Source organism: Nitratireductor luteus (genome assembly GCF_026162365.1).
GTDB classification, from domain to species: Bacteria; Pseudomonadota; Alphaproteobacteria; order Rhizobiales; family Rhizobiaceae; genus Chelativorans; species Chelativorans luteus.
The window spans coordinates 1-56423 of record NZ_JAOANW010000004.1 but is presented as its reverse complement, the minus strand read 5'-3'; the positions used below and the strand labels follow the sequence as shown (position 1 = coordinate 56423).

55 protein-coding genes are annotated in these 56423 nt (G+C 61.7%); 21 read left to right on the top strand and 34 right to left on the bottom strand.

The genetic code is table 11. The annotated features are described in order from the left end of the window. Window positions 1-241: 241 nt before the first annotated feature. Window positions 242-1618: a DNA topoisomerase IB gene (locus N1058_RS05485; protein WP_338040623.1), complete on the bottom strand. Its 1377-nt coding sequence runs from the start codon at window positions 1616-1618 to the stop codon at window positions 242-244. A 30-nt stretch (window positions 1619-1648) separates the two neighbouring features. Between N1058_RS05485 and N1058_RS05480 the strand changes: the two genes are divergently transcribed. Beyond that, window positions 1649-2410: a hypothetical protein gene (locus N1058_RS05480; protein ID WP_265516500.1), complete on the top strand. Its 762-nt coding sequence runs from the start codon at window positions 1649-1651 to the stop codon at window positions 2408-2410. 361 nt (window positions 2411-2771) lie between these two features. Here N1058_RS05480 and N1058_RS05475 read toward each other — a convergent pair whose 3' ends face one another. After that, on the bottom strand, window positions 2772-3419 hold the full coding sequence (locus tag N1058_RS05475; RefSeq protein WP_265516499.1) for a hypothetical protein: 648 nt from the start codon (window positions 3417-3419) through the stop codon (window positions 2772-2774). Window positions 3420-3726: 307 nt separating this feature from the next. Here N1058_RS05475 and N1058_RS05470 point away from each other — a divergent pair, with 307 nt between their 5' ends. Beyond that, complete coding sequence (locus N1058_RS05470) at window positions 3727-4641, top strand: DUF305 domain-containing protein (protein ID WP_265516498.1); 915 nt, start codon at window positions 3727-3729, stop codon at window positions 4639-4641. Window positions 4642-5107: 466 nt separating this feature from the next. After that, the gene (locus tag N1058_RS05465; RefSeq protein WP_265516497.1) at window positions 5108-5716 is read left to right on the top strand and encodes a hypothetical protein; all 609 of its coding nucleotides are present in this window, start codon (window positions 5108-5110) and stop codon (window positions 5714-5716) included. A gap of 3 nt (window positions 5717-5719) precedes the next feature. On the opposite strand, the gene N1058_RS05460 is transcribed toward N1058_RS05465, so the two are convergent. From N1058_RS05460 to N1058_RS24105, 3 genes are all read right to left on the bottom strand, one after another. Then, on the bottom strand, window positions 5720-6700 hold the full coding sequence (locus N1058_RS05460; RefSeq protein ID WP_265516496.1) for a tetratricopeptide repeat protein: 981 nt from the start codon (window positions 6698-6700) through the stop codon (window positions 5720-5722). A gap of 47 nt (window positions 6701-6747) precedes the next feature. Then, window positions 6748-7161, bottom strand: coding sequence for a peptidoglycan-binding domain-containing protein (locus N1058_RS05455; protein WP_265516495.1), 414 nt, complete (start codon window positions 7159-7161; stop codon window positions 6748-6750). Window positions 7162-7343: 182 nt separating this feature from the next. Continuing rightward, window positions 7344-8453 (bottom strand): helix-turn-helix transcriptional regulator, encoded by a 1110-nt coding sequence (locus tag N1058_RS24105; RefSeq protein WP_265516494.1) that lies wholly within the window; start codon window positions 8451-8453, stop codon window positions 7344-7346. A 382-nt stretch (window positions 8454-8835) separates the two neighbouring features. Between N1058_RS24105 and N1058_RS05445 the strand changes: the two genes are divergently transcribed. Further along, on the top strand, window positions 8836-9423 hold the full coding sequence (locus N1058_RS05445; protein ID WP_265516493.1) for a YdeI/OmpD-associated family protein: 588 nt from the start codon (window positions 8836-8838) through the stop codon (window positions 9421-9423). Window positions 9424-9524: 101 nt separating this feature from the next. Here N1058_RS05445 and N1058_RS05440 read toward each other — a convergent pair whose 3' ends face one another. Further along, window positions 9525-10277 carry an NYN domain-containing protein gene (locus N1058_RS05440; protein ID WP_265516492.1) on the bottom strand — a complete coding sequence of 251 codons (753 nt, stop codon included), beginning with the start codon at window positions 10275-10277 and terminating at the stop codon, window positions 9525-9527. A 292-nt stretch (window positions 10278-10569) separates the two neighbouring features. Between N1058_RS05440 and N1058_RS05435 the strand changes: the two genes are divergently transcribed. Then, the gene (locus N1058_RS05435; RefSeq protein ID WP_265516491.1) at window positions 10570-11385 is read left to right on the top strand and encodes a D-alanyl-D-alanine carboxypeptidase family protein; all 816 of its coding nucleotides are present in this window, start codon (window positions 10570-10572) and stop codon (window positions 11383-11385) included. 367 nt (window positions 11386-11752) lie between these two features. On the opposite strand, the gene N1058_RS05430 is transcribed toward N1058_RS05435, so the two are convergent. The 6 genes from N1058_RS05430 to N1058_RS05405 all read right to left on the bottom strand — a co-directional run bounded on the left by N1058_RS05430 (window position 11753) and on the right by N1058_RS05405 (window position 16260). Next, window positions 11753-12202, bottom strand: a complete 450-nt coding sequence (locus N1058_RS05430; protein WP_265516490.1) for a TIGR02588 family protein — start codon at window positions 12200-12202, stop codon at window positions 11753-11755. Between the two features lie 14 nt (window positions 12203-12216). Further along, entirely contained in the window at window positions 12217-13089 is an 873-nt protein-coding gene (locus N1058_RS05425; RefSeq protein WP_265516489.1) for a TIGR02587 family membrane protein, read from the bottom strand. A gap of 268 nt (window positions 13090-13357) precedes the next feature. Beyond that, window positions 13358-14083, bottom strand: coding sequence for an amino acid ABC transporter ATP-binding protein (locus N1058_RS05420; RefSeq protein WP_265516488.1), 726 nt, complete (start codon window positions 14081-14083; stop codon window positions 13358-13360). Continuing rightward, entirely contained in the window at window positions 14061-14720 is a 660-nt protein-coding gene (locus N1058_RS05415; RefSeq protein ID WP_265516487.1) for an amino acid ABC transporter permease, read from the bottom strand. The genes N1058_RS05420 and N1058_RS05415 overlap by 23 nt, the downstream gene beginning before the upstream one ends. Continuing rightward, window positions 14717-15388 carry an amino acid ABC transporter permease gene (locus tag N1058_RS05410; RefSeq protein ID WP_265516486.1) on the bottom strand — a complete coding sequence of 224 codons (672 nt, stop codon included), beginning with the start codon at window positions 15386-15388 and terminating at the stop codon, window positions 14717-14719. The genes N1058_RS05415 and N1058_RS05410 overlap by 4 nt, the downstream gene beginning before the upstream one ends. A 77-nt stretch (window positions 15389-15465) precedes the next feature. Continuing rightward, the gene (locus tag N1058_RS05405) at window positions 15466-16260 is read right to left on the bottom strand and encodes a transporter substrate-binding domain-containing protein (protein ID WP_265516485.1); all 795 of its coding nucleotides are present in this window, start codon (window positions 16258-16260) and stop codon (window positions 15466-15468) included. A gap of 349 nt (window positions 16261-16609) precedes the next feature. Between N1058_RS05405 and N1058_RS05400 the strand changes: the two genes are divergently transcribed. Then, the gene (locus tag N1058_RS05400; protein WP_274709169.1) at window positions 16610-16858 is read left to right on the top strand and encodes a YMGG-like glycine zipper-containing protein; all 249 of its coding nucleotides are present in this window, start codon (window positions 16610-16612) and stop codon (window positions 16856-16858) included. A 306-nt stretch (window positions 16859-17164) separates the two neighbouring features. Then, window positions 17165-17404 carry a hypothetical protein gene (locus N1058_RS05395; protein WP_265516484.1) on the top strand — a complete coding sequence of 80 codons (240 nt, stop codon included), beginning with the start codon at window positions 17165-17167 and terminating at the stop codon, window positions 17402-17404. A gap of 212 nt (window positions 17405-17616) precedes the next feature. Here the strand turns inward: N1058_RS05395 and N1058_RS05390 are convergent, their stop codons facing one another. Genes N1058_RS05390 through arsH form a run of 4 tightly spaced genes read right to left on the bottom strand, consistent with a single transcriptional unit; the run spans window position 17617 to window position 21490 of the window. After that, window positions 17617-18912 (bottom strand): MFS transporter, encoded by a 1296-nt coding sequence (locus N1058_RS05390; RefSeq protein WP_265516483.1) that lies wholly within the window; start codon window positions 18910-18912, stop codon window positions 17617-17619. Beyond that, window positions 18909-20360 (bottom strand): FAD-dependent oxidoreductase, encoded by a 1452-nt coding sequence (locus tag N1058_RS05385; protein WP_265516482.1) that lies wholly within the window; start codon window positions 20358-20360, stop codon window positions 18909-18911. The genes N1058_RS05390 and N1058_RS05385 overlap by 4 nt, the downstream gene beginning before the upstream one ends. 49 nt (window positions 20361-20409) lie before the next feature. Next, complete coding sequence (locus N1058_RS05380) at window positions 20410-20730, bottom strand: ArsR/SmtB family transcription factor (RefSeq protein ID WP_265516481.1); 321 nt, start codon at window positions 20728-20730, stop codon at window positions 20410-20412. Window positions 20731-20758: 28 nt separating this feature from the next. Continuing rightward, window positions 20759-21490 (bottom strand): arsenical resistance protein ArsH, encoded by a 732-nt coding sequence (arsH, locus tag N1058_RS05375; protein ID WP_274709168.1) that lies wholly within the window; start codon window positions 21488-21490, stop codon window positions 20759-20761. 164 nt (window positions 21491-21654) lie between these two features. Here arsH and N1058_RS05370 point away from each other — a divergent pair, with 164 nt between their 5' ends. Beyond that, the gene (locus tag N1058_RS05370) at window positions 21655-21801 is read left to right on the top strand and encodes a hypothetical protein (protein ID WP_265516480.1); all 147 of its coding nucleotides are present in this window, start codon (window positions 21655-21657) and stop codon (window positions 21799-21801) included. Window positions 21802-21984: 183 nt separating this feature from the next. Here N1058_RS05370 and N1058_RS05365 read toward each other — a convergent pair whose 3' ends face one another. The 5 genes from N1058_RS05365 to N1058_RS05345 form a co-directional block, all read right to left on the bottom strand. Beyond that, entirely contained in the window at window positions 21985-22680 is a 696-nt protein-coding gene (locus N1058_RS05365) for an SCO family protein (RefSeq protein WP_265516479.1), read from the bottom strand. A 44-nt stretch (window positions 22681-22724) separates the two neighbouring features. Next, window positions 22725-23276, bottom strand: a complete 552-nt coding sequence (locus tag N1058_RS05360) for a TlpA family protein disulfide reductase (RefSeq protein ID WP_265516478.1) — start codon at window positions 23274-23276, stop codon at window positions 22725-22727. After that, on the bottom strand, window positions 23273-23416 hold the full coding sequence (locus N1058_RS05355; RefSeq protein ID WP_265516784.1) for a hypothetical protein: 144 nt from the start codon (window positions 23414-23416) through the stop codon (window positions 23273-23275). The genes N1058_RS05360 and N1058_RS05355 overlap by 4 nt, the downstream gene beginning before the upstream one ends. A gap of 70 nt (window positions 23417-23486) precedes the next feature. Next, entirely contained in the window at window positions 23487-23945 is a 459-nt protein-coding gene (locus N1058_RS05350; RefSeq protein ID WP_265516477.1) for a DUF411 domain-containing protein, read from the bottom strand. A 34-nt stretch (window positions 23946-23979) separates the two neighbouring features. After that, window positions 23980-25455: a multicopper oxidase family protein gene (locus N1058_RS05345; protein WP_265516476.1), complete on the bottom strand. Its 1476-nt coding sequence runs from the start codon at window positions 25453-25455 to the stop codon at window positions 23980-23982. A gap of 192 nt (window positions 25456-25647) precedes the next feature. Here N1058_RS05345 and N1058_RS05340 point away from each other — a divergent pair, with 192 nt between their 5' ends. Then, the gene (locus N1058_RS05340) at window positions 25648-26076 is read left to right on the top strand and encodes a hypothetical protein (RefSeq protein ID WP_265516475.1); all 429 of its coding nucleotides are present in this window, start codon (window positions 25648-25650) and stop codon (window positions 26074-26076) included. Window positions 26077-26089: 13 nt separating this feature from the next. Here the strand turns inward: N1058_RS05340 and nhaC are convergent, their stop codons facing one another. Then, window positions 26090-27610, bottom strand: coding sequence for a Na+/H+ antiporter NhaC (gene nhaC, locus N1058_RS05335; RefSeq protein ID WP_265516474.1), 1521 nt, complete (start codon window positions 27608-27610; stop codon window positions 26090-26092). Between the two features lie 142 nt (window positions 27611-27752). Between nhaC and N1058_RS05330 the strand changes: the two genes are divergently transcribed. Beyond that, on the top strand, window positions 27753-28235 hold the full coding sequence (locus N1058_RS05330; RefSeq protein ID WP_265516473.1) for an Lrp/AsnC family transcriptional regulator: 483 nt from the start codon (window positions 27753-27755) through the stop codon (window positions 28233-28235). A gap of 76 nt (window positions 28236-28311) precedes the next feature. Here the strand turns inward: N1058_RS05330 and N1058_RS05325 are convergent, their stop codons facing one another. The 5 genes from N1058_RS05325 to N1058_RS05305 all read right to left on the bottom strand — a co-directional run bounded on the left by N1058_RS05325 (window position 28312) and on the right by N1058_RS05305 (window position 34126). Next, window positions 28312-29424, bottom strand: coding sequence for a transporter substrate-binding domain-containing protein (locus N1058_RS05325; protein ID WP_265516472.1), 1113 nt, complete (start codon window positions 29422-29424; stop codon window positions 28312-28314). Between the two features lie 350 nt (window positions 29425-29774). Further along, the gene (locus N1058_RS05320) at window positions 29775-30107 is read right to left on the bottom strand and encodes a c-type cytochrome (protein WP_265516471.1); all 333 of its coding nucleotides are present in this window, start codon (window positions 30105-30107) and stop codon (window positions 29775-29777) included. 40 nt (window positions 30108-30147) lie between these two features. After that, window positions 30148-31350, bottom strand: a complete 1203-nt coding sequence (locus tag N1058_RS05315) for a PQQ-dependent sugar dehydrogenase (RefSeq protein WP_265516764.1) — start codon at window positions 31348-31350, stop codon at window positions 30148-30150. Between the two features lie 388 nt (window positions 31351-31738). Continuing rightward, window positions 31739-32491 (bottom strand): carbonic anhydrase, encoded by a 753-nt coding sequence (locus N1058_RS05310; RefSeq protein WP_265516470.1) that lies wholly within the window; start codon window positions 32489-32491, stop codon window positions 31739-31741. 243 nt (window positions 32492-32734) lie between these two features. After that, window positions 32735-34126: a sigma-54-dependent transcriptional regulator gene (locus tag N1058_RS05305; protein ID WP_265516469.1), complete on the bottom strand. Its 1392-nt coding sequence runs from the start codon at window positions 34124-34126 to the stop codon at window positions 32735-32737. A gap of 351 nt (window positions 34127-34477) precedes the next feature. On the opposite strand from N1058_RS05305, the gene N1058_RS05300 reads away from it, so the two are divergent. From N1058_RS05300 to N1058_RS05265, 8 genes are all read left to right on the top strand, one after another. Next, window positions 34478-35767 carry an MFS transporter gene (locus N1058_RS05300; protein WP_265516468.1) on the top strand — a complete coding sequence of 430 codons (1290 nt, stop codon included), beginning with the start codon at window positions 34478-34480 and terminating at the stop codon, window positions 35765-35767. A gap of 56 nt (window positions 35768-35823) precedes the next feature. Next, window positions 35824-37698, top strand: a complete 1875-nt coding sequence (locus N1058_RS05295) for a KUP/HAK/KT family potassium transporter (RefSeq protein WP_265516467.1) — start codon at window positions 35824-35826, stop codon at window positions 37696-37698. 133 nt (window positions 37699-37831) lie between these two features. Next, entirely contained in the window at window positions 37832-39289 is a 1458-nt protein-coding gene (locus tag N1058_RS05290; protein WP_265516466.1) for a sensor histidine kinase, read from the top strand. Further along, window positions 39286-39723, top strand: coding sequence for a response regulator (locus tag N1058_RS05285; RefSeq protein WP_265516465.1), 438 nt, complete (start codon window positions 39286-39288; stop codon window positions 39721-39723). Before N1058_RS05290 ends, N1058_RS05285 begins: the two co-directional genes overlap by 4 nt. Further along, window positions 39720-40766, top strand: coding sequence for a sensor histidine kinase (locus tag N1058_RS05280; protein WP_274709167.1), 1047 nt, complete (start codon window positions 39720-39722; stop codon window positions 40764-40766). The genes N1058_RS05285 and N1058_RS05280 overlap by 4 nt, the downstream gene beginning before the upstream one ends. A 152-nt stretch (window positions 40767-40918) precedes the next feature. After that, a complete protein-coding gene (locus N1058_RS05275; RefSeq protein ID WP_265516464.1) occupies window positions 40919-42067 on the top strand; it encodes a patatin-like phospholipase family protein in 1149 nt (382 codons plus the stop codon). 57 nt (window positions 42068-42124) lie between these two features. Continuing rightward, complete coding sequence (locus N1058_RS05270; RefSeq protein WP_265516463.1) at window positions 42125-42901, top strand: 3-hydroxybutyrate dehydrogenase; 777 nt, start codon at window positions 42125-42127, stop codon at window positions 42899-42901. A gap of 179 nt (window positions 42902-43080) precedes the next feature. Beyond that, window positions 43081-43578 (top strand): methyltransferase family protein, encoded by a 498-nt coding sequence (locus N1058_RS05265; RefSeq protein WP_265516462.1) that lies wholly within the window; start codon window positions 43081-43083, stop codon window positions 43576-43578. A gap of 53 nt (window positions 43579-43631) precedes the next feature. Here N1058_RS05265 and N1058_RS05260 read toward each other — a convergent pair whose 3' ends face one another. From N1058_RS05260 to N1058_RS05235, 6 genes are all read right to left on the bottom strand, one after another. Then, a complete protein-coding gene (locus N1058_RS05260) occupies window positions 43632-45023 on the bottom strand; it encodes an FGGY-family carbohydrate kinase (RefSeq protein ID WP_265516461.1) in 1392 nt (463 codons plus the stop codon). Between the two features lie 22 nt (window positions 45024-45045). Then, on the bottom strand, window positions 45046-46044 hold the full coding sequence (locus N1058_RS05255; RefSeq protein WP_265516460.1) for an ABC transporter permease: 999 nt from the start codon (window positions 46042-46044) through the stop codon (window positions 45046-45048). After that, a complete protein-coding gene (locus N1058_RS05250; protein WP_265516459.1) occupies window positions 46041-47024 on the bottom strand; it encodes an ABC transporter permease in 984 nt (327 codons plus the stop codon). Before N1058_RS05250 ends, N1058_RS05255 begins: the two co-directional genes overlap by 4 nt. Beyond that, window positions 47021-48571 carry a sugar ABC transporter ATP-binding protein gene (locus tag N1058_RS05245; RefSeq protein ID WP_265516458.1) on the bottom strand — a complete coding sequence of 517 codons (1551 nt, stop codon included), beginning with the start codon at window positions 48569-48571 and terminating at the stop codon, window positions 47021-47023. Before N1058_RS05245 ends, N1058_RS05250 begins: the two co-directional genes overlap by 4 nt. A 91-nt stretch (window positions 48572-48662) precedes the next feature. Beyond that, complete coding sequence (gene rhaS, locus N1058_RS05240) at window positions 48663-49661, bottom strand: rhamnose ABC transporter substrate-binding protein (RefSeq protein ID WP_265516457.1); 999 nt, start codon at window positions 49659-49661, stop codon at window positions 48663-48665. A 58-nt stretch (window positions 49662-49719) separates the two neighbouring features. Then, window positions 49720-50529 carry a DeoR/GlpR family DNA-binding transcription regulator gene (locus N1058_RS05235; RefSeq protein WP_265516456.1) on the bottom strand — a complete coding sequence of 270 codons (810 nt, stop codon included), beginning with the start codon at window positions 50527-50529 and terminating at the stop codon, window positions 49720-49722. A gap of 185 nt (window positions 50530-50714) precedes the next feature. Here N1058_RS05235 and N1058_RS05230 point away from each other — a divergent pair, with 185 nt between their 5' ends. Together N1058_RS05230 and rhaI are read left to right on the top strand one after the other, a co-directional pair. Next, a complete protein-coding gene (locus tag N1058_RS05230) occupies window positions 50715-52817 on the top strand; it encodes a bifunctional rhamnulose-1-phosphate aldolase/short-chain dehydrogenase (RefSeq protein WP_265516455.1) in 2103 nt (700 codons plus the stop codon). Between the two features lie 7 nt (window positions 52818-52824). After that, window positions 52825-54108: an L-rhamnose catabolism isomerase gene (gene rhaI, locus N1058_RS05225; protein ID WP_265516454.1), complete on the top strand. Its 1284-nt coding sequence runs from the start codon at window positions 52825-52827 to the stop codon at window positions 54106-54108. 135 nt (window positions 54109-54243) lie between these two features. Here rhaI and N1058_RS05220 read toward each other — a convergent pair whose 3' ends face one another. After that, a complete protein-coding gene (locus tag N1058_RS05220; protein WP_265516453.1) occupies window positions 54244-54708 on the bottom strand; it encodes an Lrp/AsnC family transcriptional regulator in 465 nt (154 codons plus the stop codon). A 108-nt stretch (window positions 54709-54816) separates the two neighbouring features. Here N1058_RS05220 and N1058_RS05215 point away from each other — a divergent pair, with 108 nt between their 5' ends. Then, window positions 54817-56295, top strand: a complete 1479-nt coding sequence (locus N1058_RS05215; RefSeq protein WP_265516452.1) for an aminotransferase class V-fold PLP-dependent enzyme — start codon at window positions 54817-54819, stop codon at window positions 56293-56295. Window positions 56296-56423 lie beyond the last annotated feature (128 nt).

Here is a 56423-nt window from a genome sequence, read left to right as displayed (position 1 = left end):
CGGCGGATGTTCCTGCAGATAAAGATGATGAAGAAGCTGGGAGGCTCCCTCGCCCGGTACGATCGGCCGCCAGCCGCGAAGACGAACGCGCCGGTAGCCGAGGTCGGATTGACGATGTGGAAGCCCGGTTCGAAGGCCTCGGTTGCCTTGTAGACGGCCTGGAATCAGCCCGGCATGAGGCCGGCGGTCGACAGCGCGAACGGATGTTCCTAATGCCGCAACGCGTCGACACACGAGACGGTCAGCCCGTCTCGACGTCCCGCAGCCAGCGCAGGACCAGCGATTCCTCCAATGACAGTCCCTTGAGCGGCTTGGCATAGCGACGCCGCAGGGCCTTGAGGTTGTCGGCGAGGTTTCCCTCCCACCAGCTTTCGAGAACGGCAGGATGAATGTAGCCTTGGCGGCAGACCGTGCGCGTGTTGCGCAGCTTGCGTGCGACTGCATCAATGACCGTGTTCAGCATCATCGTGGCCTTTCGCTTGCTCTCAGGCATCGGTTCTTGCGCAAGGAGGATGACGGCGGCTGTCGTGCCGCCCCACGTGCGGAAATGCTTCGAGGTAAATTCCGAACCGATCGCCTGGTGGATATAATCGTTCACGTCGTGCGAATGGATTTGCCGTCGGGCCTCATCGGCATCGAGATACTGGAACAGGTGCTGGCCCGGCAGGTCCTGTATCGTACGCACGATGCGGGCGATCCGGCGATCGACCAGCTTCACCTTCCACTCGCGTCCTGATTTTCCGATGAAGCTGAAACGCAATTGCGGTCCCTCGATGCGAAGATGCCGGGACTGCAGGGTCGTCAGGCCGAAGCTGTTGTTCTGGCGTGCGTAGATGTCGTTGCCGATGCGCATCATGGTGTGGTCGAGCAGCCAGATCACCGCCGCGACGACGCGTTCGCGGGACATGTCATTTCGGCGCAGATCGGCATCCGTCCGAGCCCGCAGCCTCGGCAGCGCTTCGGCGAACGCGACCAGGCTCGAGAACTTCACTTCGTCACGGCGGGCGAGCCAGTCGGGGTGGTATCGGTATTGTTTGCGTCCGCTCGTGTCACGGCCGGTAGCCTGAATATGGCCCGACGGGTCAAGCGATATCCACACATCCGTCCAGGCGGGCGGTATGGCCAGCGACCGGATACGCGCAAGCGTCCCCTTGTCCGCGACGTGCTTACCGTCGGGCCAGGAATAGGCAAAGCCGCGTCCGGCCTTGTGCCGGCGAATCCCTGGGTCAGCATCGCTGACATAAGAGAGGTTGGCGCGTATGGCGGCGGCAGGGCCCAAAGGTACGCCGGTGTCTGGCCTCTGATTTTCGCAAAGCTTTAGCGTGGTGGTTCTCCGGCGGCAGTGGTTGATGGTCGCCGCGTCACAATCGCTATGCCGCGTCGTTGTTCCCTCGCCGGCTGTCAAAAGAGGGAAGGTGCACGGGCACAGTGCCAACTGTTCCGGTATCGGCTCGTTCGAAAAATCAGGCGCAGGGGCTGGTTGGCAGCCCTGCAAAACGGACCATCTCAGACGGAGAGAAACAATGTGGAGGAAGCCCAAGGGTTCAAACGACCGGCCCCGATATTTGCCCGAGCTCAACACTTGAGAAGTGCAAAGTTTTTTTGTAAATACCAGCACATATAACCAAGATATGATGAAGATGAACGCATGTCGTTTTCAATATACAACATCGTCGGACTATCAAGGAGTGGCAACCACGCCATTATAGACTGGATCTTGTCTCAGCTGCGTGGATCCTGGTGCTTCCTTAATTGCGTAGAAGCCAAGGCTGATCCCTTTCAGTCTGCGCGGCCGATGGATGACGACCAATGTATTCGGACGAACATCGCGGGTTGGGGCCGGGGCACGAAACATCCGGGAGGGAGTCAGTCCACCGATCACGTTGTGCTTAGTCAGGAAGATGCGTTCCTTGGCCCTGCGTTCGGGCCGGAGACCTTGAGACATCACCGGCGCGCATTCGGCCAGCCGGAGAGACTGTACGAGATCCTCATCCTGCGCGATCCGTATAACCTGATCGCGAGCCGCCGACGCCTGGGCAGTACCCGGATATCCGAGCATACGGCGATGCGGATATGGAAGCAGCACGCGGCTGCTTTGGAGCGGTTTCCTGTCCCGCGCCGGGGACGTGTGCCTATCAATTACAACCGCTGGGTCAGCAGCGCAGAGTACCGCAAGGAAGTGGCGGTAGCGCTGAACCTCGAATTCCGTGACGCGGCTGCGCAGTCCGTTCCATCATGCGCCGGGGGAAGCTCGTTCGACGGCACGACCTTCGACGGGCGTGCCAATGCGATGGCCGTTTTCGACCGATGGCGAAGCTGCGTGGACGATCCCTCTTTTTGGGAGCTTTTCGACACTAGAACCGAACGCTTCTGCCGGTCCTTGTTCGGCTTCTCCAACCCGCTTTTCTGACCCTTGTTCGCAATGCCTTCGGCAAATCGGCTCCGCAGGTATCGGAGGAAGTCGTTGCCAATGTCAGGCTCCCGCCCGCAAGTGCGGCCGCCTGTCTGGAAACCGGTGTGGCGCGCTGTCGGTTGTGAAGGAACAAGCCGGCCTGCATGAGAGCTCACCACGAGAGGAGACAGGCCGGCTCGCTTTTAGGTGTGACATCGGGCCATTGTCACATACGCCAAACCGCAGGCCGAAAGTTTTGTTCCACCAGATGGCAACATGAGGTTGCCCGTGGAAACCCGCCTCGCCACAGGAGCGTTTGGAATATAGCCAAATGGCGTCGATGCCTCGAGGAGAGGTAGAGGACTCCATAGACGGCCGATCATATTTGCTTCCGTTGCGGTAGGGGAAAGTGGGCGCTCGCTTCATTCCCATACCACTCGAGCATGAGTTGTTCGATTTTTCGCCGTTCCCAGCGAGACCGTACCTGACGGGTGGAAAACGCCACCGGCTGCAGAAGGCGTTGTCCATCTCTACGAGAAAGTTCGTATCGGCGCTCTGCTGCTATTAAACCGTCGTCGGCAGTGTACGTGCCCACTACCATCACCTCGATGCTTTTGGTGTCGCTGGCGATTGTATCTCCCTCTCCGGCGTGCTCGATCAGTTCGTCAAACGAACCGATGTCGATGAATTCGCCGCTTGCCAGCGGGCCTTGCAGCAGCTGTTGACGAAGATCTTTGTCCGCCGATGGCGAAACATCCAGATCGCTCAGAGAGCAGATGCGCTGCTTTTCACCACCCTTGAACGTCAGTATGACGGCATCCACGTAAACCGCCTCGGCGCTCATATTGGTTATTACGCATCTGGAGTTGCTTGACCGCCCGCCGCCCCTGTTGATGTTGATCTTCGGGCGGATGCGGTGGCGATAGCTGTTCAGCAGCAGTTGGAAGTAGAGCACCCAGATCATCATCGTCAGCACAGCGGTAACCGCGCTTATGGCGCCATGGTTGTCCTTGATGAATTCCCACATGCGGCGGTCCCTATATGCAATTATCCTCCAAACAGCCAAAGCGACCCATTGTTCAGTAACTACCCGGCGCAGGCCGTTGGCATCCCCTCCCGGCAGCAAGATAAGCTTAAAGAACAAGACGACGCGTCAGCCACGTCTTCTGGAATGGAGCGGCGGCGGCGTCTCGACCCTATTCATAGTAGCTATCATTGAACTTGTCCTTTTCAGCCGCCAGGGGCCGGCCGGAACACCCGCCTGCTGGAACAGCATGGGTATCTGGTCGTTGTGCAACAGCCTCTCCGCCGGCGACCAAAGGGAGATCATGCCTATGTCCTATCTGCGCTTCGCGGCGATGATCGCTACGTCCACCGTGGTGATGTTCGGCCTCATGTATCTCAATACGTATGCCTGGGAGCACGCCTTCTTCAGCGAAACACGTGTCTACATGGCGCTGCTCATGGGCGGCTGCATGGCGATCATCATGCTCGGGTACATGATGAGTATGTATCCCAGCATGATCACGAACGTCACCATCTTTGCCGGCAGCGCACTTGTGATCGCCGGTTCGCTCTGGCTGGTACGCAGCCAGGCCACCGTCAGCCAAACAAGCTACATGCGTGCAATGATCCCGCACCATTCTATCGCAATCATGACGAGCGAGCGCGCGCAGATCGCCGACCCACGCGTTCGCAAGCTCGCCCACGAAATCATAGAGGCACAGCGGCGCGAGATTTCGGAGATGCGCTACCTCATCGCCGATCTGGCGCGCGGCGGCGAAACGAGCGACATCTACGAGGACGGGCCTCCGAAGACCGGTTCCGTTTCCGAAGCAATGAACCAGACAATGCTCGCAGAGCTTGATCCGTCCCCGATGAGCCAGGCCGAGATCGATGACGTTCTCGGCCCGGGCTCAGGCTGCGAGTTCTCCTATACGGGCGCGAGTAACCCCGTCTTCGTTGCACGGGCGCCAGAAGGCGAGGAAGGCATCGCCCAGGGTGTGACGAAACTCAACGGTACGCTCATACCCTTCCGCTTTGCGGCGTCCGTCGACATTGAAGATCTGGCTGACGGCCTGACAACAACGACGGAAGGAGCCAGGGTATCCGTCCGGCACGTAGCTGACGATGAGCCGACAATCGATGGCGCAATGAGACGCTGGAATGCCGATCTCGTCCTCACCCTCACACCAGGACCAGCCATAGGCTATCGCGGCATCTATGCTTGTTCCTTCGAGCGGCAATGACACCACCAGAAACCTGGTCTGCATCCGCAGCATCTGCGGCGGAATCCTCCCGCCCCCCTTAGTTGTGCGGTCAACAGCGTCTTGATCATTGGAGGTCGCGGCTTGATCGGTCGCCACCTGACGACGTACTTAACCGCGCCGCAGCGGGACCGTATCTGTTGTTCGTCTAACTCCAGTTTATACTTGCGGTTTTTTGGGATTTAGCGCGACGCGTTTTGTCGTGCTCGAAGCCTCTCGTTGAATGCAATTCCAATCACAAAAACGGTCGGAAAGCGGTAGTTCTTGCAGCGAGCGGGAGCCTCGGACATGCCCCGTCCCTCGTCAAACCGTCAACGAAATACGATGTTGCAGCGCCCTAGCCCATTTGGGACATGCGGCTGACAAGCTGGCGTGCGATGCTCGGATGCGATCGTGGCCATAGGCACCAATATTATGCAGCATTGATACGTGACTGAAGGAGGGTTCCATGCTTCGGACGACTGCTCATGGGCTCGCCATTGTATTGCTCGTTACCTGGAACGCCGACGCTGCCACGTTGGCGGGCTGCGACTACTGGGACAAGCAGGAGTATTCAAGCTTGGCGGATCGCTTGGAATCCTCCCGGTCCGCCTACTGGTCGATACCCAATCCCAGCGAGAAGGACCTGCAGGACGAGTATGACCGGATGTGGGCGTACTATGAAGCTGAAGGTCACGATCCAGCCTATCAGATGAAGTTCGCTGACGCTGACTGGCTGGCCCGGGTCCACCATGGCCGTCTTTACAAGGAGCGCGTTGGCTTCGTCCCGACTCACGAGGAGTTTTGGGTCTACTGCCTCGATACGCGGCTCGGTAGGCGCTCCGGCTGCGAGGAACTTCTTCGGTCGCATGGCCAGCTCAGTTTCGGCGGGGATGGCAGCGCGGTCGAGCCCCCGGCCGCCTTCCTTGCACTTTACGATGAGCAGCGGGACAAATTCTTCGAACACGTTTTCCTAGCCTCGATCATCATCGACGGGCTGTCCAATTGCGACGAATCCGAAGAGGCAAGTGCGCTCATCGACAAGGCCTTCGACTATATCAACAATGTGCGGCGGTAAACGCTACTTGCCCGAGAAGTAGGATTCCACAAGCATCAACATCAGCTCGCTCGGCTCGAAATCGCAGGGCCCGTCCGGCTTCTCTACCCTGACTCCCGCATTTCCGAGAATTCCAAATGGGAGAAGCTTCTGCCAAGCGATTTTCATGACTTCCGGATTCTCTTCGCGCTTGCCATCAATCAGCGCAGCACCGTAGCACTCCAGTCCCCGGATCGGCTGGCCCATCGCCACAAACACGTCCCCGAGATAGAGTTCGCCGAGTGCGTAGTGAGCGGCGGCTGCGGGCAGCAGGCGTCGGTGAGCCTCGGACAGGTCGCGAGAGGTGCCGAGACCCTCATAGTAAAGTCGCCCGAGTTCAGCCACGGCGCGCAGATTTCCTTTATCGGCGGCAATACCGAAATGCTCGACGGCGAGTTCGTAGTTCTTCCGCTTGAGAGCAGTGAGACCGCTCAACATCGCGGTCCAGGGGCTCACCGAGCCTGATTCAATGGCCTTGGCAAACCACCGAGCCATGTCTGCCTCGGAATAGTCTATGTCGCGGCCGCCGCGATAGAGTTCCCCGATCATCTCCATGGCTGCGCCGTCACCCGCTGCTGCGGCCCGTTCGAGATAGGGCATCGCGCGAAGACCCTGCCGCTTTTCGAAATAGTATTCCCCGAGAATGAAGGCCGCCTCAGGACTCTCTGTGGCCAAGGAGTCGAGCATCTCGATGCCGCGTGCTGAATCCTGCTCCGTGCCTTTGCCTAACAGCAGCATCTTGCCCACGGCCAGCTGCGCCTCCTGCACGCCGGTCGCCGACAGCGGTTCGAGCGTCTTAAAAGCCCTGCTGTACCGCTTGTTCGCAAAATCCGCGAGACCGGCGTCAAGATCCTGCGCGGCTGCCGGAGCCGCGAGAAAAGCAATCGTAACGAGTACGCTTCCAATCCGCCGAACCCAACTCTCCGCGCCAGCTGAAGAACCGTGTCGTTCTGCAGAACTTTCCATTGGTCCACTTGCCTCCCTCCGGTGCGTATGCCGGTCAGCGTCGTTCTTCATTCGGATCGGAGGACCGCCAGAAGATCCTCGTCAATGCCGCTGGCCTCGCCAAGACGCCGAGAAGCGCGGAACGCCTCCACCGCCGCCCGAGTTTTTCGGCCATAGATCCCGTCAATTGGTCCGGGATCAAATCCAAGATCAGCAAGGCGTCGCTGCACGAAACTGACGGTGGCCCGATCGGGCTGTTCAGCGCGCGGAACAGCTGATTGACCACGCGGAGAAGCCGGAGGCGTCCTGGCGACGCAAACGTTCTCCACGCAAGTGTGATAGGCCGGGTCTTCGTTACCTGACGAGCGGGCGAGGCACGCCCAAACGCAGCGCTGAAGCTTCATGCCATCATCGGATTGCGCACCGACGGGTAGCGTGTCTGCGACCACAATTGCCGCCACGAGGAAGATCAGCCTGCGCATATCCTTGTCCTCCTGCGTTGTCGTTCGATCGGCCTAAATGCAGTCGGGCGTTGACCGCGTACTGCATTGCCGGCTGCATCCGAGTATCGCGCCCCAGCGCGTCAGCCGCCTGTCCCAAATGGGCTACACTCTTCGCGGGATTTTGCGGTTTCGAATGGTTGTCGATCGCTTCAGCTACAGGCTCAGCCGAGCGGGATCCGCTGAACAAGCGCCACCAGCTCACTCTGCCGGTGCGTGCCGGTCTTCGAAAAGATTGCCTTGAGGTGGTTCCGCGCCGTCCCCGTTGCGATTTCCAACGACTCCGCAATTCTCCGCAGGTCGCTCCCCGCGGCAATTCTCGCCGCTACGGCGGCTTCGGATGCTGTCAGGTTGAAGAGCTTGCGCAGTCTCTCCTCCGGCAGCACCGCGCGGCGATCAAGGTCTGTCACGAGAAGCAATGCCCGCGTCCCGGCGAATACGTCCTGGAGCAGACCGACGGTCGGCATTGCCTCGACGATGAGACGTCTGCGGCCCTCGCTCCCAATCAGAATTGGCTCCTCGTCGGCTGTACCGCGGGGAAAGGGCGGGGCGAGCGCGGCCGCAAGGAAGCCTTGCAAGGCTGCATCGTCCTTTCGGTGGACCGCCCTCAGCCTGCCAAGGCGAAGCTCGAGGGAGCGGCCCAGCAGCACTTCGGCAGGCGCATTCAATTGGCTGACGCGGCCCTGAGCGTTGAGAAGGAAGGCGGCACGATCGAGACGTTGCAAGGTTGCCAGCACCGAATCAGCCTGGCGTCGCGACCAAAGCTGCGCCAGCGAGATGGCACGCTTGAGATGCGGGCGCCATCTTGAAAGTTTTGCGGCTTCGGCGCGCGTGAACGCTTCTTGTTGCGAGTTTCTCAACAGCGCGAGCGCGAACAGGCCTCCCCCGCACGGGAAGCCGATGGCCGACCACCACGGCAGATCCCAGGGCCGCAGCCACTCATTGTGGTAGCTTCCGCACCGCCTTTCCTCTTCGGTGGAAACGTCGTGCTCGATGAGAACGCGGCGCCCGGCCTTGATAAGCGGCCATCCTCTGCGGCCGCGGAGATCGCGCCGGTACCAGCCGCTCTGGACGAAATCCGAAAGCGGCTCGACGAGCTCCGGAGACATCGGGGGCGCGATGAGCGTTTCCTTCAAATTGTCGATGGCAATGCAGCAACCGACGGCATCCGCTTGGTTGGCAAGCTCCTGCAAGACCTGCGGCCACAGGTCCGGTGAGACGGCCGCATCATAAAGACGCAGCAGGCTGCTTTCGTCTCCATCGAGCGATGTCACACTTACCTCCCGCGGCGAAAAAGCAGAATACGCGGAATTGGGAATTGGAGGTACCTGACCAAATGGGGGAAAGCCACTTCGCTCATTCTGACGTGATGTGGTGGAGGGCCTTCGCTCTCGCTATCGCAGTGTCAAAGCGTGGCTGTCAAAGGCCGCATGAGGGAGAGCGCCGTAGAAAAGATTACCGCAATCGGTCCGGAAAGGTTGCTGCCATTATCCCGCAGCCGGGCAGACAAGCGTTTTCAGACGGCCACTTCCGGGTGGAATGCTGTGGGCTTGTCATGTGGCATTTTGCGGAACCGCCTTTACATTTAAAACACTAAAGCATTTCGAGAAGGGCGATGACGAACAATCGAAACGGACAACGTCATGGGAGCCGGAGATGAATGAGGTGAATCCCGAGATCGAAGCATTCTTCACCAGAGCAAAAAAGTGGCGGGGTGAACTGCAGGCATTGAGAGCAATCCTTCTCGACTGCCCTGTGACGGAAGATTTCAAATGGCGCTCTCCCTGCTACACGTTTCAGAACGGTAATGTGGCCGCCCTCTGGGGGCTCAAGGAATACTGCGCACTTGCCTTCTTCAAAGGTGCCTTGTTGAAAGATGCCGAGGGCCTCCTCGTCGCACCCGGGGAAAACTCACGGTCGATGCGAAAGATAAGATTCTCAAGCGTCGCGGAAATAGTCGGGATGGAAGCCACCCTGAAAGATTATATCCATGAAGCCATCAACGTGGAGAAAGCTGGCCTGAAGGTGAAGTTCCCGAAGGACGATCTCGAACTTCCCGCGGAACTCATGAGCAAGCTGGACGAGGATCCGGACCTAAAGACGGCTTTCGAAGGTCTGACCCCAGGGCGGCGAAGGGGATACATCCTTTATTTTTCCCAGCCCAAGCAGTCCAGAACCCGGGTGTCGAGGATTGAAAAATCCACGCCGAAAATTCTCGGCGGAAAAGGTTTGCATGATCGCTGAACCGGCGATTTGTATGACGGATACGGCAGATCTTCGGAAACCATTGTTCAAGGCAATGGCAGAGCCAGAGTTCCGGGTGGATTGTTCAATGGCGCGGTCACCTATTTCCGTCTCCTTGAGCCTTTCGCCGGTCCTGGCTTTTTGCGGATGCGCACGGCTCGCCCTTCTGACTGGTCAATCTCGAAAGCGTTGGTCTTGCGGACCAGATCGCTGAGCTTGCGGAAGCCGAAATTGCGCGGATCGAAATCAGACGAAAGGTTAGCAAGCTGTGTTCCCACTGCGCCAAGCGGTGCCCAACCGTCTTCTGTCTCCATCTGATCGAGAACGCGCCGGATGATCGGCGTGGCCGCGCTCGGCGACTGAAGCGGCTTGGCTTTACTGTCTGCAGCCTCTGCATTGGCAGGCGCATCCGGGAGTAAATTCTCGGTGTAGGTAAAGCGTCGGCAAGCCTGCCGGAAGCTCTCGGGCGTCTTTTGCTCTCCGAATCCAAAGACATCGACACCCTGCTCGCGAATCCGAGCGGCAAGCCGCGTGAAGTCGCTGTCGGACGAAACCAGACAGAAACCGTCGAAACGGCCACTGTGCAAAAGGTCCATTGCATCGATGACGAGCGTGATGTCTGAGGCATTTTTACCGGTCGTATAGGCGAACTGCTGCTGCGGAATGATTGCATGCTGTGCCAGGACATCGATCCACGCTTTCGATCTTGCACTGGAGAAGTCGCCATAGATCCGACGAACGCTGGCCTCGCCAATCTTGGCGATCTCGTCGAAAAGACCGTCGACGATTTTGGCCGAGGCGTTGTCGGCGTCGATTAGCACAGCAAGGCGTGCGGAGCGCGTTCCGATAGCCATTGAAAAGAGACCTTCCGAGCAAGTGATAGGGGCATGATCCCACCCAAGTGGGATCTACAGAAACAGGTCAAATCGGCCCAAAGCAGGTTGAAGCCGATGCGGGAACCGAACCACAGAAATATTTTGTTGGTATTTCCTGTTGGTTTCCAACCCAGACAACCATCATCAAGTTGAAAAACAAGCGTCAAGCCGGAGATCGACTCTCCCCACCGTTTCTGCTTCGATGGCCGCGTGTGCGGGCATATTGCAGTAGAATGGGGATGCGGGGATGAAATGGGCTTGGATTGCGGTAATGCTCGCAGTTGCCGGATGCACGACCAGCACAGTTCTTACGTCTGCGGTGGTGCCGCTGAATTCGGAGAAATATGCGGCGATTGTCATCGATGCCCATTCGGGAAAGATCATCTACGAAAGTGCGTCGAACGAACGCCGCTATCCCGCGTCCCTGACAAAGATGATGACACTTTATCTCCTCTTCGAGGCGCTGGATTCCGGCCAGCTCACTTCATCCAGTGAAATACCCATCTCCGCCTTCGCTGCTTCGCGCCCGCCATCCAAGATCGGCTTCAAGCCAGGCCAAAGCATCGATGTCCGCACAGCGATCCTGGCATTGTGCGTGAAATCCGCGAATGACGTCGCCACGGCGGTGGCCGAGCGGTTAGGCGGTTCCGAGGAGCATTTCGCTACAATGATGACTGCAAAGGCGCGCGAACTCGGCATGCGTTCGACCACATTCCGCAACGCATCCGGTCTCAATGATCCCAACCAGATCACGACGGCGCATGACATGGGCCTCCTGGCAATGGCGTTGCGTAAGCACTTCCCGCATCACTACCATTTCTTTGCCAACCGCAGCTTCTCCTATAAGGGCAAAATGATCCGCGGGCACAACAATCTTCTTGGCAGCGTGCGCGGCGTCGATGGCCTTAAAACCGGCTATATCCGCGCCTCGGGCTTCAACGTCGCCACTTCCGCTGCCCGCGACGGGCGGAGGATCATCGCCGTCGTGATGGGCGGGGAGAGTGCGAAGGTGCGAGACGCTCATATGGAAGAGCTGATCACGGCATATTTGCCCCGTGCCCACCCGGGATCCGTTCAGGGACAGTGACGATGCCGTTCAAGACGATCGGCTGGGGGCCATGTGCGGTCGGGGATTGGCGACCGGCAACGAAGACGCGGGAAATCGTTCATATAGTCGAGTGATCCGCAGAAAAGTTCGAACTGCCAACACAGCACTGGAGCATCGTTCAATCGCTGCATTCGGAACAAACTCACCTGCACGACGTTGGGCGCACGTGGCAACTGGCCCTCCCCTGAGTTGCCGCACCCAAAGCAAGCCGGCCTGCATCTCTGGCAACATCGGCAGGCCGGCTTGTTCCGTTGTAATCGGCCCTAATATGGAACAGAGGCAGCGGGAGGCCGGCCCTTCGGGCTGCCGGCATGTACGCTCGGAAGAATGGTCCGCTCGGCTGCACTTACGGATCCGTATAACCCTTCGCGGCAAGCCTCAGCCGGTAGCGCTTCGGATCCTGGCTGAAAAGGAGCCCTCCCTGCTGCCCGGAATGCGGGGGGATGTAATCGAGCGTGACCCGGCTCGTCTCGATCGTCTCGCCATCGTGCTCGATCCGCCCTTCGATCTCCACACCCGCGGCAGTGGCACCACCCCGGTTGACGGCGCGGAAGTTGACGCGATAGCCGTTGTCCGTCACCTCGACCTGTTCGACGAGAACGCGCAGATTCGGCTTTGTCGCCGTCGCATTTATCGCTTGATAGAGGATGAAGCCGACCAACGCCAGGACGACGACGGCCGAGAGCCCTCCCGCCACCCATTCGAGCGTATGCGGTTTTTCGTTTCCACCTCCATGGCGTTTCGGTGTTTGCCGCGCCGCCCGGTTCTTCATCGACCGCTGCCGCCTCTGTTTCATCTGGCACCTTCTGTTCAGAGGATCAGCCGGGCCGCAGCCGCACCGATGGCAGCGGGAAAGCCCAGCACGACCATGGATATGAGCACCGGCATCAGACCGACGTCGTCGGTCCGCCCAAAAGTCCAAAGCGCATAGAGGCTGATCAGCAGAGCGATTGAGTAGCCGGTGATGGTAAAACGCAGGAACGCGCTCCACCATGGTGTCCCAGGCGGCAGGGACGGGTCTGAGCCAGCGAATTCCACAGCATAGACAAAGGCGTGCATCAGGAAGATGGACAGTGCGATCAACGCCACCGCGTGCCATCCCGTCATCTTGTGGGAAATCAGCACCATTTCCTCGGTCGGCGCCACGTTGAGGCCGAGAAAGAGGGCGCCGACCGCCATCAGGAACATCTCGCTGGCGTAGTTCACCCGTTCCGACCCCTGGGACGCCTCGGCCTTGCTCCCGCCAAGCTGGCTGCGCCCGAGAAGCGCGCCGATGCTGGCTGGCACCGACTGCAGAGCTACCTTGCCGATGATCTCGTCTGCCGACATGGCCAAGGTTACGACGCCGAAGACGGCAAGCACAATGACGCTGGCAACGATACCGATGGCGTAGGCGACTACCATGTCTCGCAGGTCATCGTGCCAGCACGTCGTCTCCTCGAAACCCGCATGGTAGGATAGGAGCGTCAGGAGCGGCATGTTGAGAAACAAGAGGAGCGCAAGGCGAAAACGGTCCATATAGAAGCCGAGCGACCACATCTCCATCGTCATCAGCAACGGCAGGCCGAAGATCAAGGCGCCGCCGAAGCCCCGGCCGAGCCCGATGAGCAGTTTGCGGCGCGGCGACTGTCGAACTCGCTTTTCTATTTCCTGCCCGGCGGGGCGGTTTCCTGCCTTTTGCATAGTTGTCCGGAACGCCGCGGACGGACGTTGCGTTCCGAAGGCGCGCGAAAAGGCGATCTTCGACTACCTATCACAAGCGCCGTTCCGGTGAGCGACGATGGAGCGCCGGCGGGTGAATGCAGTCAGGCGGCGACCGGTTCATCAGCGGTTAGGCACACTACTACCCGCTTCCCGCTTACTCGCGACGTTGACCCCGTGGGCAAAAGCACTGCCGGGGCGGCAACGGTGTCGTCGTCCCAGGTTGCGACGCCAGCGTTGGTGGGTTTACTCACTGCATGCCGAGGAACTGCTTCAGCTCCGGCGTCCCCGGCTTGGCGAAGACGTCTTCGGGCGGGCCGATCTCGTGGACGCGACCCTCATGCATGAAGACGACGCGGCTGCACACATCGCGGGCGAACTTCATCTCATGGGTGACCATGAGGAGAGTCATGCCTTCGGCGGCGAGCTCGCGGACGACGGCCAGGACTTCGGCCACCAGCTCCGGGTCGAGGGCGGAGGTGACCTCGTCGCACAGAAGCGCGGTGGGCTGCATGGCAAGTGCACGGGCAATGGCAACACGCTGCTGCTGCCCGCCGGAGAGCTCGTCCGGATAGGCATCGAATTTCTGGGCGAGACCGACGCGCTCCAGCATCCTGCGCGCCACGGCTTCGGCTTCGGGCTTGGGCGTCTTCTTGACCACCATCTGCGACAGCATGACATTGCCGCCAGCCGTCAGGTGCGGGAAGAGGTTGAACTGCTGGAAGATCATTCCGACCTTGAGCCGCAGAGCCTTCAGATGCGCCTCGTCTGGCAGGAGCTGCGCGCCCGCGACCGAGATCGAGCCGCTGTCGATGGTCTCGAGACCATTGATACAGCGCAGCAGCGTCGACTTGCCCGATCCGCTCTTGCCGATGACGGCGATCACCTCGCCCGGCGCAACATCGATATTGATGCCCTTGAGGACCTCGTTCGGCCCGAAACTCTTGCGGACCTCAGTGATTTCGATGAGCGACATTGAGCTTCCTCTCGAGGATCTGGCTGCTCTTGGACAGCGGCCAGCACAGCGCGAAATAGATGAGGGCGACGAGGCCGTAGACAATGAAGGGCTGGAAGGTGGCGTTGGTGACGACGGTGCCGGCCTTCGACAATTCAACGAAACCGATGATGGAGGTGAGCGCGGTGCCTTTCACCACCTGGACAGAGAAGCCCACCGTGGGCGGGATGGCGACCCTTAGCGCCTGCGGCAGGATGACGTAGCGCATCTGTTGCACATAGCCCATGCCGAGGCTAGCCGACGCTTCCCACTGCCCCCTGGTGATGGATTCGACGCAGCCGCGCCAGATTTCCGTCAGGAAGGCGGCAGTCCACAGGATGAGCGCGAGGCCGGCGGCGAACCAGGCCGGCACGTCGATCCCGAAAAGGCCGAGACCGAAAAAGGCGAGGAAGAGCTGCATCAGCAGCGGCGTGCCCTGGAACAGCTCGACATAGTATCTGGTGAAGGCCCTGAGCAGCGAGCTGCCGCCGATCCGCATGAACAGCAGGATGGCACCAACAACACCGCCGCCGATGAAGGAGACCAGCGAGAGCACGATGGTCCAGCGTGCGGCAAGCAGCAGGTTGCGCAGGATGTCCCATAGGGTGAACTCGATCATCGGACGCTCCTCCGCGCGAAAAGCATTCCGCCGACGCCGGCCATGATCTGCCGCAGCACGATGGCGAGCACCAGATAAATGACTGTAGAGACGAAATAGGCCTCGAAGGCGCGGAAGGACCGCGACTGGATGAAATTGGCGGCGAAGGTGAGATCTTCGGCCGCGATCTGCGAGACGACCGCTGAGCCCAGCATGACGATGACGACCTGCGAGGACAGCGCCGGCCAGATGCGCTGGAGTGCCGGAACCAGCACGACGTAGCGGAAGGTCTGGATCGGCGTCATGGCGAGGCTGGCGCCGGCTTCGAACTGGCCGCGCGGCGTGGCCTGGATGCCGGCGCGGATGATCTCGCAGCTATAGGCGCCGAGATTGACGATCATGGCGAGGTTGGCAGCCTGCAGCTCCGTCAGCCTGACGCCGAGGGACGGCAGCCCGAAGAAGATGAAGAAGAGCTGGATGAGGAAGGGCGTGTTGCGGATGAGCTCGACATAGGCGGAGACCGGCGGCTTGATCCAGGCCGGCCCCAGCGCGCGCGCCCAGGCGCAGGTTGTGCCGAGCGCAACGCCCAGCAGCCCGCCCACGACGGTGAGCTCGATGGTGATGAGGATGCCCTTGAGGAGGACCGGGTAATATTCGGCCAACCATGAGAAGCTGAAAACGTAGTTCACAGGAGGCGGCCTTTTGGCATGGAATCGGATTTTCGGAGAGGCCGGCGCCGTTTGCACCGACCTCTGCATCGTCTGAACTACAGCTCTTCCGGCAGCCCCGCCCCCAGCCATTTCTCCGAGATGGCGTTCAGGCTCCCGTCGGCTTTCGCCTCGGCGATGATGGCGTTTACCTTCTCCACGAGCACCGGCTCATTCTTGTTAAGGCCGATGTAACAGGGAGAGTTCTTGATCAGGAATTTCATCTCCGGGCGTTTTGGCGGGTTCCTTTCGAGAATGGCGGCGGCGACCACATTGCCCGTCGCCACGACGTCCACCTGCCCCGACAGGAAGGCGGAGATGGTGCCGTTATTGTCCTCGTAACGCTTTATGACGGCGTCGGACGGGGCGATCTTGGTCAGTTCCAAGTCTTCGATAGCGCCGCGGGTGACGCCAATAACCTTGCCTGAGAGGTCTTCCGCGTTCGACACAGTGACATCGTCGGGAGCGAAGACGCCGTTGAAGAAGGGGGCATAGGCGTCGGTGAAGTCTATCACGGCCTCGCGCTCGGCATTCTTGCCGAGACTGGAGATGACAAGGTCGACTTTGCCCGTCTGCAGGTAGGGGATGCGGTTGGCACTCGTCACCGGCACGAGCTCGGCTTCCACGCCGAGCTTCTCGGCGATGAGAATGGCCATGTCTATGTCATAACCAATGGGTGCCATATCGGTGCCGACGCTGCCAAAAGGCGGGAAATCCTGCGGCACGGCGACACGCAGAACGCCGCGCGACATGACGTCTTCAAGCGCATCTGCCCTGGCGGGCACGGGCGCGGCGACGCTGGCCGCCATGATCGCCGCACCGGCGATCCCCAATAACATCCGACGGTTAATCATAATCTCTCCTGTTGCTTGCTCTATCGTCCTGCTGCACCTGTCGCCTGCCTTTGCAACTGGCGTGCCAGCTGCCCGCGCCGCAGTGAAAAGTATGCTCTTCGCCGATAGGAGGAGGAGATCGCACAGGCTGGATGTGGTCAGCCGCCAACGCCAGCCTGTATAATTAGCCGGCATTGCCTATAAATTAGGCATGAGCTTGTTGAGGATTCATCCCAAGGAAGTGCCTTGTCGCCTTTTGGCGCGTTGTGCTGTTCCAGAGCCGTTCTCATCGATGCTCTTGCCCTTCGTGCGCACCTGGGCAAAGTTCTCCTAGCGGGACGGCTAGTTCAGCCAATCGAGACGAATCGAGATGATACGGAAGCTGATTATCGTGGTGGCTGCTGTTGTAGCTCTGGGTGGTTGTACGACGACCGAAAAGGACGTCGGAATCGGCACTGCTGCAGGCGCCGTTGTCGGTGGTATCGCGGGCGGCGGACGAGGAGCCCTGATAGGCGCCGGAGCCGGAGCCCTCGGGGGTCTGCTGGTCCGCAACCTCCGCAACGGCTTCTGCGAATACCGTGATCGGCAGGGGCGCATATACACTGCCCGTTGTAGATGAAGAATGCGACGCGGCCGCGGGCGCCAGCCGTCCGCGGTCCGTCGTCGGCACCTTATGCCTTCGGAGGGGCGAAGCGGAGCGGGCCCACGCCCTGCGCCGCCACCTCGCTCTATGCTGTTTGCCTCACGACGAACGGTGCCGGCTTCAGCCACATCGTCGACAACCCTCTCGCGCTGCTCACCGGCACCGGCCGCGAGGTTCAACTGCCGTGTCGAGGACGTGGTTGTCACCTCGAGCGTTCATGAATTCGGCACGAGGGATATCTGGGGGACCGCACTTTCCAGATGCGCCCCCAGTTCCTTAGCGTTGGTCGTCGCTGAAGCCGGATTTGCCGGGGACGCCATCGCCGCCGCCGTTGCCTCGGCCGTTGTTCCCTTGCGGGCCTTGTCCGCCGGTCCCGTTGTCAGGCTCCTCACCCTCACCGCCGTCGCCGCCGTCGCCGCCTTCACCACCTTCACCACCTTCACCGCCTTCACCGCCTTCACCGCCTTCACCACTATCGTGGGAATCGGCCGCAACATCGACCGCGAAGGGGGTGGCGAATGATCCGAGCAGCGCAAACGCCGTGGAAAGGGCAAGAACTTGCAGAAGTTTGGTCATGGCTTCCTCCTCACTCTGATTCTTGAGGCTCAGTGTTCACAACATGAAGGTTTGAAACAAAGGTTGAGTTCGGAGGCTCGGTAAGGTTTTTCCTGACAGAAACAGGAGAGCTTTCGCAGCGTCTTGGCAGGCTATGTCGTTCTGGCCCTCGAGGCGTTTCAGATCGGCGGCGATGACTTTTTTTGGGAGGCGCCAGCATATTCGCCGCTCCGTCGATCAACGCAGCGCGCCAAAGCTGCCGCTGTCCAGAAGCCGATGCACAAGACGAGCGCGCCCGCACCCACCGCAATCAGAACCGCGTCATATCCCCCTGTGATCGACCACAGCCAGGCAGCCGCCAGCGGCGAGGCAGCCTGCATGAGGTTCATCGGCGCGACCAGGATCCCGTTGATCGAGCCATAGGCTTCGCGGCTCACCATTTCCGGCACCGCCAGCCCGCGCACGATGGTGATCATGCCGTTCGCCGCCCCATAGCAGGCGGCGATGGCCGCGATGACGATCACTTCCGCCGGCGCCCAGGCGAAACCGATGACAGCGAGCGGAAAAATGATCACGATAATGGAACCGATCGAGCGCACGGGTGCGTGCGGGGCGAAGACCCAGATCAGGATGCGGCCCGCGACCTGGGCGGGACCGATCACCGCCATTACGGCAACGACGCCGGCGGCGGTGAGCCCGCGCTCCAGAAGCAACGGGTAGAGGTGGAAAGTCAGGGTGGAGAAAGCTGCGGCGTAGGCGATAAAAGCCACCATCAGCGCCCAGAAGACCGGACGGCGGACCGCCCACGCGACAGCCTTGCGCCCGGTCAGCGGCAATGGCTCGTGCGGCTCGCGGACGGGAACCGGATGGTCCTTCTTCGGATCGATGGCGAAGAAGTAGAGACCACCGCAGACGACGATGTTGATGGCGCCCAGCACCATCAGCGCGCCACGCCATCCGAACAGGTCGATCAGCAACTGGATGAGCGGGATGAAGACGGTGGAGGCGAAGCCGCCCCAGAGCGTCAAGGCGGTGATGCCGCGCCGCGCCCCGCCCGCGCCCACGCGCCGCGTGATCACGGCGAAAGCCGGCTCGTAAAGATTAGCGGCCTGGAGGCAGCCGATCCCCGCGAGCACGACATAGAACAGGGCAACGTTCGACACCTGAGACCAGGCGACGAGCAGGAGCCCGGCCGCAACCGCCGCCCCGCCCATCACGTAGCGCCCCCGGCCGCGATCGATCGCCGCGCCGACCGGGTAGGCGGCAAGCCCCGCCAGCGCCATGCCCAGGGTCGCCGCGCCATAGATCTGCGGCTTGGACCAGCCAAGGTCGAGACGCATGGCTTCGGCCAGCAGCGGGAAGCTGTAATAGAGCGAACCCCAGGAGCATATCTGGGCGACACCGAGCGCGGTGATAAGCCAGCCGGCCCCGGCACCGCGTCTTCGGGACAGGTCTTCGATGGCGCTTGTCGTCACGCGGCGCTCCGGCAACAGGCAGCCCGAGGCGCGGAGGCTCTCTCAGCCGGAGCAGCATTTTTTGCACAGCCGCATCCCTCTTCGCCACGGGCCTTGGCGTCGGCATCCTTGGCACAGCAGGCATCGGTGCCGGCGGGAGCCGCCCCGCCGCAGCATTCGCTTGCAGCAGCCTCGCCGGCTCCCACCACCGGCGGAGCGAAGCACACCCCCGTCTCCGGCAGCACGAGTTGCACCTGGCGCGCCGCCACATGATCGCCCGCCAGTTCGGCAACAACCGAGCGGACCTGCTCGTAGCCCGTCGCCATCAGGAAGGTCGGCGCACGGCCGTAGGACTTCGAGCCGACGATGAAGAATCCGGGTTCGGGGTGCGAAAGTTCGTTAATGCCGTGCGGCGGCACCGTTCCGCAGGAGTGAAAATTCGGATCGATCAGCGGCGCAAGGGCCGGTGGCGCTTCGACGGCCGGATCGAGCGCGACGCGCAATTCGCCAAGGATGGAAAGATCCGGCCGAAATCCGGCGGCGGCGACGATGCGATCCACGTCGAGGCTGAAGGGGCGGTCGTCGAGCCTGGCTTCGACCAAGAGGCCGGCGCCCCTCCCTTCGATGCGCTCGACGGCGAAGGGCGCCAGCATGTTCACCCGCCCCTCGCCTATCGCCGCCTGTGCCGCCAATCCCAGAGCACCGCGTTCCGGTAACTGGTCGTTCAGACCACCACCGAGAAGCTTGTCGATGCGGTCGCGGCGCAGCGCCCAGAATATCTCCGTCGCCAGCGCGTCCTCCTGAAGCACCAGAAGCGCCAGCGCGACGTTGATCGCCGAATGTCCGCCGCCGATGACGAGAACCCGCTTGCCGGCATAGTCGCCGCGCGCAAGCCCTGCGACATCGGGAATGCCGTATGCGATGCGGTCCGCCGCCGCGGCCTCGCCGGGAACGGCAAGGCCGTCCACACCTATCGGATTTGGCCGCGACCATGTGCCGGAAGCATCGATGACTGCCCGTGTCAGCACACGATGCTCCCCCGCCGCATCCCGGTAGTGCACGACGAACGGCGCATCCTCGCGGCCCGTATTCGACATCTTGTCATGCCCCAGCCGGGTGATAGCCGTTACCGCCGTGTCGAGTTTCATGTTCGGTGCGATCTCCGGCAGGGCGGCAAGCGGGGCGAGATAATCGCGCACGAACTCGGCGCCGGTCGGCAAATGGTCGGGGGCCGCGGGCTGCCACCCCGACCGCTCCAAAAGCGCGCGGGCGCTCGTGTCGATGTTGTACCGCCAGGGAGAGAAGACGCGGACATGGCCCCAGTCCTGCACCGAGGCCCCGGCGGAAGCTCCACGTTCGAATACAAGGGGGCGCAAACCACGCTGCACGAAATGGGCAGCAGCGGCAAGGCCGACCGGCCCTGCGCCGATGACGGCGACTGGAAGATCCAGGTGGGCGATGCTGTTCATTGATACGATCCTTCTAGTATCTTCGAATCAACAGGATAAAAAGCAGGCTTCAGGGCGCTCGTGTGCGCATAACGGGCGGACAGGTCCCATCCGCACAGCACTCATCAGCGAGATAGCCCAACAGTGCCTGCATCGCAGGGTAGTTCGCCCGGCAGATAAGCGTCGTCGCCTGCCGCTCCTGGCTCACCAGCCCGGTCTCGCACAGGCGCTTGCAATGGTGCGACAATGTCGAGGCAGGGACGCCGAGCTTGCCCTGAACCTGCCCCACGGACATCCCTTCCTCTCCGGCCCGCACCAGGATGCGGTAAATCTTGAGCCGGGTCGGATTGCCCAGAGCTTCGAGTTGTGCGGCGGCTTTTTCGTGTTTCATGGGAATTGTCCTACTGGACCCATTGTCGTCACTGCGAGCGCTGGCTTACCCGCCTTGAAACTTCCTCGGCGCTCTCCACGCGCTCAGAGTAGCGGTCCGTCAGATAGCTGGTGCAGTCGCGCAGGAGCATCGTGAACTTCATCAACTCCTCCATCACATCGACGATGCGGCTGTGATAGGGCGACGGTTTCATCCGCCCTGCCTCATCGAACTCCGCGAAAGCCTTGGCGACCGAAGACTGGTTGGGAACGGTGAACATGCGCATCCAGCGGCCGAGGACGCGAAGCTGGTTGACGGCGTTGAAACTCTGCGAGCCGCCGCAGACCTGCATGACAGCGAGCGTGCGCCCCTGGGTTGGCCGGACGCCGCCCATGGAGAGCGGCAGCCAGTCGATCTGCGCCTTGATAATGCCGGTCATCGATCCGTGGCGCTCCGGCGAGCACCAGACCTGCCCCTCCGACCACAGCGATAGCCCACGCAATTCCTTCACCTTCGGATGATCGGCCGAGGTCGAGTCCGGCAGCGGCAAACCGGCGGGATTGAAGATGCGCACCTCCGCCCCGAGGCGTCGAAGGATCCGCGCCGCTTCTTCCGTCGCCAACCGGGAATAGGAGCGCTCACGCAATGAGCCGTAGAGCATGAGAATGCGGGGGGCGTGGGTCGAACGCGAGGTTTCGAACAATGCTGCTGGATCGATTTGTCGGAACTGCTTGTCGATGATGTTGGGGAACGTATCCATGGGAAGAGTGGATTCAGTCATGTCTATCCTGCTGGGCGCGCATTCGGTGGCGCATTACTTATATTTCTAAGAAAGTCGAAATATGAGTAATGATGCCAGATTGCGCAGTCAACCCTATTTCGACAAATGTCGAAATTGAGTACTGCCGCCCAGGGGGACGCATAGACGGGCTGGAAAAGCGTTATATGACAGGAGATAGAGCGCTGAACGACGTCTCCTCCACCGTGGACCGCGGCCAAGTCGTCGTCGAGAGTGCGGAAGGCAATTATCTGAACGGATGCGGCCTTGCCGACACGCGCGCTCCGCCACGGCTTGCACCGTGGCGGTCGTAATCGAGTCCGTAATCAGATGCGCTGTATTTCTTGGAATTGAACGACAGGTGGGCGACCGAGGAGGAAGCATCCGACCCCGTGCTTGCGCTCTCCCAAAATTCCCCTCGCGCCTGAGGGACGTTCACAGATGGGACTTTGTCGTTTGAACCGGCGGTTCTTGCCGTAGCCACATGGGGCTGGAGGTCAGAACCATTCCTTCAAACGGTCCCAGAGATTTTTCTGCGGCTCATCTCCCGGCCGCTCGATGTTGTTCGTCAACCCGTTGATATATTGGACCATATTGACGGGGTCGAAGCGCAGGCCGTGGAATTTCGCCGCAAAACGACCATTGCGGTCGATGATGTGGGTGACAACCCCATGCATCTGCTGGCCCTCGTCGAGCGGCTCGAAACGCAAGTTGTACTCCTCGGCGAGCTTCCGTGTCGCGTCTTCCGTCTGGCCTTGTCTGATGGTGAGGAACACCCAGTTGACGGGATCGAGCCCGTGGGCGGATCCATAGGCCTTCATCACGTCGGGCGTGTCGACGGAGGGGTCGGTCGTGACGCTGATGAACTGCACCATGCTCTTCATGGGCGTATCGTTCACCATCTCCTGCACCTGCGAGATCATTTCCGAATGAAGCGGACAAACATCGGTGCAGCTTGCGAAGATGAAGTTGAGAACGACAATCTTGTCGGCGAAGTCGCCAAGCCGGACAGGATTGCCGTCGGCGTCCGCCAGCTCGAAAGCGGGCGCATTCGGCTCATCAACGGCCTGAAAGTACTTCTCCTTGCTGCCCATCACTTCATCGAGGTCGGCTCCGGGGTGGTGGGCATGGGCCGACGTCGCCACTGTCAGAGCAGCCAGGAACCAGACGAAGAACACAGCTTTATGCAGCATGCTCGTCCGAGTTGCTGCCTTTGCATTCACCAATTCTCCAGTCTTCATGGCTTCTCGTCATCCTTTCGATACTCGTTCAAGATGTCCTGGAAAGAGGAGATCATTTCCGGTGCGTCCCATTCGGCCGGACCTGCGAGGCGGCCGATCTCATGTCCGTCCGGATCGATGAGGAGCGTGGCGGGCAGGCCGTAGATTGCCAGCTCGCGAAGCAGACTCATGTCCTGATCAATGAAGATGGCGAGGTGTTTTATCCCGATCTCATCGAAGAACTTGCGCACGACGTCTACGCCCGCCCGATCGACGGACAGGGCGACCACCTCGAACCGATCTCCGCCGAGCCGTCTCTGCAGGCGGTCAAGGGTCGGCATTTCCTCTCGGCACGGCGCGCACCACGTGGCCCAGATGTTGAGAAGCACGACCTTGCCGCGCCAGTTTTGCAGGGTGACCGGCTCGCCCGCCGCGTCCGTGAAGGAAACTTCGGGCAACGGCTGTGGCTCAGAGTGCAGGGGTACGGTGGATAATCCTTCCGCTGCAGCGCCACCGGCGAGGACGACAAGCAGCACCAGCGCGCGAAGCATGGTCGAAAGCGGGCTCATTTGCGGCCTCCGAAGAAGAGATACTTCACCAATGCCGCCGCGCCGAGCACGAGAACGGCGACGACGAGAAGCCAAAGGAAGCTCATGCCCCACATCGCGAGACCGTCCATACCTTCCATCATGCTGCCCTGACCCATCATGGCGCGTTCCTTTCATTCCTCCGTGACTGGCCACTGGCGCCGCGGTGAGCGACCATCTTCGGACATTCCCCTATTCCCGCGTATAAACGCCGGTTATCTCGCCGGATTTGGAGACTTCGAGGGTCTCGAACGGCTCCTGCTTTTCGCCGCCCATGCCGGGGGAGCCGAGCGGCATGCCGGGCAGCGTCACGCCCTTGATATCGGGGCGCTCTGAAAGCAGCTTCCTGACGGTGGCCACCGGGACGTGGCCGCTCACCGCATAACCTTCGATCATCGATAGATGGCAGCCCTGGAAATCGTCGGGAATGCCAGCCTCGCGGCTCATGGCGACAAGCTCGTGGGTTGGCTTCACGGTAACCGTAAAGCCGTTTTCCCGCATATAGTCGGCATAGCCTTCGCAGCAGCCGCATTGGGGGTTCTTGTAGAGCATGACCTCCTGGGCCTCGGCCGGCCGGAGCGAGAGCACAGAGGCTACCACAGCGCCGGTGACCGTTGCGGCGGCTGCCAAGGTGAGGATCGATCTGCGCATGGTCTTCTTCCTTTCGTTTCTTTTCGGTTCGGCATCAGGCGATGCGAATGACGCCCATCATGCCTGAGGCCTGGTGTTCGAGAATGTGGCAGTGGAACATCCAGTCGCCAGGATTGTCGGCGACGAAGGCAATCTCGACCTTCTCGCGCGGCGCCATCAGCACCGTATCCTGCCACTCCCGGTAGCGTGTAGGCCGGCCGTTGCGGGCGATCACGCGGAAGGAATGTCCGTGGAGGTGGATGGGGTGATGCCAGGCCGTCGCGTTGGTCATTGCCAGCACGTAGCTCTTGCCGCGCTCAAGCGTCAGCATCGGTTCGAGGATATGGCCTTCCGCCGCCACGCCGTTGACGAACCAGATGCCGTCGCCATGCATCATGCCCCTCATCGGGGCCATATTGCCCATCATGCCTCCGCTGGTGTCGTCGCCTCCCATGCTGCCGCCCATCTCCTGCATCACCATCTGTCCCATCATCCCGCCATTGAAGGCCACCTCGTGCCGGACCGCATTCGCGGCATCCGGTTCGGCAAGCGGATTTGCCGGCAGAGCGAGGGACCAATCCGGTGCGCGTTGCCGCAGCGGTTCGCTGCCGTAGGCAAGATCGACGAGACGATATTCCAGCCCCTCGTAGAAGCGGTCGACGACAGAGGCGCGGCCGCCCGCTACCCCCGTCAAGTCGAGGACCAGATCGACACGCATGGCCGGACCCAGCACGACGAGACCGCCATCCGGCGCATGAGGCGTCACCGGCTGGCCGTCCAATGCAACGACCGCCGGCTCGTGGCCGGCAAAGTCCAGCGCGAAGATGCGGGCGTTGGCGGCGTTGATCAGGCGCAGCCTGATCCGTTCGCCCTTGCGGACGGAGAAGCTTTCCGGCACCCGGCCGTTGATGGTCACCGTGTTGCCGACCCGGCCGTTGTGCATCATGTCATGACGGCCGCCGAAATCGTCGCTGATTGCAGCCGTCCTGGTCAACCGCCAGTCGTCGAGCATCCAGGTGACGTCGCGGTCCACACGGATCGGCTCGGCCTCCTCCACGATCAATGGGCCGTAGAGCCCACGGCCGACCTGCTCAGCGCTGCGCTGATGCGGGTGATACCAGAAGGTGCCGGCATCAACGGCGTCGAACTCGTAGACGAAGGTGTCGCCCGCCGCGATCGGCTTCTGCGTCAGATGCGGCACGCCATCCATGGCGTTGGGCGTGCGGATACCGTGCCAGTGGACGGTCGTTTCCTCGGCAAGGCCGTTCTCGACCACAATGCGCAGGCGATCGCCCTGCCTGACCCGGATTTCAGGTCCCGGAACCGTACCGCTGTAAGTCCAGGCATCCGTCTCGTTCCACGGCGCTGGCACCAGCCGAACGGTGCCCGGTCCCGGGCGAAGCCTGTAGTCCCGGGGAAGCGGGATTTCGGCAGCAACCGCATGCAGCGGAAGCACCGAGGCGGCAACGCCTGCCGCGGCCGATGACAGAAAGGTCCGACGCGTAAGCGTCGATGCGCGAAGATGAGGCATCTATGTCATCCCGAATATGGTTCCGATAACGCAGCCGCGGAGCGGTTGCGATTCGCATCGCAGGCCGTACGGCCGTGCGATCAAGCGACGCCCGGCGATGGATCGAGTCCCACCGGCGTCAAATCGAGACGGTTATCGTGGAGGATGCCGTTCGGGCGAGCCCACTCGGCCGACAAGATCGTGCGGAACCGATTGTCTGAGCGAAACGGTCGGCATGGCTATTTCCGCCGGCTCGGAAGCCAGGACGGCCGCGAAGGACTGGGTGCAACTCTGATCGCAGGTGGTCGCAGTGTCGCTCGTTTTGTCACAGCCATCGCAATCATCCATGTCGACGGCGGCCGCAGCGCCGAACGCCATGCGAAGCGTCATCTCAGTCGTTGCGGCTGCGTGCGCGACCGTGCCCGCAGCGAAAACCGCAAGCAACAAGAAGGCAAAGACACGCAGCAGCCGTTTCATGGAAGGAAACTAACGCTGATCGGGCGGGCTGTCCATGACCGCGTCGTCGCAGACAATCTTCGGGCATTCGATCTGAAGGCGGCCCGCCTGCCACCTGACATCTGGATACATGCGGATAAAAAAGCATCGAGCGCCGTGCGTCCCTTTGGGCGCACGGCGCCTTAACGATGACCGGAACTCAGCCTGCGGTTGCCGGCTGGGCCTTGGCACTTTCCTCCTCGTCGACCCATCCCTGGGCGCTGAGGTCTGCCACGGCTTCACCGGATTCGGCCCAGCCACGCTTCTCATCCTCGCTGGCGCGTGGAGAGAAGAGGCCGGTATGCGCATAGATGAGACCGAAGAGCGGCGACAGCCAGCACGCAAACGCGAGGGGGATGTAGAGCAGGTTCTCCATATGCCCGCTAGAGACGCCCAGCGCCAAGGCGCTGATGACGAAGGCGCCGCCAGCATTCCACGGAATCAGAGGGGAGATCAGCGTCCCGCCTTCTTCAACCGCACGCGACAGATTCAGCGTCGAATAGCCCATGCCCCGATAGACGGGCGCATACATGCGACCGGGCAAGGCGATCGACAGGTAGGGATCGCCGGCGACCAGGTTGGTGGCCATCGAGGTACCGATCGCCGCCGACTGAATACCGGCAAAGCTGCGGATCTTCGTCATGATCGCCTGGATGATGGTTTCAAGACAGCCGGTTTTCTCCAGCGCGCCGCCGAAGCCAAGCGCGATGAGCACCAGCGAGATGGTCCACATCATCGATTGGATGCCGCCGCGATTGAGCAGGCTGTCGATTTCGCTGATGCCCGTCTCTATGGAATAGCCGCTATTGGCGTAGGTGAAGGTGTCATGCAGGCTTACACCCTGTGCGATCATGGCGGTCGCCGCGCCGGCGAGAACGCCGGCAAAGAGCGACGGGATAGGCGGCATGCGCCTGACCGCCAGAACGATCACCAGAAGCGCCGGCAGCAGCAGCCATATCGAGATATGGAAATTGTCCTGAAGGGCGGTGGTGATGACATTGATGCGTTCGAAGGAAGCGCCATCGGCGTCAATCAGCCCAAATCCCGCGAAGAGATAAATGCCGAGAGCTATCAGCATCGACGGTACAGTCGTCGGCATCATGTTCTTGATATGAGAGAACACGTCGACGCCGGTAACAGCGGGTGCAAGGTTCGTCGTGTCCGAAAGCGGTGAGACCTTGTCGCCGAAGAACGCCCCCGAAACCACCGCTCCGGCCGTCCAATACATGGGAATGCCAAAGCCCGCGCCGATGCCCATCAGGGCGAGACCCACAGTGCCCACCGTTCCCCACGATGTGCCGAGCGAAAGTGAGACGACTGAACACAGGATCATCGCGGCGGCGAGAAAGATCTGCGGCGAGAGGATGGTCAACCCGTAATAGATGAGCGTAGGCACCGTGCCGCTGGCGATCCACACGCCAATGATCATACCGACGGTGATGAGAACCGAGACGGATGGCAGCGAGACGTGGATGACGTGGAAAACGCCCTTCTCGATGTCCTGCCAGTTGAAGCCGAGCTTGATTCCGACCAGCCCTGTGATCGCCAAGCCGATGGCGAGTGGGACATGAGGGGTGAAGTCGTCGAAATAGAAAAGCTGTACGCCCAGAACGATCAACGTCAGCAAGACGGGTGTGAGAGCCAGGGGCAGGCTGGGTAAAGCCCTTTCCGGTGCAGTCATGGCATGTTCCCTTCTTTATCTCTTCGGATTTATGTTTTCCCTTTAAACTGGATAATAACAGTTATATTGTAGATTTATGCTCCATATTTGCGCTATAAATAGCCAAAACGTCTGCCATTCTAGCTTATAGTAGGAATTTGTCATGACAGCAATTCGGCTCGACACGACGGATCTGCGCATTCTTCAGGAGTTGCAGAATGACGGGCGGATGACGGTCACAGAGCTGTCGCGCCGCGTGCATCTCACGAAAACACCGTGTGCGGAGCGCTTGAGGCGACTTGAGAATTCCGGCGTTATCTCGGGCTATTTCGCCAGACTGAATCCTGCCGCGATGGATGTCGCCCATCTGGCCATGGTGCAGGTCCAGATGAAAGGCACGACTTCGGATGACCTCGAGGCCTTCAATGCGGCCGTTGCGAGAGTTCCCGAGATTCAGTCATGCCTCATGATCGCGGGGGGCTACGACTATCTGCTGAAGGTCAGGACCAAGGATATTGCAGCCTATCGGCAGATACTGGGCGCGGTGATTTCAAAATTGCCCGGCGTTCTCCAGACCCACACTTATGTCGTTATGGAGACCGTAAAGGACGACATTACGCTGGCGATTCCGAAGCCGGGGCCATAGGCGCACGGCGCAAGGGAGGTGACGATTGACCGTGCGGGAACGGTGGCATTAGCGATGCGGATGCACAGGCCCATCGTTACCGTTCGCCGAAATATTTCACCCGCAACTCTTCGAGGATGCCACTTTCGTGGGCGCCGATGATCTCCACTGTCAGCGGTCTGGTGAGGTCGCTGCTGTGCTGCAGGCCGAAGCCGTATTTGTCCGGCTCGAAGATTGGGCCGACCACCGCGACGGGCTGATCCGGATTGCGAAGAGCGTAGTATTCCAAAACGGGCGCGTCGGCGATTATCGCTGCGATCCCTCCGTCGATCAAAGCTTCGACGGCCTCATCCAAGTTGCGGTAGGGGCGTGAGGCAAGGCCGCTTTCCCGGGCATATTCTTCCGTTACGCTGCCGGTGAAGACCCCGACCGCCTTGCCGGGAAGATCGGCGACGCTGTTGATCTGGTTCGTGAGCGACAACGTGGTCATGACGCTGGTGACCGAGGAGGTCAGATAGGCAAGCACCGCGATCCCGCAGACCAGCCACAGGCCCTGCCAGATACGCCCGATCCAGCCGAAAAGGTTCTTGCGCCCCGGCGACCTGCCGGACGTGGCGATCGACATCACCGAATAGAAGCTTTCGGCAAGCCCGTCGCGCCAGCGGCGCGGGAACTCCCTGTCGAACTGCCGATCGAAAAGCGTGAGGAGGACCGTCGCCGTCAGAATGACGAAGACAAGCCAGGAATAGGCCTTGAGATGCCCCGATTCCCGCAAGCCCGCGACCAGGGCCGAGAAGCTGGTGCCCTGGTCCTCGTTGACCATGATCCGCAGTCCGGCGTCATACCAGGGATGGGTGAAATCCATGCGCTGGGCGCGGTTCTCCGTGATCGTGAGGTTGGTCAGGGCGATGTCGAACTCGCCGTCAACCGTCGCCTGGACGAGTTCGCCGAGGGTCGGCACGCTCCGGTAATCGGAGCGAAGCCCGAGCTCGGCGGCGATCGTTTCCCAAAGCTCCACGGCCATGCCTGTAAAGCGGCCGTCCTCTTCCACGACGAATGGCGGGCTGACATAGAGCCCGACCTTTAGCGCCTGCGGCGGCGGGTCGGCTGCCTCCTGGGCACCGGCAGCCGCGGGCAAGCCGGCCAGCCCCATAGGCACGAACACAGCAAGAAAGGCCTTCCGCCAGCCATCGAACATGGAACCACGCATCGTCCTACCCCCTCGTCATCGGATGCAAGTCCGATTAAAGCGGGCTCCGCTCGATTGATAAATACCGAATAGTACTTGAACGATATCTGACGGTCCGTGCCTGAGCCAGCGAAAGCAAGTGGGGAGATCGAGTTCAGGTTTATGCGTGAACGAACTGTAAAGCGAGGAAGAGGCGCCCTGCTGATGCAAGAGGGCCATCTCGATCAGCTCGACACGAACGACAGCGACGCGTCGAACCGGCAGGAGTATGGGCACTCATAACCGGCAGGCCTGTCGTCGGCCTGCGACCATGTCGAGGCCACTGTAGAGCGCCGGGATCCCACCGTGCCGCACCATGAAATGCGGAAGGTCTATTCCGGCATCTCGACCTCGATCTTGATCGCGGAATACCAGGCAGCGAGATCAGCGATATCGTCGTCTGAAAGATTCTTCGCCACAACGTTCATCATCTCGCTTTCACGCTTGCCGGAGCGAAAGGCCTTCAGCTGCGCCTGCAGGTATATTTCGCTTTCGCCTGCCAGATGGGGCGCGACGGGAATCTTAGCGATCCCGTCGAGCCCGTGGCAAGTACGGCATTGCGCTTCCGCAAGACGACGTCCGGTGCCCATGTCGCCTGCGCTGGCCGCGACCGGCCAGAATGCCAGGAGGAGGACGCAAGAGACAGCTTTGAATGTCGATGTCATTCACTTTCTCCCTCCAGTCTGCTCCTGCCCCGCTTCGGCCTTACTCGCCGTACGAAATGCGGTAAAGGGCGCCAGCCAGATCGTCGGAGACGATAATGGATCCATCCCGCAGTTGTGCGACATCCACGGGTCGGCCGAGATACTCGCCGTTCTCGTCCAGCCAGCCTTCCGCAAACACTTCCGTTTGACCGGCGCCACCTTCTTCATCGATAGCGGTAAACATCACCCGCGCGCCGATTGGCGTGGTGCGGTTCCATGAGCCGTGCTGCGCGGAGAAGATGCCGCCACGGTATTTTGCGGGGAACTGCCTGCCTGTGTAGAAGACCATACCGAGATCGGCGGCATGCGCGACCGTTTCGACCTCGGGCATGACCACGTCGACCGGCACTTCCTCGTCCTTGTACTCGACGGTCCGCACCGAACCGCCGCCATACCAAGGGAAGCCGAAATGCTGGCCTGCTTCCGTCTGGCGGTTGATCTCGCCCGGCGGAATGTCGTCGCCCATGCCGTCGACCTGATTATCGGTGAACCAGAGTTCGCCATTGGCCGGGTTGAAATCGTGGCCGACCGAGTTGCGGACGCCATAGGTATAGACCTCACGACCGCTTCCATCCTGGTTGATCCGGATAATGCCGCCGATACCGTGCCTGTTGTACAGGTCCAGTTTTTCCGGCGGCGGGACGTTGAAGGGCTGACCGAGGGAAATGTAGAGCTTCCCATCGGGCCCAACGCGGCATACGCGGGCCGTATGGTTGTAGCTTTCCTCTTCCGGCGGGATCAGTTCGCCCTGTTTGACCACCTCGAAGGCGGCCACGTCCGGGCTTTCGTAGAAAAACTCCGCGGCCGGATAGGAGATCACACGATTCTGCTCGACGATGTAGAGTACCCCGTCCGGCGAGAAACACGGCCCATTGGGAATCGTCATGGCAAGCGGCGGCGCGAAATCCTTGACCTCGTCGGCAACGCGATCCTTGTCACGATCGGTCACGGCCCACACCTTGGTCTTGCGGGTGCCGACGAAGGTAACGACACCCTGGGGGCCGACGGCGATATGCCGGGCATCGGGCACGATTGCATAAAGACTGATCTTGAAGCCGTCGGGCAGCTTGATCTTCTCAAGCGTGCGGTTGAGGGCCTCGGCCTTCGTTCCTCCCTGTTCGATAACGGTGAATTCAGTCGTTCCGGTCGTCTTGAAAGAACTAAGCCGATCGAGGGGCGTGGTTTGCTGCTGCCCAAATGACATCGCGGTCGATGCTATCAGGACCGAGAGCGTTGCTGCGAACTTTGCCATCATCGCTTCCTCCCAAAGCTTTCTGATTGCGATAGTGCAACGTAATACTGTCGGTCGAAAATCGGCAAATGACAATGCTGTCGGCAAGCCAATCGCGATCAGGCGCGAAATGTCAGCTAGCACATGCAGCGTGGGGTCCGACGCTCAGGTATGCGGTTGTGGGACGCGGCATCGCCCGCCAGACCGCATGTCTGACGGGCTCTCGTGCCTTCCGAACACCGGGTCCAGGCTTCCCGGTCGATGCGCTAGGCCATTTTGCAGTCAGGTGGAATCACCTGACGACCGCGTAAGTGCGGAAAGAACAAGGGGTAGAACATGCGTCCGAATGGACGCGCGCGCTTTAGCCCAGACTAAGGATGAAGCGCCGGTTGGGCGCGCGAACCGGACGGGCGTTCATCGGGTACAGCGCGGTGAAGCGCTTGATGTCGGCTTCATCCACCTCCACCGGCTCCATGGCCAGCATCCAGTCGACGTTTTCGGTGCAGGGTGGAGTCGTCAACGAGCCCTCATAGGTCCAGTAGGCGAGCGAGGCGGGCAGGAGCCCATTGGGATCGATGTCGGCGATTTCAACTTTCTCGCCTTTTTGCGCGGGGAAAGCGGCGGCAAGGTCGGCGAAGCTCTCGTTGGCCCTACCAGGCTTAAGGAAGACGCCGAGCACACCGAGCGCACCGCTTCTCGTGTCCTTGTGCACGAAATGCGCCTCCATCGGGAACGCGCTGCCGTCCACATGGTGCTCGCTCGGTGCGTGGAAATGGAACTGCAGCAACTCATAGACATGGTCACCACGCCGCAGCGTGCTGCCTTCGGGCATGTTGATCTGGATCGTATGCCCGTTGTTCACCATCGTGCCGCCGCCCTCGTGCCAGCCGATGGCGATATCGGGAATGTCCGCCCTGACCGCATCGGCGATGTCGATCGGCGATTGCTGGGTGCCACCGGAACAGACGAAATTGCTCGAACCAAGATCGGCCCAATGCTCCGGCCCCTCCTGGCCGTCATAGCCCCAATGGGTATCCGCCGCGCGGGCCGCTTGCGCGCAGATCGGGCATGCGCCCAGTGCGATGAACCCCTTAATCAGATTACGCCGATGCATTTCAGTTTTTCTCCTCTGAGTGGTTTTGCGGTGTGTTCGGACCGCCAACGGTTTCCGCTCTGGCTGTACCGACGGCGTGTCGATGCAGCTCAACTGCAGACAAGCAAAGTGTGGGCCAGTCGGCTAATGCTCTGGAGAATAACCATTATTCCCGCCAACGGCGGATCCGGTCAGAGAGAATGGCGGATATGAACCACATCCGGGTGGGGGAATTGAGCCACATGCTCATTCCCCTGCACACGGCTATGCCGGCGTCTTCCCCCGTCGCAGCCCATGCCGCTCCATGCGGTAGCGCAGCGTCTCGCGTGTCATGCCGAGGCGTCGGGCCGTTGCCATCACATTGTAATCTTCGCGCTTGAGCGCCGCCTCCATGATCAGCTTCTCCATCGCATCGAAGCTGATCGAACCATCCAGGGGCAGGCGGAGGACATCACCAGATTCAGCCGACGCGACGGGGCTCTCCGGCCTGATCTGCAGCCATTCGACCGGCAGTTCCTCGCCCGCCGACAAGAGCACCGAGCGCTCCATCACGTTGCGCAACTCACGCACGTTGCCCGGCCAATCATAGGAGGCGAGGAGCTTGCGCGCGGCTTCGGGCACGCGCCGCACACGCTTGCCGGAAGCGGCATTGAATTCGCGGATCAACTCCTCCACCAGACCATCCAAATCCGTCTTGCGGGCGCGCAGGGGCGGCAGCTCGAGCTGGAAGACGCCGAGCCGGTGATAGAGGTCTTCGCGGAAAGCCTTCTCTGCAACCAGTTCGCGCAGATTGCGGTTGGTCGCGGCGATGATCTGCACATCAACAGGGATCGTCCGCTCGCCGCCGAGACGCCGGATCGCCTTGTCCTCCAGTGCCTTGAGAAGCTTCGCCTGCAGATCGAGATGCAGTTCGCCGATCTCGTCGAGGAAGAGCGTGCCGCCGCTTGCCTGCTCCATCAGCCCGCGATGGGCAGCCTTGGCCCCCGTGAAGGCGCCGGCTTCATGGCCGAAGAGTTCCGATTCCAGAAGCTCGCGCGGCAGCGCGGCGCAGTTCACCTCGACGAGCGGCCCGCCGGCGCGCTTGCCGCTGTGATGCAGAATGCGGGCGGCAAGGCCCTTGCCCGTACCCGTCTCGCCTATGATGACGATGCCGCTCAGCGGCACTTGGATGAGCCGTGTGAGCGTGTCGCGCACACGCGCGGCTTCCTCGCTGCGACCGATGAAGGCGGCGGGGCTGTAGCGGCCGCGCTGCTGTGTTGTCTCGTCAGCAAGCCGCCGCTGGGCGCGGGCCCCACGATAGGCCGCGTCGAGAATGCGGTCGAGCCGGTCGCGGTCCATCGGTTTCGTGAGGAAGTCGAACGCGCCCAGCTGCTTGGCCCTTTTCGCATCGGGCGCCTCGCCAAAACCGGTAAGGAATATCCATTCGCGCGTGTCGCCCTGTTCGCGCGCACGCTCCAAAAGGTCGAGGGCGTTGCCATCCGGCAGGTGCAGATCGGATAACACGACGAGCCCCTCGTAGCCGGGGCCGTGGACGAACGGCTCTGCCTCGCCCAGGCTGCGGACAAGCCTTATCCTGCGCCCACCGCGCTCGAAGTGGCGCTTGAGGTCGATGCCGAGCATGGCGTCGTCCTCGATGATCAGCAGCTCCTCGCCCATTCGAGCGACACCTCCTATGCATATGGACCGCGCCGGCGGCATTGTTATGGGTTGAAGCTATATCCACCGAGCGGTGGTTGAAGTCCACCACCTTGAACGTGCGACGCCGCGACGCACAATCGCATCCCCTGCATCAGCCGCCGCCGCATGCTCCCGCAATTCGCATCGAAAACAACCGCTTAGCCGCGACAGGTTTCCCGTCGGACGCAACGGAGCCGGCAACATATTCCTTCTGGCCCGTTTCTTGATTGGTGGCCTTGCAGTTGCTTGGAGGGCTGCGGCGCCCGGGAGGTATCCGTCCGCTCATCCGTCCTCCATGAAAGCCGTCACTCGGCAACGAGGAGAGAAACCATGTCAGCACTATCGGACCTCAGATCGCTCACATCGCAGCAGCGCAATGCGGTGATCGCCAGCTTTCTGGGCTGGACGTTGGACGCCTTCGACTTCTTCATTCTGGTTTTCGTGATGAAATACGTGGCCAGCGAATTCGGCACAGACATCGCGAGCGTCACAATCGCAATCACACTCACACTGGCAATGCGGCCGCTGGGAGCTCTCATCTTCGGCTTCATGGCGGACAGGTTCGGGCGGCGGCCGATCCTGATGTTCGACATTCTGCTTTATTCGGCTCTGGAATTTGCCTCCGGCTTCGCGCCCACCCTGACGACGCTGATCATCCTGCGTGCGCTCTACGGCATCGCCATGGGCGGCGAATGGGGTGTAGGGGCTTCGCTGACCATGGAGACCATTCCGCCGAAGATGCGGGGGCTTGTCTCCGGGCTGCTGCAGGCGGGCTATCCGACGGGATATCTCGTCGCTTCGCTGGTCTTCTTCCTGCTTTTCCCGCTGGTCGGCTGGCGCGGCATGTTCATGCTCGGCGCGCTGCCGGCGCTCATCGTGCTCTACATCCGCACCAAAGTGGATGAATCGCCGGTGTTCCTCGAGCGCCAACACAGGAAGGAACGCGCCAGGCCATGGGCTGTGCTGAGGCAACACGCAAGGCTCTTCGTCTATGCAGTCCTCCTGATGACGGCCTTCAACTTCTTCAGCCATGGCACGCAGGATCTCTACCCGACATTCCTCGAGGTACAGCGCAAACTCTCCACCACTACGGTCGGGACGATCGCCGTCATCTACAATATCGGCGCAATCCTTGGCGGCATCACCTTCGGCATGCTGTCCGAAAGGATCGGGCGGCGGCGGGGGATCGTGATCGCCGCGCTGCTCGCGCTGCCTGCCATCCCGCTCTGGGTCTATTCGTCCGGGCCCGCGCTCCTGGCAACGGGCGCGTTCCTGATGCAATTCGCGGTGCAAGGCGCCTGGGGCATCATCCCCGCTCATTTGAACGAGCTCTCGCCCGATGAGCTGCGCGGCACCTTCCCCGGCCTGACCTACCAGCTTGGCAATCTCATCGCGGCTGCCAACGCCACCATGCAGGCCGGTGTCGCTGAGCATTATGGCAACGACTACGCCTTTGCACTGGCGGCTGTGGTCGGCGTGATCGCCGTCGTTGTCGCGCTGTTGGCCGGATTCGGCGCCGAAGCGAAGGGGATCGCATTCGGCAAAGCGAGCAGGCCGAGGCCTCGTCCGAGCATCGTGCCGCCGACCGGACCGGCCCGAGAGCGTCCAAGCACTCCATAACCCGACGATGCAATCCGACCTCCGGCCCAGCGGTCGCACTCTGGATGAATAAAACGATGGCAGATATTTCCGTTGCAGCGCCCCGAGCCCGCGGCGGCGCCGAACTGGCGGCGCTCGGCATCGTCTTCGGCGATATCGGCACGAGCCCCCTTTATGCGCTGCGTCAAGGTGTGGTCGCCGCGCAGGACCCGACCGGCTTCGATCAGACCCAGGTGCTCGGTGTCCTTTCCTTGCTCTTCTGGAGCATCAACATCGTGGTGACGCTGAAATATGTCCTGATTCTCCTGCGGACGGATCACGACGGGGAAGGCGGCATACTGGCGCTTCTCACCCTTTTGAAACCGCGTCGGGACAGGCGCACGGGAAGATTGCTCCTCCTTTTCGGCCTGCTCGGCGCAGCCACCCTCCTTGGTGACGGCGTCCTGACGCCGGCGATCTCGGTCCTGTCGGCCGTCGAGGGCCTTGAAGTGGTCATGCCGGCTCTGGACCCGCTCATGGTGCCGATTGCGGTCGTCATCCTTGCTGGCGTCTTTCTCGTGCAGCGCTTCGGCACCGAATCGATCTCCCGGTTCCTTGGACCCATGATGCTGATCTGGTTCGTTGCCATCGGCTCGCTGGGCGCTATCGGCATCGCGCATGAGCCGGCGGTTCTTGCTGCCATCGATCCGCGTCACGGCTTCTGGCTTCTCCTGGCACAACCATGGTCGGCAATGGCCATCCTGGGAGCTGTCTTCCTTGCGGTTACCGGCGCGGAGGCCCTTTATGCCGATCTCGGGCAGTTCAGAAGACCGGTGATCCAGCGCGCCTGGTTCTCCCTGGTGCTGCCCGCCTTGTTGCTCAATTATTTCGGCCAAGGCGCGCTGCTGCTGACGGATCCGACAGCGCTCGAAAACCCGTTCTTCGTGCTCGTCCCCTCAGCCCTGCGCATGCCCATGCTGGTCTTGGCGACGCTGGCCACCATCATTGCGTCCCAGGCCATCATCACCGGCGCCTTCAGCCTTGCCAAGCAGGCGGTCCAGCTTGGCTACCTTCCGCCAATGCGCACGCTGCACACCTCGCCGCTCAACGAAAGCGATATCTACATAGGCCGGATCAACGCCATTCTGGCCGTCTGCACGATGGCGATCGTCATCACCTTTGGCTCCTCCGCAAGCCTTGCATCGGCCTATGGCATCGCGGTTTCGATAACCATGGTGGTAACAACCATACACTTTGTTGCCGGAACAAATCGTTTCCGCGACTGGGCCCCCAGTTGGCTCGCCGGTGTGGCGGCGCTGCTTTTGGCCATCGATCTCGGGCTACTGGCGGCGAATCTCTCCAAAATTGCTGATGGCGGATGGCTGCCGCTTGCCATTGGCGCCTTCATCCTCCTGGTGATGCTGAGCTGGCGGCGCGGGCTCGACCATCTTATAGCGAAGCAGCGACGTTACGCCATGCCGCTACCCGACTTTGCCGCCGATCCCGCTACCAGGCGTATCGGGGACAAGACGGCGGTATTCCTGACCCGCTCGGAGGGCATGACGCCCCTGGCGCTCATTCTCCTTCACGATCTGCTGGGCGTGATGTTCAGCTCCGTGATCGTCGTGACGGTGGAGGTTTCCGAGCGGCCGCGGGTGCCCTCTACCCAACGGACCACCTGCTCGCGAATTGGCAAGGGCATCATGCAGGTAGCTCTCAGCGTGGGATACATGCAGGATGTCCGGCTGCCAGCGATGCTGGCGCCCGTCCTGCGGGATTCCAACATCGAAGCGGAGAATGTCATCTACATTGTCGGGATCGAACGAATGGTCACCCTGGGCCCGGTTCGCAACTTTCAAGACGTGCTCACACATATCGCGGCCTTCCTCGCCCGGAATTCCGAACGCGACGCCGATCGCTTCGCCCTTCCGCAAGGCCGCACCATCATCGTCGGCCGAAGCCTTGTCGTTTAGGAGGCCGCATGCTTGAACTCTTCCACCGATCGGATACCGGAGACCGGCCTCTGAAAATGCTTTGTCGTGTATCATCCTCCACGGAAGCGACCCCATCGATGAGCGCCCGTCTTGAAACAAAAAAGTTCCGGTTGTGACCGCCAGAGCACCTGCCCTTTCACCCACCCTCCAGCCGGTGCTCCTGGCGCTCGGCTTCGCCCTCCTGCTGCTGATCGGCGGGACGTCCGTATGGCTGGTTGCACAGACGGATGCCGATTCCGCCCGCGCCCTGCAAACGCTCGAAGTCAAAGAAAAGCTCGCGCGGCTCCAGGGGCTCGTCTGGCGCGCGGAAAGCAACCAGCGCAGCTACCTCCTGGCGGGCGATCCGCGCTATCGGGAGGACGTCCAGGCCGATGCCGAGGCCATAGATGCGGCACTGGCGCAACTCGATGACGCTCTGAAGCAGACGAACGGGACCACGCAGTCGGTGCTCTTCGCGGAGCTTCGAGCGGCGATCGCCGATGAACTTTCCATGCTGGAACAGGCTGCCGGACGGCGTGAACAGGAGGGTCCGCTTGCGGTTATTCCCGAACTGCTGGAGAGATCGAAAGCGGAGGAAATCCGTTCGATGGTCGGGCAACTCGTCCAGCAGGAACAACGTCTGCTCGCCGGTGAACTTGCAGCATCCAGCCGGAGAGCGCGACAATTTCTGGCGGCAAGCCTGTGCGGCATCCTTCTGATCTTTCTCCTTGCGGCCGCCTCGATCATCATCGTCCGTCACTCAATCCGGCGCATGATGGCTGCACAGAAGGCGTTGAAGGAGGCCAACGAATCCCTCGAAGAAACCGTCGCCAGACGCACGGCGGAGCTGCGCCAGGCCAATGAGGAGATCCAGAACTTCGCCTATGTCGTGAGTCACGATTTACGTGCACCGCTGGTCAACATCATGGGTTTCACGAGCGAACTGGAAGTCATGCGCAAAGACCTGTTCAACCGGCGGGGAGCCGGGCCCGAAGCTGCGTTGAGGGGAGATTTCGATGAGGCCCTCTCCTTCATCAAAAGCTCCATCGCGCGCATGGATCGCCTTATCAAGGCGATCCTGAAGCTGACTCGCGAAGGGCGCAGGGAGTTCCGTCTGGAGCCGATCGACATGACGGAGCTGGTCGGCTCCATCGCAGACGGGTTGGGATACCAGGCACAAGTAAACCGCGCTTCCATAACAGTGGAGCCCCTGCCCCCGTTTCATGGCGACCGCCTGGCGCTGGAGCAGATTTTCGGCAACCTCCTGGAGAATGCGTTGAAGTATCTGCGCGACGATACGCCGGGGCAGATCCGCGTCACAGGGCATGTCGTTCCCACAGGAAATGTCTACGAAGTGCAGGATAATGGGCGCGGGATAGAAGCGAAGGACATGGGCAGGGTATTCGACATCTTCCGCCGCTCCGGCCCGCAGGACCGGCCGGGAGAAGGAATCGGGCTCACCCATGTACGAACCCTTGTCCGCCGCCTTGGTGGCGCCATCGATGTCCGCTCCGAACCCGGTCGGGGGAGCACCTTCACGGTCACCTTCCCCACACGGCCGCCGGCCACAATGTTGGAGACAACTCAATGACGGAACACGTTACGATCATCATGATCGAAGATGATGAGGGTCACGCACGGCTCATCGAGAAGAACATAAGGCGGGCCGGCGTTCGCAACGAAATCGTCTCGCTATCCGACGGCACGAGCGCGATACGCCATCTCTTCGGGGAGGACGGGTCGGGCAGCGAACACCGGGGCCACGCTCTCCTCATCCTGCTCGACCTCAATCTGCCGGACATGTCCGGCATAGACATCCTCAAACGCCTGAAAGCGAACGAGTACCTGAAGCGATCGCCGGTGGTGGTGCTGACGACGACGGACGACCAGCACGAAATCCAGCGCTGTTACGATCTCGGCTGCAATGTCTACATCACCAAGCCGGTGGACTATGAGAGCTTCGCGAACTCGATCCGCCAACTCGGCCTTTTCTTTTCCGTGATCCAGATACCCGAGACCTCATGATGGCGCAGGCTCGCCTTCTCTATATCGACGACGATCCGGCACTTGCGAGGCTCGTACGGAAGCGGTTCGAGCGGGCGGGTTATCTCGTCGAGATCGCGGCAAGCGGAGAGGAAGGGCTCGCCTTTTTGCGGACCGCCGCCTTCGACGTCGTGGCACTGGACCACTACATGCCGGGCTGCGGCGGCCTGGAGACGCTGGCCGCCATTCAGGCCGAGCCTGCGCCGCCACCGGTGGTCTATGTGACGGGAAGCGAGGAAGGCCGTATCGCCATCGCGGCTCTCAAGGCAGGTGCGGCCGATTACGTGATCAAGGATATCGGCTACGAGTTTCTTCCCCTCCTGCAGGCTGCGATAGAGGGCGCCCTCGCAGGGGCACGGCTGCGCCGCGAAAAGGAAGCGGCTGAGGCCGAAGTGCGCGCGGCACGCGATCGTTTCGAAGCGCTCGCCGCCGAGAGGGCCATGCTGCTGCGGGAAGTCAACCACCGTGTCGGAAACAGTCTGCAGCTCGTCTGCTCGTTCCTCCATATGCAGCTCTCTTCCAATATCGATGCGCAAGCGGCCCTGACCGCCGCTCACGGCCGTGTGCTGGCGGTGGCGCAGATCCACAAGCGGCTCTACACGTCCGATGACGTGCGCTCGGTGTCCCTCGATCAATATCTGGAGGCACTTGTCACGGACATCTCCGCTTCCTCCGGCGATGGCGCATGCCGGCACCTGTCACTGGCCACCGATCCCGTTACGCTCGATCCGGATCGTGCCGTCGCCGTCGGGGTGATCGTGACCGAGCTCATCATCAACGCATTGAAATACGCCTATCCCGGCGGCGGTGGCCCGATCCGCGTGTCTCTTCGGAAAATATCCGAAGGTATCGTCCGCCTCTGCGTGGAAGATGACGGCGTCGGTTCCCCGCAGCCGGCGCCCAGCTCGCCGGGGATCGGGCGTCTCATCATCGATGCCATGGCCGACAAGCTCGCAGCCTCGGTGGTCCAGGGCGCGGAACACCGCGGTACGCGCGTCATACTGGACTTCTCCTTGGAGCCTTGAGCGGTCGTCTGCCGCCAGGGGGACGGCTGAAATCCACCACCTGGGTCGCGTACGGGACTGCGGCCTTTCGCCGAAGTGCCTGAAAAACAAGGACATGGCGACATGGCACGGTTCTTGCGGTGCTGTCTACACCCAAACAGACGGTGCCAACCATGCCGACCCCGACTACTTCAAGGACCCATGTCACTCGCCCTAACGGCTATGCGCAGACCGCGCTCGTGCTTCAGGGCGGGGGAGCACTTGGGGCCTACCAGGCCGGTGTCTACCAGGGCCTCTCTGAAGCCGGCTACGAACCCGACTGGCTTTCCGGCATTTCCATCGGCGCCATCAACGCCGCGATCATCGCCGGCAACGAGCCGGTGGACAGGCTGTCCCGGCTTACAGAATTCTGGGAGCTGGTGACATCGGCCTTCCCTTGGCCGGCTCCGATCTCCGGTGGCGACGCGCGCCGCATGTTCAACGCCATGAGCGCTGGCGCATCGATGGCCGGCGGACAGCCAGGGTTCTTCAGTCCGCGGCTGCCTTCGATGTTTTCCTGGGTGAATCGTGCTCCCGGCGCGCTCAGTGCCTACGACACCGCGCCGCTTCGCAAAACGCTGGAGCAGCTTGTCGATTTCGACCGCATCAATTCGGGCAGAACGCGGCTCTCGCTCGGTGCCGTCAATATCCGGCTCGGCAATTTTGCCTATTTCGACAGTAGCGAAACGCGGATCACCGCCGACCATGTCATGGCGAGCGGCGCGCTCCCGCCGGGTTTTCCGCCGATTTGCATCAACGGCGAGCACTATTGGGATGGCGGGCTGGTGTCCAACACACCGCTCAGCCAGGTTCTCGACGCGGGCCCCGCCCAGGATACGCTCGTTTTCCAGGTGGACCTGTTCAGTGCGCGGGGGGAATTGCCGCGCGACCTGCTTGAACTGGAAATGCGGCGCAAGCAGATCGTCTATTCCAGCCGCACCCGCCTCAACACGGATCAGTTCCGCGAAAGGCACGCGCTAAGGCGCGCCATAGCACAGCTTTTCGATCAGTTGCCCCCGGAAGCGAAGCAGAGCGAGGAGATGCAGCGGCTGAGAGACCTCGGGGCAGACCACAAGGTCTCGATCGTGCATCTGATCTATCGCCGTCGAAATTATGAGGGGCAGGCGCTCGATTACGAATTCTCGAAAGCCTCGATGGAGGAGCACTGGCGCGCCGGCCACGAAGATGCGCAGCGCACTTTGCGTCATCCTCTCTGGCTGGAACCGCCCAGCGATCTGGCCGGTGTGCGTGTCTGCGACATCGGGCAGACCGACCTTAACTGACGTTGCTCAAGCCGGGCGTCGCTCTGCCGGCGCCCGCGAGAAACAAAGGAGACCAGTATGCAGCTCAACGGAAAAGTGGCCGTCATCACGGGCGCAGCGAGCGGAATAGGCTATGGCATCGCCGAACGCTTCGTGGCGGCCGGCGGGCGCGTTGCGATTGCCGACATCAACGCGGGCGCGGCACGCGAGGCAGCTGGCCGGCTCGGAGGCGAAGACATCGCCATCGGGCTGCGGATGGACGTCACGAATGAGTTGGAGGTGAATGCCGGCATCTCCGTGGTCATGGAGAGCTTCGGCGACATCGACATCCTCGTCTCCAACGCCGGCATCCAGCTCGTACATCCGCTGGAGGAGTTTCCGTTCGCCGGGTGGAGACGACTGCTGGCAATCCATCTCGACGGTGCCTTCCTCACCACGAAGGCCGTACTCCCACACATGTATGCGAAAAACTCCGGCGCCATCCTCTATATGGGATCGGTCCATTCCAAGGAGGCTTCACCGCTCAAATCCGCCTATGTCACGGCTAAGCACGGCCTTCTCGGCCTGGCGCGCGTGGTCGCCAAGGAAGGTGCCGCGCATGGCGTGCGCGCGAACGTCATCTGCCCAGGCTTCGTTAAGACGCCGCTCGTGGAAAAGCAGATCCCGGAGCAGGCACAGGCTCTGGGCATCTCCGAACAGGAAGTCGTCGAGAAGATCATGCTGGGCGAGACGGTCGACAAAACCTTCACGACGATAGAAGATGTCGCCGAAGTCGCGCTGCTCTTCGCCGCCTTCCAGACAAATGCGCTGACCGGACAATCGATGGTCGTCAGCCATGGTTGGAACATGAACTGAAACTGCTCACGGCGCTCCGCCAACCGCCGCAATATCAAAGGGAAAGGTGCTCTTCAGTGGATGGTTCAACCGCGAGGCAACAGCCTGTCAATCAAAGGACGCGCATTCGCATCGTTCGGTTCGGAGGATTGGCGCTCGCATGCGCCCTTCTGTTCGTGCGCCCCCTTTGGAGTGGGGATGTGCATGAATTCCTGGAAATGACGGGGCTCGGGCTGATCCTTGTCTGCGTGGGCGGCAGGATGTGGAGCATCCTCTATGTGGGATCCAGGAAGAACCGGCAGTTGGTCACCGCCGGCCCGTACTCCATGACGAGGAACCCCCTTTATCTCTTTTCCACGATCGGTGCCGCGGGCGTCGGATTGATCTATGGATCGGTCATCGCGGCGCTCTTGCTGGGGCTTCTTGCCTTCACCGTTTTCACGATCACCGCCGCCAAGGAAAGCGAACATCTCCGCACGCTCTTCGGGGCGGAATACGCCTCCTATGCGGCGAGCACGCCGATGTTCTGGCCCAAGCTCTCGCAGTATCGCGAACTCCCCGAGGCCGTTTTCTCACCGACCGCGCTCAAGCGGACTTTCCTCGACGGGCTGTTCTTCGTGGCAGCCTTTCCGGCACTGGAAGGGATCGAGCACCTGCAGCACACGGGCTTCCTGCCGACGATCATGCGAATGCTCTGAAGCGCTTATCGGGATCGGATGTAGTCACTGTTTCATTTTGCGCCGTGCTCCGACTATGCTGGAGGCTTGCGACGTTCGATTTCGGCGGCCCAGCGGCGCCCATAGCTGCTCCAGAGACGACCGGGGCCCTCGACGATCTCATCTTCCTTGCCTGACTTGACCATGGAACCCATTGCAAGCAGCGCCGCGCCTATACTCGTGCCAGTGGCGCTGCCAGGGTCGGCGACGACGCCGCGGCCGGTGGCTGCCGACAGCATGCGCAGGAACAGACCGTTGGCGGCGAATGGCCCTTCGGTGACAGTCACGCCGTCGGCTCCTATCAGATCCAGGCAGACAGCTGTCATCATCGCCAGATAGAACGAGGCCGCCACCTGCCGCTCCCCGGAACTGATCTCGCCATCGGCGACCCATGCGGTCCGGCTTTTGGGGAAAGGGCCGCTTCCCTGCTGCACCGAGGGCAGAAGTAAGATGCCCCTCGACAGGACGGCTGCGACATCGTCTTCCGTCCAGCCTTCTTCGAGCCCCTCTGTCAGCAGGGCATATTCACGGCCGCCCATGAACCGCGCCGAGGGCACCGGGCTGCCGGAAGCGCTGACATTGATGAGCGTGTCGCGTTCCGGATCGAGGGCTGCCGGCTTGCCGCCCACCGCCATCGCCACTACCCAGGTACCGGTCGAAACGACAGAAAAGGGCGGGCGGCGCGACAGGAGATGCGGGAGGAGCGATGCGTTGGAATCGTGGATGCCGCATAGCACTGGTGTCGTCGGTTCGAGGCCGGTGTATTCGGCGATATCGGGCAGCACCGGCCCGAGCGCATCGCCCGCCGGCCTCACCGGCGCCATCAGTGCCCGCCAACCCAGGTGGTCGACCAGCGACGAGAAATCGCCCGCGGCGGGATCCCATAGATCGGTATGGCAGCCGAGGGAGGTTACTTCGTTGGCCGCAATCCCCGTCAGCCGCCATGCCCAATATTGCGGATAGGCGAGGATTGCCGCGACATTGGCAAAGGCGGAAGGAAAGGCGCGCGATTGCCAGAAAAGCTGCGCGCCGAGATTGAGCCCGGCGGGAAGGCGCGGCGAGCCGCTTTCGGAGAAATCGGGCCGTACCGCGTCATAGTCGGAGGCGAGAGCGTCGGGGCCGCCATGCTCGTAGTCTAGCACCGGGAGGGCCAAGCCACCCTTGCTGTCGAGAAGAGCGGCGGTCGCGCCGTGGGTAGTGACGGTAAGCGCGTCGATGGGATGCTGCTGCCGCAGTTCAGCCAGCCCGTCGAGGATGAAGCGCCACAGGCGGTCGACATCGTGATGCGGATATGGGCCGTCCGCCAGCACGGCGTTGAGCATGCGCCTGTGGTCGATTTCCCGGGGAGACGCCAGATCGACAAGCGCCAGCTTGGCATTGGTCTTGCCGATGTCGATGACGGCGATATGGCGCGGCTGGCCGGTCATGGCTTGCTGGGTTCGAACTTCATCAATTGGCGCTTTCCCCGCGCAGGCGGCGCCAGACGATCGGCGCTGCGATGACGCCTATGAGAAGCATGCCGATGAAAATCGACATGACGATGCCAGGCACATTCGCGAGCCCGAATCCGAAGGTGACGAGCCCCATGATGAGGGCCGCGAGCACGACGCCGGGAATGCTGCCTGAACCGCCCAATATGCTGACGCCGCCGAGCACCACCATGGTGACCACCTCCAGTTCCCAGGCAAAGGCGATGGATGGCCGCGTCGAGCCGAGGCGCGAGGTGAGGCAGACGGCGGCCACGCCCGACATCAGGCCGGTGAGCAGGAACAGGATGAATTTCACCCGCGCCACGCGGATGCCCGAAAACAGCGCTCCCGTGGCGTTGTTGCCGATGGCGTAGACCATGCGGCCGAAATAGGTGGCATGCAGCAGGACACCGAAGATCAGCGCGATGAACAGGAACAGCACCAGCTCGAAGGAGATCACCCACCACACATAACCCTGGCCGAAGAAGGCGAAATCGACCGGATAACCGGTGAAGGCCTTGTCGCCGAGGATGATATAGGCGATGCCGCGAAACAGGCTCATCGTGCCGATGGTGACGACGATGGAAGGCAGGCCGAGTCCGGTGACCAGAAGCCCGTTGAACGCGCCGCACAGAAGCCCGACGCCAAGTCCGATCATGACCAGCTCCGGCGTGCCGGCGCCATATTGCAGCGCCAGCCCCATCAGGGTCGAGGCAAGGGCGATGATGGCGGCCACCGACAGGTCGATCTCGCCGGCGATGATCAGAAGCGCCATGGCCATGGCGATCATCGCCTTTTCGGTGAAATTGAACGTGGCGTCGGAAAGGTTCCATGCGTTCAGAAAGTAGGGCGAGGCGTATGCGTTCACCGCGAAGACGAAGACGACCACGCCGACAAGCAGCATCTCCCAGCTCTTGAGCCAGGTCGTCCAGCGGCTTTCAAGTCGGTCGGGAATGGCGCGGGCGGTGGTGTCGCTCATGAGGCGGCCTCCGATTGACGCAGGATGATGCGACCACGCCGGCGCTCGGCGCGGGCGTTGAAGGCAACAGCCACGATGATGGCGGCGCCGGATATGGCGAGCTGCCAGAAAGGCGAGATGTTGACGACCGGCAGGGCGTTCTTGATGACGCCGAAGAAGAGCGCGCCCAGCACCGCGCCACCGACCGAACCGATGCCGCCGGCGATGGAAATACCGCCGATCACGCAGGCGGCGATTATGTCGAGCTCGAAGCCGCCGGCGATGTCGACATAGGCGACGGCGTAACGGGAAATCCATAGATAGCCGGACAGGCCGGCCAAGGCCCCGGCGAGGGTGAACGCGACGAAGCGGGTGCGCCCGACGTCTATGCCAGTGTAGACGGCGGCCGTCGGATTGCCGCCCACCGCATAGAAGGCGCGGCCGAGCGCCGTACGGCCAATAAGAACCGTCATCAGCACGACGATGAAAATGGCGACCCAGGAGAGGACCGGCAGGCCGAAGAACACGGCACGCGGAAATGCCTTGAAGGCGTCGCTCATCTGGTGCGCGTTGACCCACGCTCCGCCGGACAGGACGAAGACCAGACCGCGGAAGATCGTCAGCGTGCCGAGCGTGACGACGATGGGCGGAATGTCGAGCTTCCACACGAAGATGCCGTTGAAGGCGCCGAGAATAGCGCCCACGGCTATCGCCAGCGCGATCAGCGCCGGTACGGGAATGCCGGGTATCGCCGCGTTGAGCATGGCAACCACCATGCCGCTCAGCGCTAGATTGGCGGCCATGGAAAGGTCGATGCAGCGTGTCAGGATCACCATCATCTGGCCCAGCGCCAGAATGATGAGGATGGACGTGTCGTTGAAGACGCGGACAAGATTGGCAGCGCTGACGAAAGCCGGGAAGCGGATCGCGATCAGGACCGTCAGAAGAACGATGGCGCCGGCCAAAAGTGCCTCGCGCGATTTGAGAAACCGGGAGATCATGACTGTACCTTGTCTATGCCGGCCGCGGCTCTTACCAGCGTTTCCGCATCCAGCCCCTCGCGCGCAAACTCTCCCACAATGCGCCCTTCGCGCATGACGATCACCCGGTCGGCCATGCCGAGCACTTCCGGTATCTCGGAAGACACCATGATGATGCTCAGGCCTTCCGACGCCAGCTCGCTCATGAATTCATGCACCGCGGCCTTGGAGCCGATATCGATGCCCTTGGTCGGCTCGTCGAGGATGATGACTTTGGGCTTTGTCGCCAGCCATTTTGCGATCACCACCTTCTGCTGGTTGCCGCCCGAAAGGGTGGCGATATCGCGATCGAGGGCGGCGGCGCGCAGTTCGAGGCGGCTCGTATATTCGCGCGCCAGCCTGAATTCCTCGGCAAGTTTCAGGAAGCCGGCGCGGGTCGTCTTGCCGAGCGAGGGCAGCGTGACGTTCTGGAAAATCGGCAGGCCGGCGATGGCGCCCTGGCTGCCACGCTCTTCCGGCACGTAGACGATGCCGCGCCGGATGGCCTCGGCCGGGCTCCGGATGACGGCGACTTCGCCGTCTATCCTGACCGCCCCCCTGGAGGGTCGGGTGATGCCGAACAGCGCCTGCATCAGCTCACTGCGCCCGGCGCCAACCAACCCGTAGAAGCCGAGGATTTCGCCGCGACGCAGTTCAAAGCCGATATCGGCGAACTCGGTAGGGTGGCTGTAACCGGAAACGGTGAACACCTTCTCGCCGATCTCGGCTTCGGTCTTGGGAAATATCTTGTCGACCGAGCGGCCGACCATCAGGTGCACCAGCTCGTCATGGCTCGTATCGGCGATCAGCCCGGCACCGACGCATTCGCCGTCGCGGAAAACCGTATAGCGGTCGGCGATGCGGAAAATCTCGTCGAACTTGTGCGAGATGAACAGGATCGCCTTGCCCTCGGCCTTGAGCCGCTCCACCAGTTCATAGAGTTCGTTGATCTCCTTGTGCGACAGCGCCGCCGTCGGTTCGTCCATGATGACGATGCGCGCCTCGACGGAAAGAGCGCGGGCAATCGCGACCAGGTGCTTGCTGGCGATGCCCAGGCCCCGCAGCCTGGCTTCGGGATCGATATCGGCGCCGACGCGCCGCAAAAGCGCCGCCGCGTCCTTGTTCATGCGCTTCCAGTCGATCAGGCCGAAGGGGCCGCGCGGCGCATGGCCGAGATAGATGTTCTCGGCCACGGAAAGCTCGTCGAACAGCACCGTCTCCTGGTGGATCGCCGTGATGCCGGCACGGGCCGCATCATAGGCGGTGGAGAACGACACCGGTTCGCCGGCAAGCGTGATCGTGCCCTCGTCGGGCTGATAGATGCCGGTCAGGATCTTCACCAGCGTGGATTTTCCCGCGCCGTTTTCTCCGACAAGCGCGGTGACGGTTCCGGGGTAAAGGTCGAGCGCGACCTCGGACAGCGCGCGAACGCCGGGAAAGGATTTACTGACGCCGTCCAGCGTCAGAAGCGGCTGGGTCGCCGATGGGGACGCATGCTGCGCGATTGCCGGGCTTGCCGAATTCAACATGATGCGGCGGGCGCTCCAGATCTGCCTGAAATCCGTTGTGAAGCTGCCCCGACCGCCTGCCGTAGCAGGCGGTCGGGGAATGCTTGTCCGATCAGAATATGTCCTTGAAGTCGTCGATGTTCGACGCGTCGTAGACGAAGGGTTCGGCCATTGCGCCCTCATTGTTGTCGTCGAGCTTCACCGAACCTATGCGGCCCATAGGGATTTCGGCGCCCGGTTCGGCCGTGGCCTTTTCGGTCGCCAGATTGTAGGCGATCATGGTGGCCGAATATCCAAGGTCGATGGGATTCCAGATGGCGAAGCTTTTCGACGCGCCGGACTTTACGTGGCCGGCCATTTCCGACGGCAGGCCGAGTCCGGTGACGTTGATCTCGCCCGCCTTGCCGGCATCGGTGACGGCCTGCGCGGCCGCGACGATGCCGACCGAGGTGGGGGCGATGATCGCCTTCAGGTCCGGATAGGACTGGATGAGGCCCTGCGCCTCGCGATAGGATTTGTCGGCCAGATCGTCGCCATAGACCGTGGCGACGATATTGACGCCCGGATAGTTCGGCAGGACCTTCTTCATCTCCTCGATCCAGATGTTCTGGTTGGTGGCCGTCGCGGAAGCCGACAGGATGGCAACGTCGCCACCGCCTTCCGGCAGGTGCTCGGCGGCCATCTTGACGCACATTTCACCGATCAGCGCGTTGGACGAAGGGTTGAGGTGCATCTGCCGGCCTTCCGGCGCCACGCCCGAATCCCAGGAGATCACCGTGATGCCGCGCTGCATCGCCTTCTTGAGCGTCGGCACCAGTGCGTCCCGGTCGTTGGCCGAGACAGCGATGGCGTCGACATTCTGGGCGATCAGCGAGTTGATGACCTCGATCTGGCCCTCCGCCGTGGTGTCGGTGGGGCCGGTATAGATGATTTCGACGCCGCCCAGTTCCTCGGCGGCCTCCTTGGCGCCTTCATTGGCCGCTTCGAAGAAGCCGATGCCGAGCGCCTTGACCACCAGCGCGATCTTGACGTCATCCTGCGCCTGCGCCGGATTGAGCGTGAATGCGACGGACATGGCAGCCGCCGCCATTAGTTTCCCGAAAAGTCTCATCAAAGTCCTCCCTCAAACGTTGGTTGTGTTCCATCAGCGCCGCGGGTGAGACCTCCCCTCACGCCGGCAGCGAAGATACCTCCCTGTCCTTTTCCGGTATCGGAGCGACGATCAGCCGGACGCCCGCTTCTTCGAGCATTCTCGCCTCGCGCTCCTCCACGCCGTCATCGGTGATGACGGTCGAAATGCGCTCCAGCCCGCACAGGATGAGGCTCGAGCGCTGACGGAATTTCGTGGAATCGACCAGAACGATCAGTTCGTCGGCCTGGTCGATCAGTTTCTGCTCGGCCTGGATCAGAAGCGGATCGCCTTCCATGAGGCCGAGCGGCCCCAGCCCTTGCGCGCCCATGAACATGCGCTTTGCATAGAAATTGCGCGTCACGTCGTTGTCGAAGGGCGAAAGGACAATGTTCTGTTCGCGGTAGATCGTGCCGCCGGGCAGCACCACCGTGTTCTTCGAATGTTTGAGAAGATGATCGGCGATGGCGAATGAGTTGGTGAGAATGGGCATGCGCCGCGCCGCCAAATAGTGCACCATCTGAAAGGTCGTCGTGCCGCCATTGATGATGATCGGCTCGCCATCGGTGCACAGTTCGACCGCCTTCTGCGCGATGGCGCGCTTCATGCCGGCGTGCATCGTCTCGTTGACGCGGAAGGGCCGCCCGGCAAGACCGATCACCTGCGGCGGCGTCAGCGCCTCCGCCCCGCCGCGCACGCGCCTCAGCCGCTGCTGCACATGCAAGGCGGCGATGTCGCGGCGGACCGTGGCTTCCGACGAGCTCGTCATCTCCACGATCTCCTGCACGGTCACGACCGGCTTTTCCTGGACCGCGGACAAGATGATCCGATGGCGCTCTTTCTCGTGCATGCTTCCTCCCTGTGTGCCGATTAGCGCATTGGAAACGCGCATTGTCAATCATTTCTGATCAATTTAGCGCATATTGCAACGCACAATGATCGTAGTTGATCGTTTCTGATTGACATTGCAGGCCCCGTTTGAGACCTTGCGGGAAAGGATGTGCGCCTTCAACGGGTGCTGCAAGGGAGGAATTCATGCTCGATACGCGCGACGGCACGCGGCTTGCCAACCTTTGGGACGAGGCGAAGGCGCAGTCCATGAGCGAGCCGGAGCGTCTTCTGTACCGCTCCAACCTGCTCGGCTCCGACAAGCGCATCACCAATTACGGCGGCGGCAACACCTCGGCAAAGGCGATGGAGAGGGACCCGCTCATCGGAGACGAGGTCGAAGTGCTGTGGGTGAAGGGATCCGGCGGCGATGTCGGCACCATTGGCATGGACGGTTTCGCCACGCTCTATATGGACAAGCTGCAGGCGCTGAAAGGGCTCTACCGCGGGGTCGAGCACGAAGACGAGATGGTCGGCTACCTGCCGCACTGCACCTTCAACCTCAATCCCCGCGCCGCCTCCATCGACACGCCGCTGCACGCCTTCGTGCCGAAGAAGCATGTCGACCACATGCATCCCGACGCCGTCATCGCCATCGCCGCGGCGAAGGACAGCAGGGAACTGACCCGAAAAATCTACGGCAGTGAGATCGGGTGGCTGCCATGGAAACGGCCCGGCTTCGAGCTCGGCCTGTGGCTGGAGAAATTCTGCCAGGATAACCCCGATGCCAGGGGCGTCGTGCTGGAAAGCCACGGGCTCTTCACCTGGGGCGACACGGCGCGCGAATGCTATGAGACGACCGTAGAAATCATCAACCGCGCCATCGAATGGTTCGCGGCCGAGAGCGAAGGCAAGCCCGCCTTTGGCGGACCCGTGCGAAAAACGCTGGCTGAGGCCGAGCGCCAGGCCATAGCGGCGCGGCTGATGCCGATCATCCGCGGCAAGATTTCGTCGTCACAGTTCAAGGTGGGACATTTCGACGATCAGCCTGCGGTGCTGGAATTCATCGCCGCGCGCGACATGGAGAAGCTGGCGGCGCTCGGCACCAGTTGCCCGGATCATTTCCTGCGCACCAAGATCAGCCCGCTCGTCATCGATTTCGATCCGGAAAAGCCGGATATCGACAAGACCGTCGCCAGGCTCGACGCGGCGCTGGAGGCCTATCGCCAAGGCCACGCCGCCTATTATGAACGCTGCAAGGAACCCGACAGCCCGCCGATGCGCGACCCCAATGCGGTGGTCTATCTGGTACCCGGCGTCGGCATGCTGACTTTCGCCAAGGACAAGGCGACTGCGCGAATTTCCGCTGAGTTCTACGTCAACGCCATCAATGTCATGCGCGGCGCCTCCAGCGTCTCATCCTATATGGGACTGCCGGAGAAGGAAGCCTTCGACATCGAATACTGGGTGCTGGAGGAGGCCAAGCTGCAGCGCATGCCGAAGCCCCGCCCGCTGGCCGGCAGGGTGGCGCTGATCACCGGCGGCGCCGGCGGCATCGGCAAGGCGACGGCCGAGCGGCTTCTGGCGGACGGCGCCTGCGTGATGCTGGCCGATATCGACGAGACCGCCCTCGAAGCCGCCGAGGCCGAGCTTTCCGGCCGGCATTCGGCGGATGTGGTGCGCACCGTCAGGCTTGATGTCACATCGGAGAGCGAAACGGCCGACGCGTTCACGGCGATGGCGCGCGAATATGGCGGGCTCGACATTCTCGTCTCCAATGCCGGAATTTCCTCGTCGGCTCCCATCGACGAGACTGATCTTGCCATGTGGAACCGCAACATGGATATCCTGTCGACGGGCTATTTCCTCGTCGCGCGCGAGGGATTCCGTCTCATGAAAGCGCAGGCCAATGGCGGCTCGATCGTCTTTGTCGCCTCAAAGAACGGGCTTGCAGCCTCGCCCAACGCCGCCGCCTATTGCACGGCCAAGGCTGCCGAAATCCACCTCGCCCGTTGCCTTGCTCTGGAGGGCGCCGAATTCGGCATTCGCGTCAACACGGTCAATCCGGACGCAGTGCTGCGCGGCTCGAAAATCTGGTCGAGCGAGTGGCGCGAACAGCGTGCGGCGGCCTATAATATGAGCCCGGACGAGCTGGAGGAGCACTACCGCAAGCGCTCGCTGCTCAAGCGCAGCGTCCTTCCTGAAGACATCGCCGAGGCCATCTATTTCTTCGTTTCCGACATGGCGGCGAAATCGACCGGCAACATCGTGAATGTCGATGCCGGCAATGCACAATCTTTCACGCGCTGAGGGAACCATGCAGGACATCATCGACAGCAGTGAGCGCGAGAACGCCGCCCGACTGACCGGCCTCGATCGCGATTACGCCGCGCTCGGTGAGAAGCTCGACCGACACGGCGTGTCGATCGATGAGATCCGTGACAAGGCCGCCGCCTTCGGCATCGCCATTCCCTCCTGGGGCGTAGGCACTGGGGGCACGCGCTTCGCGCGCTTTCCCGGTCCCGGCGAGCCGCGCAACATATTCGACAAGATCGAGGACTGCGCCGTCATCCATCAACTGACGCGCGCCACGCCGACGATTTCGCTGCACATCCCCTGGGACAGGGCCGACCCGCAGTCCCTGAAGGAAGCAGCGTCCCGTTTCGGCCTGGGCTTCGACGCCATCAACTCCAACACGTTTCAGGATCAGCCGGGCCAGCGTCATTCCTACAAATTCGGCTCGCTGTCGCACACGGACGCCGCGACGCGTCAGCAGGCCATCGAGCACAATCTCGAATGTATCGAGATCGGCGAGGCGATCGGCTCCAAGGCCTTGACGGTGTGGATCGGCGACGGTTCGAATTTCCCCGGTCAGAGCGATTTGGCCCGGGCATTCGAGCGCTACCTGAGCTCGATGAAGACCGTCTATGCCGCCCTGCCCGAGGACTGGCGCGTCTTCACCGAGCACAAGATCTACGAACCGGCCTTCTATTCGACGGTCGTGCAGGACTGGGGCACGAATTACCTCATCGCCAAGGAGCTTGGGCCGAAAGCCTACTGCCTCGTCGATCTCGGCCATCACGCACCGAACGTGAATATCGAAATGATCGTCTCGCGGTTGATCCAGTTCGGCAAGCTGGGCGGCTTTCACTTCAACGATTCCAAATATGGCGACGACGATCTCGACGCCGGCTCGATCGATCCCTACCGGCTGTTCCTGGTCTTCAACGAGCTGGTCGAGGCGGAACGGCGCGACGCGCCGGGTTTCCAGCCGGCCCATATGCTCGACCAGAGCCACAACGTGACGGACCCGATCGAAAGCCTGATGGTTTCAGCCAGCGAGGTGCGGCGCGCCTATGCGCAGGCGCTGCTGGTCGACCGACAGGCGCTCATCAGAGCGCAGGAGGCGAATGATGCCTTGATGGCGAGCGAGACGCTCAAGAAAGCCTTCCGCACCGATGTCGAGCCCATTCTTGCCAGCGCTCGGCTGAAGGCCGGCGGCGCGGTCGACCCGGTCGCCACCTACCGGGCCAGTTCCTACCGCAAAAGGATCACCGACAGCCGTCCCGCAGTAGAGGGCAGCGGCGGCGGGATCGTCTGAGGCGGCTGCCCTACACGGAAACGGTCAAATGATCCGACTGTTTGATTTTCACGCAATTCCGGATGGAAAACCAGCTCCCACTTTTCCTGAAATTTCTCTAGACCGGTCCGCCGACCGCAAAGGCCAAAGGAACGCTCATATCGGCAGGGGCCGGCGCTCCTCAATTGCCTCCATGGCGAAATAGGAAGTCACCGTATCGAGCTCCACTTTCTGGATGAGCCGCTGATAGACGGTATCGTAGCTCGCCATGTCCGTCGTCACGATACGCAGCATGTAATCGTAGTCGCCGCCGATGCGGAAGAAGTCCACAATCTCGGGGATGCTGGAGACGTGCTGGCGGAAAGTCTGAAGCCAGGACGCGGAGTGGTGCCGGGTCTTGACCATCACGAAGACGACGAGGCCCAGGCCCAGCCTGTCGCGGTCGAGCCGCAAGGTGCGTCCGACGATGACTCCCTTCTCCTCCAGCGCGCGGAGGCGGCGCCAGCAGGCATTTTGCGACAGCCCCACCCGGTCTGCGAGGTCACGCTGCGACAGCGAGGCGTCGCGTTGAAGCGTGCGCAATATCTTCAGGTCAAATTGATCTAGTTTTTCTGCCTTCATGTTGTCATTTGATCTGATATTTCGACATACCTCAAGTTTTATTCTGCTTTTGATTGCCGATCCATGTGCGATCCTTTCCTTCTCGTGTTGGATGGAGGCGAAAGATCGATGGCTAGCGGTGTGCTCGACGATTTTGCAAACGGTCTTGCAGGCGAGAACCTGCCCGAGCGACTTCACGCGGGGCTGATCGGCGAGAGCGCGATGATCGACGGCCCGTTCGGGCAAAAGCCGCTGATCTATGCCGATTACGTGGCGTCTGGACGGGCGCTGGCACAGGTCGAGGATTTCGTGCGTGAGCGCGTGCTTCCCTACTATGCAAACAGCCACACCGAAGCCTCCTTCTGCGGCTCCTATTCAACCCGGCTGCGCGAGGAAGCGCGGCGGATCGTGACGGAAAGCGTGAAGGCAGGCGAGCGGACAAGCGTCGTCTTCTGCGGTTCGGGCGCGACTGCGGGCATAAACAAGCTGGTCCGCCTGCTGCAGATTCCGCAGATGGTCGCGGGCGGCCAGCGGGCGGTCGTCTTCATCGGCCCATACGAGCACCATTCCAACATCCTGCCATGGCGGGAAAGCGGGGCAGAGATCGTCGCCATTCCCGAGGCGGCTCGCGGCGGGCCCGACCTTGAAGCGCTCGCTACGGCTCTGGAAGCCAATCGCGATGCAGCGCTCAAGGTGGGCGCATTCTCCGCCGCCTCGAATGTCACCGGGATCCTGACCGACACCGATGCGGTGACGCAGGTGCTGAAGTCGGCCGGCGCGCTGGCCATCTGGGACTATGCCGGCGGTGCGCCATATCTCGCCATGGACATGAAGTCCGGAGCCGCCGAGGCAAAGGACGCCATCGTCTTTTCGCCGCACAAATTTCCCGGCGGCCCCGGCGCCACCGGCGTCCTGGTCCTGCGCGACGACATAGTGCGCACCAACCGTCCGACCGCGCCGGGCGGCGGGTCGGTCACCTTCGTTTCTCCCTGGGGGCACGATTATTCCGCCTCCATCGCCGCACGGGAAGAGGCCGGCACGCCCAATGTGGTCGGCGATGTCCGCGCCGCGCTCGCGCTGATCGTCAAGAACGCGGTCGGGCAGGACTTCATCGACGCACGGGACCAGGCCCTTCGCGAGCGCGCATTGGCGCGCTGGTCGCAAAACCCGCATATCGAGCTTCTTGGTAACGGGCAGGCAAAGGCCCTGCCGATCTTTTCCTTCCGGGTCCGCGCCGCCGGCGGCACCCATATCCACCAGCAGCTCTTCACGCGCATGCTGAGCGACAAATATGGGGTGCAGGCGCGCGGCGGCTGTGCCTGCGCCGGCCCTTACGCCCATGCGCTGCTGGGCATCGACGAGAGGCGCTCGCACGCCCTTCTTGCAGAGATCCGCGCAGGCCGTGAGATGGAAAAACCCGGCTGGGTGCGCCTCAATTTCAGCTACCTGATGAGCGACAAGCGCGCTGACCAGATCATCGAAGCGGTCGACACGCTTTCGCACGAAGCGGAAAACCTCGTCGAGACTTACGACTTCGATCCGACAACGGCCCGGTTCAGGCACAGGGCGGACGCGGTTTGCCCTCCCGTCCTTGCGGAAGCGCTATAGCATTTTGCCGTCAGGTGGAGTCACCCGGCGTCCGCATAAATGCGGAAACAAGCGGATGGAGCGGTGGGGGGGGGGGGGGGGGGGCGCCCGCCCCCACACCCAACGGGAAAAAGGGGCTGCAGGGAAGA

What these genes read in the sequence shown, in the direction of transcription:
- N1058_RS05400 (WP_274709169.1), top strand. Translation starts at nt 16,610, where the DNA reads ATGATACGGAAGCTGATTATCGTGGTGGCTGCTGTTGTAGCTCTGGGT.
- N1058_RS05220 (WP_265516453.1), bottom strand. Translation starts at nt 54,708, where the DNA reads ATGAAGGCAGAAAAACTAGATCAATTTGACCTGAAGATATTGCGCACG.
- N1058_RS05355 (WP_265516784.1), bottom strand. Translation starts at nt 23,416, where the DNA reads ATGATGGGTCAGGGCAGCATGATGGAAGGTATGGACGGTCTCGCGATG.
- N1058_RS05250 (WP_265516459.1), bottom strand. Translation starts at nt 47,024, where the DNA reads ATGATCTCCCGGTTTCTCAAATCGCGCGAGGCACTTTTGGCCGGCGCC.
- N1058_RS05440 (WP_265516492.1), bottom strand. Translation starts at nt 10,277, where the DNA reads ATGGCTATCGGAACGCGCTCCGCACGCCTTGCTGTGCTAATCGACGCC.
- N1058_RS05445 (WP_265516493.1), top strand. Translation starts at nt 8,836, where the DNA reads ATGAATGAGGTGAATCCCGAGATCGAAGCATTCTTCACCAGAGCAAAA.
- N1058_RS05300 (WP_265516468.1), top strand. Translation starts at nt 34,478, where the DNA reads ATGTCAGCACTATCGGACCTCAGATCGCTCACATCGCAGCAGCGCAAT.
- N1058_RS05285 (WP_265516465.1), top strand. Translation starts at nt 39,286, where the DNA reads ATGACGGAACACGTTACGATCATCATGATCGAAGATGATGAGGGTCAC.
- N1058_RS05345 (WP_265516476.1), bottom strand. Translation starts at nt 25,455, where the DNA reads ATGCCTCATCTTCGCGCATCGACGCTTACGCGTCGGACCTTTCTGTCA.
- N1058_RS05235 (WP_265516456.1), bottom strand. Translation starts at nt 50,529, where the DNA reads ATGCACGAGAAAGAGCGCCATCGGATCATCTTGTCCGCGGTCCAGGAA.
- N1058_RS05275 (WP_265516464.1), top strand. Translation starts at nt 40,919, where the DNA reads ATGCCGACCCCGACTACTTCAAGGACCCATGTCACTCGCCCTAACGGC.
- N1058_RS05280 (WP_274709167.1), top strand. Translation starts at nt 39,720, where the DNA reads ATGATGGCGCAGGCTCGCCTTCTCTATATCGACGACGATCCGGCACTT.
- rhaI (WP_265516454.1), top strand. Translation starts at nt 52,825, where the DNA reads ATGCAGGACATCATCGACAGCAGTGAGCGCGAGAACGCCGCCCGACTG.
- N1058_RS05465 (WP_265516497.1), top strand. Translation starts at nt 5,108, where the DNA reads ATGCTTCGGACGACTGCTCATGGGCTCGCCATTGTATTGCTCGTTACC.
- N1058_RS05470 (WP_265516498.1), top strand. Translation starts at nt 3,727, where the DNA reads ATGTCCTATCTGCGCTTCGCGGCGATGATCGCTACGTCCACCGTGGTG.
- N1058_RS05305 (WP_265516469.1), bottom strand. Translation starts at nt 34,126, where the DNA reads ATGGGCGAGGAGCTGCTGATCATCGAGGACGACGCCATGCTCGGCATC.
- N1058_RS05360 (WP_265516478.1), bottom strand. Translation starts at nt 23,276, where the DNA reads ATGAGCCCGCTTTCGACCATGCTTCGCGCGCTGGTGCTGCTTGTCGTC.
- N1058_RS05455 (WP_265516495.1), bottom strand. Translation starts at nt 7,161, where the DNA reads ATGCGCAGGCTGATCTTCCTCGTGGCGGCAATTGTGGTCGCAGACACG.
- N1058_RS05460 (WP_265516496.1), bottom strand. Translation starts at nt 6,700, where the DNA reads ATGGAAAGTTCTGCAGAACGACACGGTTCTTCAGCTGGCGCGGAGAGT.
- N1058_RS05270 (WP_265516463.1), top strand. Translation starts at nt 42,125, where the DNA reads ATGCAGCTCAACGGAAAAGTGGCCGTCATCACGGGCGCAGCGAGCGGA.
- N1058_RS05415 (WP_265516487.1), bottom strand. Translation starts at nt 14,720, where the DNA reads ATGATCGAGTTCACCCTATGGGACATCCTGCGCAACCTGCTGCTTGCC.
- N1058_RS05315 (WP_265516764.1), bottom strand. Translation starts at nt 31,350, where the DNA reads ATGTCATTTGGGCAGCAGCAAACCACGCCCCTCGATCGGCTTAGTTCT.
- N1058_RS05430 (WP_265516490.1), bottom strand. Translation starts at nt 12,202, where the DNA reads ATGAAACAGAGGCGGCAGCGGTCGATGAAGAACCGGGCGGCGCGGCAA.
- N1058_RS05365 (WP_265516479.1), bottom strand. Translation starts at nt 22,680, where the DNA reads ATGCTGCATAAAGCTGTGTTCTTCGTCTGGTTCCTGGCTGCTCTGACA.
- N1058_RS05320 (WP_265516471.1), bottom strand. Translation starts at nt 30,107, where the DNA reads ATGACATCGACATTCAAAGCTGTCTCTTGCGTCCTCCTCCTGGCATTC.
- N1058_RS05325 (WP_265516472.1), bottom strand. Translation starts at nt 29,424, where the DNA reads ATGCGTGGTTCCATGTTCGATGGCTGGCGGAAGGCCTTTCTTGCTGTG.
- N1058_RS05230 (WP_265516455.1), top strand. Translation starts at nt 50,715, where the DNA reads ATGCTCGATACGCGCGACGGCACGCGGCTTGCCAACCTTTGGGACGAG.
- nhaC (WP_265516474.1), bottom strand. Translation starts at nt 27,610, where the DNA reads ATGACTGCACCGGAAAGGGCTTTACCCAGCCTGCCCCTGGCTCTCACA.
- N1058_RS05385 (WP_265516482.1), bottom strand. Translation starts at nt 20,360, where the DNA reads ATGAACAGCATCGCCCACCTGGATCTTCCAGTCGCCGTCATCGGCGCA.
- N1058_RS05380 (WP_265516481.1), bottom strand. Translation starts at nt 20,730, where the DNA reads ATGAAACACGAAAAAGCCGCCGCACAACTCGAAGCTCTGGGCAATCCG.
- N1058_RS05435 (WP_265516491.1), top strand. Translation starts at nt 10,570, where the DNA reads ATGCTCGCAGTTGCCGGATGCACGACCAGCACAGTTCTTACGTCTGCG.
- N1058_RS05330 (WP_265516473.1), top strand. Translation starts at nt 27,753, where the DNA reads ATGACAGCAATTCGGCTCGACACGACGGATCTGCGCATTCTTCAGGAG.
- N1058_RS05420 (WP_265516488.1), bottom strand. Translation starts at nt 14,083, where the DNA reads ATGTCGCTCATCGAAATCACTGAGGTCCGCAAGAGTTTCGGGCCGAAC.
- N1058_RS05475 (WP_265516499.1), bottom strand. Translation starts at nt 3,419, where the DNA reads ATGTGGGAATTCATCAAGGACAACCATGGCGCCATAAGCGCGGTTACC.
- N1058_RS05260 (WP_265516461.1), bottom strand. Translation starts at nt 45,023, where the DNA reads ATGACCGGCCAGCCGCGCCATATCGCCGTCATCGACATCGGCAAGACC.
- N1058_RS05370 (WP_265516480.1), top strand. Translation starts at nt 21,655, where the DNA reads ATGACAGGAGATAGAGCGCTGAACGACGTCTCCTCCACCGTGGACCGC.
- arsH (WP_274709168.1), bottom strand. Translation starts at nt 21,490, where the DNA reads ATGACTGAATCCACTCTTCCCATGGATACGTTCCCCAACATCATCGAC.
- rhaS (WP_265516457.1), bottom strand. Translation starts at nt 49,661, where the DNA reads ATGAGACTTTTCGGGAAACTAATGGCGGCGGCTGCCATGTCCGTCGCA.
- N1058_RS05425 (WP_265516489.1), bottom strand. Translation starts at nt 13,089, where the DNA reads ATGCAAAAGGCAGGAAACCGCCCCGCCGGGCAGGAAATAGAAAAGCGA.
- N1058_RS05310 (WP_265516470.1), bottom strand. Translation starts at nt 32,491, where the DNA reads ATGCATCGGCGTAATCTGATTAAGGGGTTCATCGCACTGGGCGCATGC.
- N1058_RS05480 (WP_265516500.1), top strand. Translation starts at nt 1,649, where the DNA reads ATGTCGTTTTCAATATACAACATCGTCGGACTATCAAGGAGTGGCAAC.
- N1058_RS05350 (WP_265516477.1), bottom strand. Translation starts at nt 23,945, where the DNA reads ATGCGCAGATCGATCCTCACCTTGGCAGCCGCCGCAACGGTCACCGGC.
- N1058_RS05215 (WP_265516452.1), top strand. Translation starts at nt 54,817, where the DNA reads ATGGCTAGCGGTGTGCTCGACGATTTTGCAAACGGTCTTGCAGGCGAG.
- N1058_RS05295 (WP_265516467.1), top strand. Translation starts at nt 35,824, where the DNA reads ATGGCAGATATTTCCGTTGCAGCGCCCCGAGCCCGCGGCGGCGCCGAA.
- N1058_RS05245 (WP_265516458.1), bottom strand. Translation starts at nt 48,571, where the DNA reads ATGTTGAATTCGGCAAGCCCGGCAATCGCGCAGCATGCGTCCCCATCG.
- N1058_RS05405 (WP_265516485.1), bottom strand. Translation starts at nt 16,260, where the DNA reads ATGATTAACCGTCGGATGTTATTGGGGATCGCCGGTGCGGCGATCATG.
- N1058_RS05255 (WP_265516460.1), bottom strand. Translation starts at nt 46,044, where the DNA reads ATGAGCGACACCACCGCCCGCGCCATTCCCGACCGACTTGAAAGCCGC.